This is a genomic window from Chryseobacterium potabilaquae, from assembly GCF_902728265.1.
Lineage (GTDB): Bacteria > Bacteroidota > Bacteroidia > Flavobacteriales > Weeksellaceae > Chryseobacterium > Chryseobacterium potabilaquae.
The window spans coordinates 1-57,671 of record NZ_CACVBR010000004.1 but is presented as its reverse complement, the minus strand read 5'-3'; the positions used below and the strand labels follow the sequence as shown (position 1 = coordinate 57,671).

Annotated in this window: 56 protein-coding genes and 1 riboswitch (1 of these 57 running past the window's edge); of the genes, 20 read left to right on the top strand and 36 right to left on the bottom strand. The window is 32.4% G+C overall.

All coding sequences use genetic code 11. From position 1 onward, the window contains the following. Both CHRY9293_RS03810 and CHRY9293_RS03805 read left to right on the top strand, forming a co-directional pair. Window positions 1-495, top strand: partial view of a DUF2339 domain-containing protein gene (locus CHRY9293_RS03810; protein WP_162031669.1) — the 3' end only. Its footprint begins 1,719 nt before the window's first position; the window shows 495 of its 2,214 coding nt (coding positions 1,720-2,214); its start codon lies beyond the left edge, outside the window; its stop codon occupies window positions 493-495. 96 nt (window positions 496-591) lie between these two features. Beyond that, window positions 592-1,029 (top strand): hypothetical protein, encoded by a 438-nt coding sequence (locus CHRY9293_RS03805; RefSeq protein ID WP_162031668.1) that lies wholly within the window; start codon window positions 592-594, stop codon window positions 1,027-1,029. 30 nt (window positions 1,030-1,059) lie between these two features. Here CHRY9293_RS03805 and CHRY9293_RS03800 read toward each other — a convergent pair whose 3' ends face one another. Then, the gene (locus CHRY9293_RS03800; protein ID WP_162031667.1) at window positions 1,060-2,337 is read right to left on the bottom strand and encodes a replication-associated recombination protein A; all 1,278 of its coding nucleotides are present in this window, start codon (window positions 2,335-2,337) and stop codon (window positions 1,060-1,062) included. Window positions 2,338-2,530: 193 nt separating this feature from the next. Here CHRY9293_RS03800 and yidD point away from each other — a divergent pair, with 193 nt between their 5' ends. Both yidD and lgt read left to right on the top strand, forming a co-directional pair. Continuing rightward, complete coding sequence (gene yidD / locus CHRY9293_RS03795) at window positions 2,531-2,776, top strand: membrane protein insertion efficiency factor YidD (RefSeq protein WP_228455463.1); 246 nt, start codon at window positions 2,531-2,533, stop codon at window positions 2,774-2,776. 414 nt (window positions 2,777-3,190) lie between these two features. Continuing rightward, entirely contained in the window at window positions 3,191-4,057 is an 867-nt protein-coding gene (gene lgt, locus CHRY9293_RS03790; protein WP_162031755.1) for a prolipoprotein diacylglyceryl transferase, read from the top strand. Between the two features lie 71 nt (window positions 4,058-4,128). Here lgt and CHRY9293_RS03785 read toward each other — a convergent pair whose 3' ends face one another. Then, complete coding sequence (locus tag CHRY9293_RS03785; protein ID WP_162031666.1) at window positions 4,129-5,646, bottom strand: NAD(P)H-hydrate dehydratase; 1,518 nt, start codon at window positions 5,644-5,646, stop codon at window positions 4,129-4,131. Between the two features lie 205 nt (window positions 5,647-5,851). Here CHRY9293_RS03785 and mscL point away from each other — a divergent pair, with 205 nt between their 5' ends. Next, window positions 5,852-6,229 carry a large conductance mechanosensitive channel protein MscL gene (gene mscL, locus CHRY9293_RS03780; protein WP_162031665.1) on the top strand — a complete coding sequence of 126 codons (378 nt, stop codon included), beginning with the start codon at window positions 5,852-5,854 and terminating at the stop codon, window positions 6,227-6,229. A gap of 47 nt (window positions 6,230-6,276) precedes the next feature. Here mscL and CHRY9293_RS03775 read toward each other — a convergent pair whose 3' ends face one another. Both CHRY9293_RS03775 and CHRY9293_RS03770 read right to left on the bottom strand, forming a co-directional pair. After that, a complete protein-coding gene (locus tag CHRY9293_RS03775) occupies window positions 6,277-7,236 on the bottom strand; it encodes a D-2-hydroxyacid dehydrogenase (RefSeq protein ID WP_162031664.1) in 960 nt (319 codons plus the stop codon). Between the two features lie 71 nt (window positions 7,237-7,307). Continuing rightward, complete coding sequence (locus CHRY9293_RS03770; protein WP_162031663.1) at window positions 7,308-7,712, bottom strand: LNS2 domain-containing protein; 405 nt, start codon at window positions 7,710-7,712, stop codon at window positions 7,308-7,310. A 220-nt stretch (window positions 7,713-7,932) separates the two neighbouring features. On the opposite strand from CHRY9293_RS03770, the gene idi reads away from it, so the two are divergent. From idi to gcvT, 3 genes are read left to right on the top strand one after another with little or no spacing between them, the layout of a single operon-like run. After that, window positions 7,933-8,442, top strand: coding sequence for an isopentenyl-diphosphate Delta-isomerase (gene idi / locus CHRY9293_RS03765; RefSeq protein ID WP_122546880.1), 510 nt, complete (start codon window positions 7,933-7,935; stop codon window positions 8,440-8,442). Then, the gene (locus tag CHRY9293_RS03760) at window positions 8,443-8,916 is read left to right on the top strand and encodes a hypothetical protein (protein ID WP_162031662.1); all 474 of its coding nucleotides are present in this window, start codon (window positions 8,443-8,445) and stop codon (window positions 8,914-8,916) included. A gap of 8 nt (window positions 8,917-8,924) precedes the next feature. Further along, entirely contained in the window at window positions 8,925-10,001 is a 1,077-nt protein-coding gene (gcvT, locus tag CHRY9293_RS03755; protein ID WP_162031661.1) for a glycine cleavage system aminomethyltransferase GcvT, read from the top strand. 68 nt (window positions 10,002-10,069) lie between these two features. Here the strand turns inward: gcvT and CHRY9293_RS03750 are convergent, their stop codons facing one another. From CHRY9293_RS03750 to CHRY9293_RS03740, 3 genes are all read right to left on the bottom strand, one after another. Beyond that, entirely contained in the window at window positions 10,070-10,441 is a 372-nt protein-coding gene (locus tag CHRY9293_RS03750) for a DUF4345 domain-containing protein (RefSeq protein ID WP_162031660.1), read from the bottom strand. Between the two features lie 75 nt (window positions 10,442-10,516). After that, entirely contained in the window at window positions 10,517-10,861 is a 345-nt protein-coding gene (locus CHRY9293_RS03745; protein WP_162031659.1) for a hypothetical protein, read from the bottom strand. Further along, window positions 10,858-11,214, bottom strand: a complete 357-nt coding sequence (locus CHRY9293_RS03740) for an arsenate reductase family protein (protein WP_162031658.1) — start codon at window positions 11,212-11,214, stop codon at window positions 10,858-10,860. The genes CHRY9293_RS03745 and CHRY9293_RS03740 overlap by 4 nt, the downstream gene beginning before the upstream one ends. Before the next feature lie 115 nt (window positions 11,215-11,329). Here CHRY9293_RS03740 and CHRY9293_RS03735 point away from each other — a divergent pair, with 115 nt between their 5' ends. Both CHRY9293_RS03735 and CHRY9293_RS03730 read left to right on the top strand, forming a co-directional pair. Continuing rightward, window positions 11,330-11,797 carry an acyl-CoA thioesterase gene (locus tag CHRY9293_RS03735; RefSeq protein ID WP_122546875.1) on the top strand — a complete coding sequence of 156 codons (468 nt, stop codon included), beginning with the start codon at window positions 11,330-11,332 and terminating at the stop codon, window positions 11,795-11,797. A 75-nt stretch (window positions 11,798-11,872) separates the two neighbouring features. Then, window positions 11,873-11,940: riboswitch (Fluoride riboswitch) on the top strand. Window positions 11,941-11,970: 30 nt separating this feature from the next. Then, window positions 11,971-13,278 carry a voltage-gated chloride channel family protein gene (locus tag CHRY9293_RS03730; protein WP_162031657.1) on the top strand — a complete coding sequence of 436 codons (1,308 nt, stop codon included), beginning with the start codon at window positions 11,971-11,973 and terminating at the stop codon, window positions 13,276-13,278. A 447-nt stretch (window positions 13,279-13,725) separates the two neighbouring features. Here CHRY9293_RS03730 and CHRY9293_RS03725 read toward each other — a convergent pair whose 3' ends face one another. The 7 genes from CHRY9293_RS03725 to CHRY9293_RS03695 all read right to left on the bottom strand — a co-directional run bounded on the left by CHRY9293_RS03725 (window position 13,726) and on the right by CHRY9293_RS03695 (window position 19,668). Then, window positions 13,726-14,967, bottom strand: a complete 1,242-nt coding sequence (locus CHRY9293_RS03725; protein WP_162031754.1) for an MFS transporter — start codon at window positions 14,965-14,967, stop codon at window positions 13,726-13,728. A gap of 78 nt (window positions 14,968-15,045) precedes the next feature. Continuing rightward, window positions 15,046-16,617 (bottom strand): ribonuclease Y, encoded by a 1,572-nt coding sequence (gene rny / locus CHRY9293_RS03720; RefSeq protein ID WP_122546873.1) that lies wholly within the window; start codon window positions 16,615-16,617, stop codon window positions 15,046-15,048. 223 nt (window positions 16,618-16,840) lie between these two features. Continuing rightward, window positions 16,841-17,128 carry a cell division protein ZapA gene (locus CHRY9293_RS03715; RefSeq protein WP_122546872.1) on the bottom strand — a complete coding sequence of 96 codons (288 nt, stop codon included), beginning with the start codon at window positions 17,126-17,128 and terminating at the stop codon, window positions 16,841-16,843. Then, window positions 17,128-17,430, bottom strand: coding sequence for a hypothetical protein (locus CHRY9293_RS03710; RefSeq protein ID WP_162031656.1), 303 nt, complete (start codon window positions 17,428-17,430; stop codon window positions 17,128-17,130). Before CHRY9293_RS03710 ends, CHRY9293_RS03715 begins: the two co-directional genes overlap by 1 nt. A gap of 146 nt (window positions 17,431-17,576) precedes the next feature. Continuing rightward, window positions 17,577-18,359 (bottom strand): type IX secretion/gliding motility protein PorT/SprT, encoded by a 783-nt coding sequence (porT, locus tag CHRY9293_RS03705; protein ID WP_162031655.1) that lies wholly within the window; start codon window positions 18,357-18,359, stop codon window positions 17,577-17,579. A gap of 3 nt (window positions 18,360-18,362) precedes the next feature. Beyond that, window positions 18,363-19,094 carry a bifunctional demethylmenaquinone methyltransferase/2-methoxy-6-polyprenyl-1,4-benzoquinol methylase UbiE gene (ubiE, locus tag CHRY9293_RS03700; protein ID WP_122546869.1) on the bottom strand — a complete coding sequence of 244 codons (732 nt, stop codon included), beginning with the start codon at window positions 19,092-19,094 and terminating at the stop codon, window positions 18,363-18,365. A 4-nt stretch (window positions 19,095-19,098) separates the two neighbouring features. Further along, window positions 19,099-19,668 (bottom strand): hypothetical protein, encoded by a 570-nt coding sequence (locus CHRY9293_RS03695; protein ID WP_162031654.1) that lies wholly within the window; start codon window positions 19,666-19,668, stop codon window positions 19,099-19,101. 102 nt (window positions 19,669-19,770) lie between these two features. Between CHRY9293_RS03695 and CHRY9293_RS03690 the strand changes: the two genes are divergently transcribed. Both CHRY9293_RS03690 and CHRY9293_RS03685 read left to right on the top strand, forming a co-directional pair. After that, the gene (locus CHRY9293_RS03690) at window positions 19,771-20,838 is read left to right on the top strand and encodes a 3-oxoacyl-ACP synthase III family protein (RefSeq protein WP_162031653.1); all 1,068 of its coding nucleotides are present in this window, start codon (window positions 19,771-19,773) and stop codon (window positions 20,836-20,838) included. A 72-nt stretch (window positions 20,839-20,910) separates the two neighbouring features. Continuing rightward, window positions 20,911-22,116 carry a metallophosphoesterase gene (locus CHRY9293_RS03685; protein WP_162031652.1) on the top strand — a complete coding sequence of 402 codons (1,206 nt, stop codon included), beginning with the start codon at window positions 20,911-20,913 and terminating at the stop codon, window positions 22,114-22,116. Window positions 22,117-22,153: 37 nt separating this feature from the next. Here the strand turns inward: CHRY9293_RS03685 and CHRY9293_RS03680 are convergent, their stop codons facing one another. Further along, window positions 22,154-22,906, bottom strand: coding sequence for a polysaccharide deacetylase family protein (locus CHRY9293_RS03680; protein ID WP_162031651.1), 753 nt, complete (start codon window positions 22,904-22,906; stop codon window positions 22,154-22,156). 24 nt (window positions 22,907-22,930) lie between these two features. Next, entirely contained in the window at window positions 22,931-23,896 is a 966-nt protein-coding gene (locus CHRY9293_RS03675) for an NAD-dependent epimerase/dehydratase family protein (RefSeq protein WP_162031650.1), read from the bottom strand. A gap of 342 nt (window positions 23,897-24,238) precedes the next feature. Between CHRY9293_RS03675 and ggt the strand changes: the two genes are divergently transcribed. Both ggt and CHRY9293_RS03665 read left to right on the top strand, forming a co-directional pair. Further along, window positions 24,239-25,927 carry a gamma-glutamyltransferase gene (ggt, locus tag CHRY9293_RS03670; RefSeq protein WP_162031649.1) on the top strand — a complete coding sequence of 563 codons (1,689 nt, stop codon included), beginning with the start codon at window positions 24,239-24,241 and terminating at the stop codon, window positions 25,925-25,927. Window positions 25,928-26,087: 160 nt separating this feature from the next. Next, the gene (locus CHRY9293_RS03665; RefSeq protein WP_162031648.1) at window positions 26,088-27,368 is read left to right on the top strand and encodes a dicarboxylate/amino acid:cation symporter; all 1,281 of its coding nucleotides are present in this window, start codon (window positions 26,088-26,090) and stop codon (window positions 27,366-27,368) included. Between the two features lie 14 nt (window positions 27,369-27,382). Here the strand turns inward: CHRY9293_RS03665 and CHRY9293_RS03660 are convergent, their stop codons facing one another. Continuing rightward, on the bottom strand, window positions 27,383-28,258 hold the full coding sequence (locus tag CHRY9293_RS03660) for a diacylglycerol/lipid kinase family protein (RefSeq protein WP_394351019.1): 876 nt from the start codon (window positions 28,256-28,258) through the stop codon (window positions 27,383-27,385). 541 nt (window positions 28,259-28,799) lie between these two features. Between CHRY9293_RS03660 and CHRY9293_RS03655 the strand changes: the two genes are divergently transcribed. Next, a complete protein-coding gene (locus CHRY9293_RS03655) occupies window positions 28,800-31,391 on the top strand; it encodes a T9SS-dependent M36 family metallopeptidase (protein ID WP_162031647.1) in 2,592 nt (863 codons plus the stop codon). A 213-nt stretch (window positions 31,392-31,604) separates the two neighbouring features. Here CHRY9293_RS03655 and CHRY9293_RS03650 read toward each other — a convergent pair whose 3' ends face one another. From CHRY9293_RS03650 to gyrB, 4 genes are all read right to left on the bottom strand, one after another. Continuing rightward, window positions 31,605-32,429, bottom strand: a complete 825-nt coding sequence (locus CHRY9293_RS03650) for an RsiV family protein (protein ID WP_162031646.1) — start codon at window positions 32,427-32,429, stop codon at window positions 31,605-31,607. Window positions 32,430-32,546: 117 nt separating this feature from the next. Beyond that, on the bottom strand, window positions 32,547-34,478 hold the full coding sequence (locus CHRY9293_RS03645) for a transglutaminase-like domain-containing protein (protein ID WP_162031645.1): 1,932 nt from the start codon (window positions 34,476-34,478) through the stop codon (window positions 32,547-32,549). Window positions 34,479-34,480: 2 nt separating this feature from the next. Then, entirely contained in the window at window positions 34,481-36,376 is a 1,896-nt protein-coding gene (locus CHRY9293_RS03640) for a DUF3857 domain-containing protein (protein WP_162031644.1), read from the bottom strand. Between the two features lie 128 nt (window positions 36,377-36,504). Then, window positions 36,505-38,439, bottom strand: coding sequence for a DNA topoisomerase (ATP-hydrolyzing) subunit B (gyrB, locus tag CHRY9293_RS03635; RefSeq protein ID WP_162031643.1), 1,935 nt, complete (start codon window positions 38,437-38,439; stop codon window positions 36,505-36,507). Window positions 38,440-38,705: 266 nt separating this feature from the next. Here gyrB and CHRY9293_RS03630 point away from each other — a divergent pair, with 266 nt between their 5' ends. Further along, on the top strand, window positions 38,706-40,049 hold the full coding sequence (locus tag CHRY9293_RS03630; protein WP_162031642.1) for a cytochrome ubiquinol oxidase subunit I: 1,344 nt from the start codon (window positions 38,706-38,708) through the stop codon (window positions 40,047-40,049). After that, window positions 40,046-41,050, top strand: a complete 1,005-nt coding sequence (locus CHRY9293_RS03625) for a cytochrome d ubiquinol oxidase subunit II (protein WP_162031641.1) — start codon at window positions 40,046-40,048, stop codon at window positions 41,048-41,050. The genes CHRY9293_RS03630 and CHRY9293_RS03625 overlap by 4 nt, the downstream gene beginning before the upstream one ends. A 70-nt stretch (window positions 41,051-41,120) precedes the next feature. On the opposite strand, the gene CHRY9293_RS03620 is transcribed toward CHRY9293_RS03625, so the two are convergent. From CHRY9293_RS03620 to CHRY9293_RS03550, 15 genes are all read right to left on the bottom strand, one after another. After that, a complete protein-coding gene (locus CHRY9293_RS03620) occupies window positions 41,121-42,146 on the bottom strand; it encodes a glutaminyl-peptide cyclotransferase (RefSeq protein ID WP_162031640.1) in 1,026 nt (341 codons plus the stop codon). 162 nt (window positions 42,147-42,308) lie between these two features. Beyond that, window positions 42,309-42,731, bottom strand: coding sequence for an SRPBCC family protein (locus CHRY9293_RS03615; RefSeq protein WP_162031639.1), 423 nt, complete (start codon window positions 42,729-42,731; stop codon window positions 42,309-42,311). A gap of 30 nt (window positions 42,732-42,761) precedes the next feature. Then, entirely contained in the window at window positions 42,762-44,375 is a 1,614-nt protein-coding gene (locus CHRY9293_RS03610) for a Na+/H+ antiporter (protein ID WP_162031638.1), read from the bottom strand. Window positions 44,376-44,515: 140 nt separating this feature from the next. Next, window positions 44,516-45,520: a bestrophin family protein gene (locus tag CHRY9293_RS03605; RefSeq protein ID WP_162031637.1), complete on the bottom strand. Its 1,005-nt coding sequence runs from the start codon at window positions 45,518-45,520 to the stop codon at window positions 44,516-44,518. Window positions 45,521-45,626: 106 nt separating this feature from the next. Further along, entirely contained in the window at window positions 45,627-46,301 is a 675-nt protein-coding gene (locus tag CHRY9293_RS03600; protein WP_162031636.1) for a DUF2490 domain-containing protein, read from the bottom strand. A 125-nt stretch (window positions 46,302-46,426) separates the two neighbouring features. Beyond that, a complete protein-coding gene (locus tag CHRY9293_RS03595; protein ID WP_162031635.1) occupies window positions 46,427-46,822 on the bottom strand; it encodes a DUF1398 domain-containing protein in 396 nt (131 codons plus the stop codon). A 140-nt stretch (window positions 46,823-46,962) separates the two neighbouring features. Next, the gene (locus CHRY9293_RS03590; protein ID WP_162031634.1) at window positions 46,963-47,412 is read right to left on the bottom strand and encodes a VOC family protein; all 450 of its coding nucleotides are present in this window, start codon (window positions 47,410-47,412) and stop codon (window positions 46,963-46,965) included. A 25-nt stretch (window positions 47,413-47,437) separates the two neighbouring features. Continuing rightward, entirely contained in the window at window positions 47,438-47,983 is a 546-nt protein-coding gene (locus CHRY9293_RS03585; protein WP_162031633.1) for an SRPBCC family protein, read from the bottom strand. Between the two features lie 15 nt (window positions 47,984-47,998). Continuing rightward, window positions 47,999-48,370: a VOC family protein gene (locus tag CHRY9293_RS03580; RefSeq protein ID WP_162031632.1), complete on the bottom strand. Its 372-nt coding sequence runs from the start codon at window positions 48,368-48,370 to the stop codon at window positions 47,999-48,001. Further along, the gene (locus CHRY9293_RS03575; protein ID WP_162031631.1) at window positions 48,367-48,768 is read right to left on the bottom strand and encodes a hypothetical protein; all 402 of its coding nucleotides are present in this window, start codon (window positions 48,766-48,768) and stop codon (window positions 48,367-48,369) included. The genes CHRY9293_RS03580 and CHRY9293_RS03575 overlap by 4 nt, the downstream gene beginning before the upstream one ends. A 3-nt stretch (window positions 48,769-48,771) precedes the next feature. Then, window positions 48,772-49,242, bottom strand: coding sequence for a hypothetical protein (locus tag CHRY9293_RS03570; protein WP_162031630.1), 471 nt, complete (start codon window positions 49,240-49,242; stop codon window positions 48,772-48,774). A 43-nt stretch (window positions 49,243-49,285) separates the two neighbouring features. Continuing rightward, on the bottom strand, window positions 49,286-49,741 hold the full coding sequence (locus CHRY9293_RS03565; protein ID WP_162031629.1) for a DUF1569 domain-containing protein: 456 nt from the start codon (window positions 49,739-49,741) through the stop codon (window positions 49,286-49,288). A 184-nt stretch (window positions 49,742-49,925) separates the two neighbouring features. Continuing rightward, a complete protein-coding gene (locus CHRY9293_RS03560) occupies window positions 49,926-51,116 on the bottom strand; it encodes an ABC transporter permease (protein ID WP_162031628.1) in 1,191 nt (396 codons plus the stop codon). A 2-nt stretch (window positions 51,117-51,118) separates the two neighbouring features. Then, window positions 51,119-52,075, bottom strand: a complete 957-nt coding sequence (locus tag CHRY9293_RS03555) for an HlyD family secretion protein (RefSeq protein WP_162031627.1) — start codon at window positions 52,073-52,075, stop codon at window positions 51,119-51,121. A gap of 13 nt (window positions 52,076-52,088) precedes the next feature. Next, on the bottom strand, window positions 52,089-53,501 hold the full coding sequence (locus CHRY9293_RS03550; RefSeq protein WP_162031626.1) for a TolC family protein: 1,413 nt from the start codon (window positions 53,499-53,501) through the stop codon (window positions 52,089-52,091). A gap of 334 nt (window positions 53,502-53,835) precedes the next feature. Between CHRY9293_RS03550 and CHRY9293_RS03545 the strand changes: the two genes are divergently transcribed. From CHRY9293_RS03545 to CHRY9293_RS03535, 3 genes are all read left to right on the top strand, one after another. Next, on the top strand, window positions 53,836-54,123 hold the full coding sequence (locus CHRY9293_RS03545) for a hypothetical protein (protein ID WP_162031623.1): 288 nt from the start codon (window positions 53,836-53,838) through the stop codon (window positions 54,121-54,123). Between the two features lie 375 nt (window positions 54,124-54,498). Further along, window positions 54,499-54,810, top strand: a complete 312-nt coding sequence (locus CHRY9293_RS03540) for an STAS domain-containing protein (RefSeq protein ID WP_162031625.1) — start codon at window positions 54,499-54,501, stop codon at window positions 54,808-54,810. A 569-nt stretch (window positions 54,811-55,379) separates the two neighbouring features. Continuing rightward, window positions 55,380-57,671, top strand: a 2,292-nt coding sequence (locus CHRY9293_RS03535; RefSeq protein WP_162031624.1) for an AMP-binding protein, incomplete at its 3' end; no start/stop codon positions are given.

The following is a 57,671-nucleotide window of genomic DNA, read 5'->3' as shown; positions in this document are numbered from 1 at the left end:
TGTATCCATTTATTGTATTGCCTTCCTTTTCTGTTCACCCTATGGAAGATCATCCCTAAGTCCGATTTTTTAAAAACCCAAATATCCTATTGGCTTCTCTCTTTAACGATAGTCGTAACGATAAGCTATGAACTTTATCATCTCTATATATTATCAAATGCTAATAGTATTCTGCAAATAGATAAGCTGGGTAATCATTTCAGTATTTTGTATTTACCCATAATTTGGGCAATTCTAGCAAGTATCTTTATTTATTATGGCTTAAAGAAAAATCTTTCAGAACTTAATAAAGCCGGGGTTTCACTTATTGCAATCACTATATTAAAACTGTATGCATATGATGTTTGGCAAATGGATAATATTTCAAGGATTATTGCTTTTATTATTTTGGGAATCATTTTATTACTAAGCTCATTCCTTTTTCAAAGGCTAAAAAATATTATTAGAAACATGGTTGACAAAAAAGAAAATGACAATAAAAATGAGAGTTCATAATTATTCAAAAGTTTAGAGCCAACCCAAAAAGCTATTTATATTTTATAAAAATTAATTATATTTATCCAGTTTTTTAACATTTATATTCCATCAATTATGAAAAGAGCTCTTTATTGCTTATTCCTTTTCACTTCTGCAATTTCATTTGCTCAAAAAAATTCTGGTAACCAATTTGCTATTGCTAACGATATAGTAGGAACCGTAAGTTTATTCAACTCTAAAAAACAAATTATTCAAAGTAAAAATGAATACAAAACTGCGGCTAGTCTACCTAAAGATTTAAAAAAGTATAGCTATTTAGCCGATAAAGGACTGGTTGTATATACCATTAAAAATGGACAAGAAGGCTTGGATAGACTTTCTATAGCTCAAGTGAATGAAATCAACGGTCTTCCTAAAGAAACACCTGTTTACATTGATGACTATCAATTCTCGGATCCCGATATTCTTGTATATGCTGAGATTTTACCAAAAGTTGCGATCAAAGAAAATAACGGAAAAAAATATTTGGATATAAAAACCTCATCGAAATAACAAAAGGATACTTATGGGTATCCTTTTTTATTAGTATTTTTTAGTCCATTTTTTCTTCAACTCTTCATAAATCTTTTTTTCTGTAGAATTATTTCCTGGCTCATATAGTTTGATATCCTGAATCGCTTCTGGCAAAAAGGCCTGTTCCACAAAATTTCCCTCAAATGAATGAGCATATTTGTATTCTTTTCCGTAGTCAAGATCTTTCATAAGTTTAGTAGGCGCATTTCTTAAGTGTAAAGGAACCGGAAGATTTCCTGTTTGTTTTACCAAAGCTAATGCCTCATTAATAGCCATATAGGCAGAATTACTTTTTGGTGAAACGGCTAAATAGATTGCAGCTTCACTCAATATAATCCTTGCTTCCGGATTGCCTATAACATTGACTGCCTGAAAGCAATTATTGGCAATAACTAATGCATTAGGATTCGCAAGACCTATATCTTCCGCTGCCAAAATCACCATTCTTCTGGCTATAAACTTGATATCCTCTCCCCCTGCAATCATTCTCGCCAGCCAATACACAGCCCCGTTAGGATCACTCCCACGCATAGATTTTATAAAAGCCGAAATAATATCATAATGTTGTTCCCCATTTTTATCATAAAGAGCCATCGTTTCTTGGAGAACTTCCAGAACATCTTCATTTTTAATCTGAATATTCTTTGAATTCTTAAATTGATTCAAAACAGATTCAACAGAGTTAATTAATTTTCTTCCATCCCCTCCCGAATATTGAATAAAAGCTTCTTTCTCAACGATTTCAAATGTAGTATTTTCATCCTTATTATACTGAGCAGAAGCTATATCAATTAAGTCTTCAAGTTTATCATAACTTAAAGCTTTGAGTACATACACCTGACTACGGGAAAGTAAAGCAGAAACCACTTCAAAACTAGGATTTTCTGTTGTAGCTCCTATTAATATAATCCAGCCTTTTTCTACAGCATGAAGAAGGGAATCCTGTTGCGACTTATTAAAGCGGTGAATCTCATCTATAAACAAAATGGGAGACTTCCCTGAAAATAGATTTTGTTTTTTTGCATCTTCAATCACATCACGAACATCTTTTACCCCCGAAGATACCGCAGAAATTTTATAAAATTTTCTTCCGGATTTTTCAGAAATAATTTCTGCAAGCGTAGTTTTCCCTGTTCCCGGAGGTCCCCAGAATATGAGAGAATTTAACGTATTATTCTCTACCATTTTTCGTATGGTACCATTTTCTCCGGTAAGATGCTCCTGTCCCAAAACATCATCTAAAGTTTTAGGTCTTAATCTTTCTGCTAATGGAATATTTTGATTCAAAATTTCTGATTTGTTTTAAAGTAAAGTATTACAACATTTTATACAGGTATCTTGATTTATATCTATAAAGCTATTTAATTAATAAACAGTAAAATATATTTAACAAGTACATGTCTATCTCTGTTAAAGTTCTAACAAATTTAAACTAATTTTCATTTTTTTACCCTATTTTTGCATTGTTTTGAAATTTACATTGAACAAAATAATCACTTTTCCGTTGGTAATTTTAATTAGATTTTACCAGTGGTTTATTTCGCCCATCCTTCCAAAAAACTGTCGTTATGAGCCTACTTGTTCACATTATATGGTAGAAGCACTCCAAACACATGGAATATTAAGGGGATTTTGGATGGGGATAAAAAGAATTGTGAAATGTCATCCTTGGGGAGGGAGCGGATATGACCCTGTTCCACCTAAAAAACAATTAAATAATAAATAATAAATAATAGTAATGAGTAACCTTTTTTTCAGAATTTACTTGATCATATTCGCTTGTACAACTCAATTGTTTTGGGCACAAAACTCTCCTAAAGGATTGTCAGATGGTGATTTAAAGGTAAATTCTACGGTTATGCCGGTAAAGATTTTTTCTACAACCGAGCTTGGCGAACTAAACACTTTTCCCTATAGAAAAACGGAAGGAAATGTTTTAGTTATTTTCAACAAATCAAATTTTGAGCCACAATATTATAGCTTTAGTGCTTCTACTTTAAACTTATTTAAAGATCAGAAATACCAATTCTATGATAAAAATTTTAAGTTAATTGAAAATGCAGTAACTCCGGAAAACATCCAAACATTTAAATATGCCATAAAAGCAAGTAAGCCACTCGCAGCATCAGATAAAATAGAATTGGAAACATCCTATGCCATCTGGGATCCTTCAACAGGAATTCATTTAGGTCCTATTACTTTGCATTATTATAGCTTAATGTTCATTTTTGCATTTGGTTTTGGATATATCTTAATGACTAAAATTTTTAAACTTGACAATGTAAATCAAAAGTATTTAGAACCTCTTTTTACTTGGACTTTAATTGGAACAATCCTTGGAGCAAGAATTGGTCATGTCATTTTTTATCAACCTGAATTATTTAAAGAAGACTTTTGGAGCATATTCTTACCTATAAGCACTAAAAATGGTTTTAAATTCACCGGATTTTCCGGATTAGCAAGCCATGGAGCTACTATTGCGTTGATATTTACTACTCTTTATTATTCTTTTAAGATTATTAAGAAAAATCCACTATGGGTATATGATAGATTAGGAATTGTAGTCTCATTAGGAGGAGCATTTGTAAGAATGGGAAACTTTTTTAATTCTGAAATCCTAGGAAAACCTGCAGATCAAAACTCTCCATTTGCCATACTTTTCCCTCAACAAAGTAACGAATATGGCGTTACGGTACCTAGATATCCAAGTCAGTTATTTGAAGCCATAGGATATATTGTGCTATTTATTTTATTATGGGCATTATATAGAAAAACCGATAAAAAATACCAACAAGGATGGTTATTCGGATTGTTTTTCATCATTTTATGGGCTATCCGATTTTTTGTTGAGTTTTTAAAAGAACCTCAAGGAACGGAATTTATCCAACTCGGATCACTCAATACCGGGCAAGTATTATCTATTCCATTTATGATTGCCGGAGTAGTGATTATGGTGATGTCAAAAAAATTTAAAATCACCCAGGCAGAAAACGAAAAGCCAGACTAAAATAAAAAGGCAAGTTTACAAATAAATGTAATCTTGCCTTTTTTAGTTTTACTATATTTTTATTAATCTTCTTATAATTCCAAACAGACTTTCCTATTCAACTCTTCAAAAACATTCCCTAGCTCATTAATAACATCAGAAGGAAGCATCGATTCTTTTGAAAACTTCTCAGCTGCAAAATCGGCTGCCTTTCCATGAATCCATACACCTAGTATTGCTGCATTTTCTTCCGAATATCCTTGAGCAAGAAGAGATGTTAAAATACCGGTTAATATATCACCACTTCCCCCTTTAGCCAACCCTGCGTTCCCCGTTATATTATAATAAACCTTTCCTTCTGGCGTAATTACTTGCGTATGATGATCCTTTAGGACAATAAAAATATGCAATTCTTTGGCCTTTTTTATTGCCAATTCAGATCTTTTAAATGAATTTTCTGTCTCTCCAAACAATCTCTCAAACTCTTTTGGATGAGGAGTTATAATAGATTTTTTAGGAATTGATTTCAAGTTCTTTTTGTTCTTAGCAACAATATTCAATGCATCCGCATCTAAAATTAAAGGCCTAGAATAATCACTTAAAAATTTTAATATTTTATCTTCCGTTTCTATATGTGTTCCCAACCCAGGGCCAATACCATATACCGAATCTTCTTCAAAATCAAAACTATTAATATATTGATCTCCTCCTTCCACAAACATAGCTTCAGGATTTGAAATTTGTAAGATTTCGGAGCCACATTTCGGAGCCAGGGCAAAAGTAAGTCCCGAGCCTGACTTTAAAGCCGCCTTAGTAGCCAATACTACAGCTCCCATTTTTCCATAACTTCCTCCTACAATGGTTACCCTACCATAGGTTCCTTTATGAGAAAATTCAGATCTTGGATGAAAAATACCCTCTACCACTTTATCTTCAATAATAAAATAGTCTGTATTTGTATTCGAAATAAAATCTTTATCAAGATCGATATCTAGAGGTATTACTTTTCCTACATATTTTCCGGTTTCGGAATGAAGAAAGCTTTTCTTCCAAAACTGAAATGTCAGAGTATAATCTGCTTTTAAAACGGTGGTGTCTTCGGGTAAAATTTCATCTGAAAAAAGTCCCGAAGGCATATCTATTGATATTTTGATATTCTTTTTCGTATTCAGTTTATCAATCAATTCTTGGTAATCGCCCTCTATTTTTCTTGATAATCCCGTTCCAAAAATAGCATCAATAATGATTGCTTTATGATCAAAACGATAATAATCAACTTCTTTAAAGTTTTTCATCGCAATGCCTGAAACTTCACGAAATTTTCTAAGATTTACAGCAGCCTCTTCTGAGAATTTATCCTTAAAGTCATTTATAAACACTTCTACATCATATCCCTTTAAATAAAGCATGGTTGCAATGGCAAAACCATCCCCTCCATTGTTACCTTTTCCACAGAATACCGCAAAGTTTTTATGATTTTTACAATTTGCTGCAATCCAGTCCACACATGCTTCTGCAGCTTTTTCCATTAAATACAGAGAATCAATATCTTCATTTTCAACTGTATATTGTTCACATTGACGTATTTGTTCCGCGGTAAAAATTTTCATAATTGATATTGTTATTAGCCTTAATCATTGCCGGCCAATTTACAAAAGAAATCTGAAGTTTCCTTTAGGTTTAGGAACATAATACGAAGAAACCCTCTTAAATAAAAGAGACATGAATAGCTTATTTTAAATAAAAAATAAATATTCTATTATAATTTTTCGTAAATTAAAATTTATAATAACTATAATACTAAAGATATAAACTATGGGATTTTTAAAAGAATTTAAAGAATTTACTTTTAAAGGAAATGTTCTTGATCTGGCCGTGGGGGTTATCATTGGAGCAGCTTTTGGAAAAATCGTTTCATCATTGGTGGAAGATGTAATCACTCCAATATTATTGAATCCGGCATTAAAAGCAGCCGGGGCTGAAAACATATCAAAACTTTCCTGGAATGGAATTGCTTATGGAAATTTTCTTTCTGCAATAATCAGCTTTTTATGCATTGCAATGGTTTTATTTTGGATTATAAAAGCTGCTAACAAATTGATCAAAAAAGAAGCACCTGTAACAGGACCTACTGAAGATCAAAAACTACTAATGGAAATACGAGATCTTTTAAAAAGTAGAACCAATATATAAAAAAGAAATCACCTCAAAGCATTGAGGTGATTTTTATTTTTTTATTACTAGTGAATTTGTAAAATACTAGAAATTTGTTCCGCTAAGGAAAGCCCTATCCTATCCTGCGCTTCTAAAGTAGAGGCACCCGTATGCGGGGTTAAAGAAATTTTGGAATGATTTAAAACTTCTTTAGAAGGCGTAGGTTCATTAATAAATACATCAAGACCTGCAAATCTTACCTTCTCCGAATCCAAGGCTTTAATTAAAGCAGATTCATCAATAACGCCTCCTCTAGAACAATTTATAATCGCCACCCCGTCCTTCATTATTTCAAATTCAGGTTCTCCAATCATATATCCTTCCTTTTGAGCCGGGACATGGAGTGTAATAAAGTCAGAATGTTTCAAAACTTGTTGAAGAGGTTCAGTTTCAATATCTACATTGATAAACTGATTATTATAAAACTTTACTTTAATACTGGCTCTTCCTACATTATTATCAGCAGCAACTACTCTCATTCCAAGACCTAATGCTATTCTTGCAACCTCTTGTCCAATTCTCCCCATTCCTATGATACCAATTGTTTTTCCTCTTAGTTCAATACCGGCTGCATATGATTTTTTAAGTTTGGCAAACTCTACATCTCCTACTAATGGCATTTTCCGATTAGAATCTTGTAAAAATCTAGCTCCGGAAAATAAATGGGCAAAAACCAATTCGGCAACAGATTCTGAAGATGCGGAAGGTGTATTAATTACATGAATCCCTTTTTCTCTAGCATAATCTACATCAATATTATCCATTCCAACACCACCCCGTCCAATAATTTCCAAAGAAGGGCAATGATCAATGATATCCTTTCTTACTTGCGTTGCACTACGTACCAATAAAGTACGGATTTTATGCTCATTAATATAATCAGCTAAAGAATCTTGAGAAACCTTCTTTGTAATTACTTCAAATCCTTTCTCCGTTAATGAATCAATTCCAGACTGATCCAATCCATCGTTTGCTAAAACTTTCATAAATACGTTCTATATTTCAAAAATTAAAAGGTTAAAACCACTATGTAATAGAGGTAATTTATATATTAAAATTAGTCTTCTTTGAAGACTTCTATCGTAACTTGTTTTTCGACTAAGTCTGTAAATTTACCTTTATATCTTGTGGCTCTCACCAAGTGATTATCTATCCAATGATAATTTCCTCCTCTGGGTTTTCCACATAAGACACTATGATATTTAAAACCATGCTTATCAAGCCAATCAATCGTAATTTGTTTTAAATTTTCTGTTCTTGAGGTAAAAAAACATATTTGATGTCCTTGATCATACCACTTATTAATTGTTGCTAAAGCGTCGGGAAATGGTTCGCAAGTAATCATTCTCTCTGGTTCTTCATTGGGTACGTCATCCGTAATAGTTCCATCAATATCTATTAAATAATTTTTTATTCCGTCCTTAAGAATTGGACTAATATGATCTTTGTGTTCTAATTCCATTAGTAAAAAGGTTGAAAGACAAAGTTACGCTTTTTAGATCAAAAGATTTCTGAAACTTAGCTATATATTACTTTTTTAACACATTTTTTTATTTTAGAAGTATATTCATGATGAGACTAAATATATATCAATTTATATTTATAACATCTCAAATTCATATAATATATGACGCTTCATCAAAAATTTCCAAAATACATTTATTAGACTTACATTTGTAGGAATGGAAGAATTTGTAGTTTTAGTAGATCCTCATGATAATATGTTGGGTGTAATGGAGAAGCAGCAAGCTCATGTCAATGGTTTATTGCATCGTGCTTTTTCTGTTTTTCTCTTCAATGAAAAAGGAGAAATGCTTTTACAAAAAAGAGCCTCAAAAAAATATCATTCTCCCTCCCAATGGACCAATGCAGTTTGCTCACACCCTAGAAAAGGAGAATCTTATTTAGAAGGAGCCAAACGAAGGGTTAAAGAAGAACTCGGAATCGAAGTCGAACTTACTGAAAAATTCAATTTTATCTATAAAGCAGACGTAGGAGGGGGACTTTGGGAACATGAACTAGACCATGTTTTTATAGGTAATTATAATGCTAACTTCAATCTTAATCTTAACGAAGTAGAAGAAGTAAGATATATTTCTATCGAACAACTTGATCAAGAAATATCTGAAAATCCAGAAAATTTCACCGAATGGTTTAAGATAATATTAGAGGAATATAAACATCATTTTTAAATGAAAAAAAGCATATTAATTATAGTAACATCCTTCATCAGCGGGCTATGTTTTTCTCAGAAAGAACAAGTATACGATAGTCCCAATTATTCTATTAATATACCCAATGACTGGAAAGCCACCAATGATAATGATATCATCAATATTTTCCCCACCAGTGAAGTTGGAGCAGTTACTATTTCGGAATATCATGGTCTGAATCTCCCGATGGAAGAAACAAAAAAGTTTATCCTTGCTCTTTATCAATCAAATGATGATGAAAATAAAGTAAAAAGTAATAAAGGTAAAAAAGGATATTCAGAGTATTTTTATGAATATTTTGACGAAAATGAGAAGGTCTTCTGGATCACTAAAGTTTTTCAAAAAGAAAAAGATCTATATCTCTTATCTATCAATTGTGGTCAAAAATATTGGAACGGAAATTACATGAATCTTTTCAATCAAACCCTTAATAGTTTTAAAATAAAGAAATAAAGTTAAATATGAAGAAAACAGCACTGTATGATAAACATGTCTCTTTAGGAGCTAAAATCGTACCTTTTGCAGGTTTTGAAATGCCTGTACAATACTCTGGAGTTACTGAAGAACATTTTGCGGTGAGAGAGAAAGCAGGATTATTCGATGTTTCCCACATGGGACAATTTTTTATTGAAGGGCCAGGCGCTAAAGATCTTTTACAACTCGTTACAACAAACAATGTAAATGCTTTAGAAAATGGTAAGGCACAATATTCATGTCTTCCGAATGAAAATGGAGGAATTGTGGATGATCTTATTGTTTATAAAATGGAAGATGACAAATATTTCGTAGTGGTAAACGCTTCAAATATTGATAAAGACTGGAATCACATTTTAAAATATAACACTTTTGGAGCAAAAATGACCAATGCATCAGATGATATGTCATTACTTGCCATTCAAGGACCTAAAGCTACAGAAATTCTTCAAAAACTTACAGATATTAATCTTTCTCAAATTCCTTATTATAATTTTACAGTAGGAACAATTGCAGGAATAAACAATGTGATTATTTCCAATACCGGATATACGGGCAGTGGTGGGTTTGAAATTTATTTTAAAAACGAAGATGCTGTAAAACTTTGGGATGAGATAATAAATGCAGGAGAAAATGAAGGAATTATTCCTTGTGGATTAGCGGCAAGAGATACCTTAAGGCTTGAAAAAGGTTTTTGTCTATATGGGAATGATATTGATGATACAACCTCCCCTATCGAAGCCGGGCTAGGATGGATTACAAAATTTGATAAAGATTTTATATCTAAAAATACTTTCGCAAAACAAAAAGAAGAGGGAATTACTAAGAAGTTGGTAGGATTTGAACTTCAAGACAAAGGTGTTCCAAGACACGATTATCCTGTTGTAGATTCAGAAGGTAACATTATTGGAAAAGTAACTTCAGGAACTCAATCTCCTATGAAGAAAACAGGTGTAGGACTTGCGTATGTAGACAAACCTCATTTTAAATTAGATTCCGAGATTTTTATCCAGGTTAGAAATAAGAATATCCCTGCAAAAGTGGTAAAAACCCCTTTTGTATAAAATGTAATCAATACATTTATATATATTTATCATAAAACCGTAGTGAAAGCTACGGTTTTATTTGTTTATTATCTAAAAAATTGAGAAACCATGATAGCAACTCCCAGAAGAATTTCAACCCACATGATATTGACAAAATACTTTCCTGCTGAGCCTACTTTTATATAAGATAGTAATCTTCCCATTCCTGAAAACATAACTACAAATCCTAAAAAATAGATGAGAGTAGAATGCTCATGGATCGTGTAAACCACCCAAATTAATAAAAACCCCATACTAAAATAGATTCCACTAAGAAATCTCATTAAGTTATCCAAAACAGGAACAGGCGGATAGCCCTCAGGTAAAAAAGCCAAGGCTCCTTTTCTCAATAAATTTAGTCCTCCTAGTAAACATATCAGGGAAACCAATCCTAAAAGAATTTGTACTGTTATTTCCATTTTTTTGTGTTTTATTTTTTATTTAAACTAGTTTTAGAAATATCATTCTACATTCACCTTATCATATATACCTATTTAAGGTACATGCTGAAAACAATAATCATTCCCTATACGAGTATACCGTTTACATCTTGCTCCTGTTTTGGTTGTTCCTAAACATCGATTTCCTTCATCCACTCCATTTACTTTTTTAGTACTGGACATAAAGCTATAAGATGATTGTAATGAACGGGGTGGTTTACAAATTTTACAGGGTTGAAGACCTTGTTCAATGGCATTGCTTACATCAAGACTTGAAGATACATTTTTCACCATTCTACATGATGACAAATGATATTTTTGTCCAGAGGGTGTTTTGTAAACTTTTTGACCATCTACACTAAATGATATAAGAAATAATATGATTATTAAAGGTTTCACGTCTTCATTTCAAAAAATTTTTGCAAAGATTCTATATTTTTTTTATCATTTCCCACAAAAATCTCTTTATTTGTTAGGAAAACCGGACGTTTTAAAAATGTATAATGATCTAATAATAATTCTTTAAAGTCTTTCTCTTTTAAAGATTTTACATCCAGCCCTCTTGCTTTTATCTGAGTAGATTTTTTACTAAATAATGCTTCGTAAGACTTTGTTTTTTTATACATTTCATCAAGCTCTTCTTTCGTGATGGGCTCCTTTTTAATTTCCCGAACTTCCCAATCCGTAAGATCAAATTGCGCTAAAATTTTCCTACAAGTGTCACATGTATTCAGATAAAATACTTTATTCATTTTCATTCTATTACATTATTACTACTATCCCTAAATATAAGGTTTGTTTTTCAAAATTAGAAATTTAATCTAAATTTTGAAAATTAATAAATATCTTTATTTAAATTTTATAGAAATGGACAACAAACCAATTACGTTTCAATTTATTTCCGAACCATCAGATATCAACTATGGAGGTAACGTTCATGGAGGAAGTGTCATGAAATGGATTGATCAAGCCGGCTATGCTTGTGCGACAACTTGGAGCGGAAACTATTCGGTAACTGTATATGTAGGAGGCATTCGTTTTTATGAACCTATCAAAATCGGAGAAATTGTAAAGGTGGAAGCTCAAGTTGTATATACGGGCAACTCAAGTATGCATATTTCCATCAATGTTTTCTCAAGAAATTTAAAACAACCAAAATTTGAGAAGAAAACACATTGTATTATTGTTTTTGTCGCTGTTGACGAAAATGGCAAAAAGCTACTGGTTCCCAAATGGACTCCGGAAACAGAAGAAGAAAAACAAAAAGAACAATATGCAATTCGTTTAATGGATCTCCGGAAACAAATTGAAGATGAGATGCGTCCTTTTCTATAAGAGGTAATACTTTCCTGATGTAAAGAAAATAGTATTATATAATATATTTTTTTAGAATAATGCTTATCTTTGGTAGGTATTCAAGGAAATGGTGTTCTTCCTTCTCCAACCGCTTTTTAAAAGCTGATGACGCCTGATTTAAGATTGTTTAATATAATTAATCAGGTAGACCTATGACTAAACACCAACGAACAGTGATCGCTAAAATTCAATTTCACTCAAGATTTTTTTTCAGAAAATTTCCTAGCTTTCCTTACATTATAAAATGGTTATTCATAGCCTTAATGATTGGATCACTTATCGGATCTGCTTCCGCTGCGTTTTTGCAGTCATTGGAATGGGTAACTCACTTTAGAGAAAGTCATATATGGCTTATTGCATTCTTACCTATAGCAGGTTTCCTAATAGGAACTTTATATCATTATCTGGGAAAAGATATTGAATCAGGAAATAATTTACTTATCGACACCATAGATAGTCCTACAAAAGTCATCCCTTTCAAAATGGCTCCTCTTGTATATTTAGGAACCATCACTACTCATCTTTTCGGAGGATCAGCGGGAAGAGAGGGCACAGCATTACAAATGGCAGGAGCAATTGCAGATCAATTTAGTAAGCCTCTCAAACTTAACCAAGAAGATAGGAAGGTATTAATTATTGCAGCTATTGCAGCGGGTTTTGGTTCTGTATTTGGCACTCCATTGGCAGGAGCTGTATTTGCTCTAGAAGTTTTTATGATAGGAAAGATTCGTTATCAAGCAATTTTCCCAGCATTTATTGCCTCAATTATTGCAGATTGGATAACCAATGTATGGCAAGTAAAGCATATCCATTATGCTATTAATTTTGTTCCAACTCTAGAACCTCTCCCCATATTATACAGTATTGTATCGGGTGCTGTTTTCGGTATTTGTGCAGCAAGTTTTAGTAAAGCAATTCATTGGGCGGGAAGTCAATTTAAAACAAAAATAAAGTATCCACCATTTCGCCCGTTTATTGGGGGGAGTATTGTAGCTATTGCTGTTTTTGCAATAGGAACAACTAAGTATATTGGTTTGGGCATTCCTACAATCATAGACTCCTTTAAAACGCAAGTTGAGCTCTATGATTTTCTTTTGAAAATATGTTTTACTATTCTTACCCTATCTTCCGGATTTAAAGGCGGAGAAGTTACTCCTTTGTTTTTTATTGGTGCAACCCTAGGTAATGCCTTATCACTATTTATACCTCTCCCCTTCGATTTATTAACAGGCATGGGCTTTGTCGCTGTTTTTGCGGGCGCAACCAATACCCCAATCGCTTGCCTGTTTATGGGAATAGAATTATTTGGAGTCGATTGTGGAGTTTATATTGCTATTGCATGTATTGTTTCCTATCTTTTTTCCGGACATACTAGTATTTACAATAGACAAAAAATTGGAGAAGCCAAAAGTACACGATATAAAACTCATCAGGATAAAACAATTTCTGAGATAAAATAACCCTTAACATAACAAAAACCTACTGAAATCAGTAAGTTTTTGCGTTTTAAATCTGGAAATGTTTATTTCAATTTGAAATAATTCATAATAACAGGATTATAGAAGGGTTGTGTCCATAATAGACAATTCTGTAAGATTCTGAAATAACTGAATTGAGAAATACATCCCAATAAAGCACTTCAGATTGTAATATATCTTATCTCTTCTACAATATTTTTATAAGATCTTCTCTTTCTATTTTTTAAACATAAAAGACGAATCATTTCATTTTAGCTGAAATCAAAGTTAAACAATTATTAATCATATCAAGCATAATTCAATATTAAATTTCAACACAATTTAATTATTTAATAGAATAATTAACTACAATCTCATTTTTAATAAAAATAAACGCAGATAAATAATTGTATTTTTTATAATTAATCTTAAAAATAATATTTGATAAAGTTATTCTGTAAATTCTAAATCTTTATTGTGAGTTTCCGAGATAGTCAGAGAGGAATAAAAAGCCACCCCAAATACAAAGAATCCAACGAATGCAGCACTCATAATTACAGAAAAATTATTTTTAAAAAAATCAAACGCAAAAATCATCGCAGGTACCAAACCTCTTACCATATTGGGTACTGTAGTTGCTGCTGTATTCCTAATATTAGTTCCAAATTGTTCTGCTGCTAACGTCACAAACATAGCCCAATAACCCGTTCCTAATCCTAACCAAACACAAAAAAGATAATATTTTGTCTCTGTATTTGTATTTCCAAAAAGCATCCACAAAACTCCAAATAAAGTAAAAAGCATCATATAGAAAATAGCCATTTTCCTCGATTTTAAAGCATGAGATATGAATCCACTCATGAGATCTCCTATAGATATACCTACATACGCCCACATAATAGCTTTGCCTGGGCTAATATTCTCAATCCCCATTTCAGGGGCAAATTGATTGGCCAACACAGCTAAAATTCCGATACAATACCACGTAGGTAACCCAATTGCTATGCATTTAAAATACCTAACAAATCGATCTTTATTTACAAAAAAAGACAAAAAGTTACCTTTAGATACGTTCGATTCCTCTATATTTTTATAAATCCCCGACTCTGAAACACTGATTCTTAAAAATAAAAGCAGAATCCCTAAAACTCCACCTATGATATAGGAAATATTCCACCCTCCTGATAGTTCTACTGTCAGTTGGGCAACAACGGCTCCCATTAAACCAAATCCCGCCACAACAGAAGTACCAATAGCTCTTAAGTTTTTAGGCAAACTTTCGGAAACTAAGGTAATCCCTGCTCCCAGCTCTCCTGCTAATCCAATTCCCGCTATAAATCTTAAGGCAGCATATTGATAAACAAGATTCGTTTTCGGAAAATAAGGTAAGAAACCACAAGCTATATTAGCTAATGAATAAACTAAAATAGAACCGAATAATACAGAAAGTCTGCCTTTCTTATCACCAAAAACGCCCCAAAAAATACCTCCTAATAATAATCCAATCATTTGACAATTAAGAATAAAAGTCCCCGCTATATCAGGATCTAATCCTAATGCTTTTAAACTGGGTATTCTTACAATTCCAAATAATAATAAATCATAAATATCAACAAAGTATCCTAGCGCCGAAATAATAACAGGAATAGAAAGGATGTGCTTCAATTTTGAAGACAAAGAGACATCATTCATTTGCATTTTAAATTTTGATAAAAATATAAAACCTTTCAATTTCTTGAAAGGTTTTTATTATAAAATATCTTTTAAATATTATCTGGCAATATTCACTGCTCTTGTTTCTCTAATCACCGTCACTTTTACTTGTCCGGGATATGTTAATTCATTTTGAATTTTCTCAGAGATGTCATAAGATAATTGCGAAGCAACTTCATCATTTACTTTCCCACTTTCCACCATAACTCTCAACTCTCTACCTGCTTGAATAGCATATGCACTGGATACTCCATCAAAACTTAAGGCAGCAGATTCTAAATCTTTTAATCTTTGAATATATGATTCCAATACTTGACGTCTTGCCCCTGGTCTTGCCCCTGAAATAGCATCAGCTACCTGAATAATAGGAGATAATAAAGATTTCATTTCAATTTCATCATGGTGGGCTCCAATGGCATTTACTACTTCAGGATTTTCCCCATATTTCTCTGCCCATTGCATTCCTAATAAGGCATGCGGTAATTCGGATTCTTGTTCCGGAACTTTCCCAATATCATGTAAAAGACCTGCTCTTTTAGCCAGCTTCACATTGAGTCCTAATTCAGCTGCCATTGTTGCTGCAATATTAGCCACTTCTCTAGAGTGTTGTAACAAATTTTGTCCATACGAAGAACGGTATTTCATTCGCCCTACAATCTTGATCAATTCAGGATGTAATCCATGAATACCTAATTCAATTATTGTTCTTTTCCCAACTTCTATAATCTCTTCTTCAATTTGCTTTCTTGTTTTTTCTACCACTTCTTCAATTCTCGCCGGGTGGATTCTTCCATCAGTAACCAATCGGTGAAGTGATAATCTGGCAATTTCTCTCCTTACTGGATCAAAACAAGAAAGAAGAATAGCCTCAGGAGTATCATCTACAATAATTTCAACACCAGTTATAGACTCCAATGCACGAATATTTCTACCTTCTCGTCCAATAATTCTACCTTTTACTTCATCAGATTCTATATTGAAAACAGACACAGAATTTTCAATTGCTTGCTCAGTTCCAATCCTTTGAATAGTCTGAATAACAATTTTTCTAGCTTCATTTTTAGCATTCATTTGAGCTTCCTCCATGATACTTTGAACATGTGCCTGAGCTCTTGTTTTAGCTTCAGCTCTCATTGTTTCTACCAATTCTGCCTTAGCTTCATCTGCCGTATAGTTAGAAATTTTCTCAAGAATTTCAATTTTTTTAGCCGTAGCTGTATCCAAATCCTGCTGTTTCTTTTCTAAACTTTCATTTTTCTTAGCATAATCTGCAATCTGTTTATCTAAATCTTTTTCAAGCTTTCCCGTCTTACTAAGTTCATCATTTAGCTTATGTTCTTTATCTTTTATCCTCTTCTCTACCTCTTGCATTTTCTTTTCGCGGACTTGAATATCTGCATCATGCTGGGTTTTTAATTCTAAAAATTTTTCTTTAGCTTGAAGATTCTTTTCTTTTTTTATGGATTCAGCTTGTACATTGGCTTTTTCTAGGAGGTTCTCAGCATTTTTCTTTGCATCATCTATAATAAATTTTGCCTTAGTATTCAGTGAGCTTTTAGAAAAAAGAATTCCTACTACGGCACCGATTACTAAGCAAATAACGCTTATAATAATAGCGGTTGTTGTCATATATCTTGAGTTTTAATTGTCTACAATATCTAAAAATAAAAAACCTACAATAATTCAGAGATTGAGAGTAAACTCCTAATCAACACGATTTGAACTGATTTCCACTTTCTGTAATCCGGGTAATCCGGCACGCCATTTAATGGACATTTGTTCGGTAATTGTTTAGCGTTGAGTTTACCTTTAATGTGTTAGAATTATTGTAGGCAGTCTTTTTGGGAAGAATTTATTTCCCAATTTCATTCAGCGATTGATTAATCTTAGCTAATCTTTCGTTGGAAGAATTTATTGTTCTTTCATACGTAAGAGATACAACTTCTGCATTGGTTCCTAATTTCAAGGCACACATAGCTAAAGCATCTTGTTTATCTCTTACATCAAAATTTTGTTCAAAATCTTTAATCATATTTTCGATCTGCTTCCCCACTTTACGCAAAGTTTCTTCCTCTGCTGCGGGTACATTCAGTGGATATACTCTTCCTGCAATATTGATGGTTATTCGCCTTACTTCCATTATAATCCACTGTTTTGAAGCTGAGCAATACAGAAATCAATTTCCTTTACCAATCTGTTAATATGATTCTTCATTAATCTATTGTGTTCAGGATTTCCTGATATTGCTGAATAAAGTTTTATATTTTTTTGTTCTTCTGCTAATACCTGATTTTTCTTTTTCTCTTCATCATATTTCCTCTTCAATTCTTCATGTTCAATATTTAATTCTGATAATTTTTCAGTAAGATTTTTATAGTTTTTTTGCAAAATTAAAATCTTTTTTTCCAGTTCTGAAAAATTGTTTTCTAAATCTTGAAGCATTTCAGGTTTTGTATATTCTAACTATTAGCAAAAATAGCAAAATATTGACACTAACAAAAATAAAACTACGCATATTTTGATATATCAAACAAAAAGGAGGCACTTCTATGCCTCCCATCAATATAAATTGTAGTTTTTTCACTAAATTATTCAAACTTAAGTACAAACATTACTGCTCTCGTCTGTAAAGTTGACATTGCTGCGGTCCAGTAAGGAGGTGTAGTTGCATTATCTGCCACAATCTCATTATTCATTATGAAAGTACCTCTAACAGCCGGGGTAAGCTTAAATTTACTGAAATAAAACTGAATCCCCATTTCTGCAGACCAAGCAAAATTATGGGTCGTAGATCTAAATACTTGTTGTAAATTATCATCAGTGGAACCTGAATTAGATTGAAGGTTAACAATATAATTTACCCCCGCAGCTATATACGGTCTTGAATTATACCATCTTTCTCCATGAAGCTCCAATAATACAGGGATATCGACCAACGTAGATTTGATATCTCTTACTTTATCTTTATCCGTAAGAGCAATAGGGGCAAAAGGGGCATTTGTTAAAGTTCCTGCCGCATATTGGTTATTGGATTGTGTATTAAAAGTCAATTGTCTCTGAGCAAATTGTAAACCTGGCTCTAATCTTAAATCCAAATAATCGTTTAGTCTCCATTTCCCAATAAGACCTGCTCCAAAACTGTAGCTTTCTTTAGATCTCACAAGATTTTGATTACCTTCTACTCCATATCTAGGATTTAGTACAATACGGTAATCTAGTCTATTGCCATTTAAATAAAACCCCCAACTGAACTTTTGCTCATCAAAATCTTCCAGCTTATCCATTCTGTTTCGGGTTCTAAATTGAGCATCTGCAAAAACTGCAATGTTAACTGAAGCTAAAACCAATATTCTTAATAAAAATTTATCCATAGGTTACTTTGTTGCTTTATAAATTGTGGCTATCCCTAAACTTAATTTTTTATATTCAACTTTTTTAAATCCTGTATCTAAAAGAATTTGTCTCATTTTTTCCCCATAAGGAAAAGCACTGACGGAATCCGGAAGATACGTATATGCCCTATTATCTTTAGAAACCAATCTACCGATGGCAGGCAATATATTTTTAAAATAAAACATATAAAATGGACCTAAAAACCCTTCCACCTTTGAAAACTCTAGTATATAAACACTTTTGTTATCTTTAACGACCCTTCTTAATTCCGCTAAACCCTTCGTAAGATTTTCAAAATTCCTTACTCCAAAAGCCACAGAAACTGCATCAAACCTATTATCCTCGAAAGGTAAATTTTCCGCATCTCCCTTTTGCATAGAAATTTTGCCGTCTAATTTAAGTTTTTTTATCTTAATAACGCCAACATTTAACATTTGTTGCGATAAATCCAAACCAATCACTTTTGCGCCGGTTCCTCTTTCTACAGCAATTGCTAAATCTCCTGTTCCCGTAGCTACATCCAGGATTTCTTTGGGGTTATCATCTTTCATCCATTTCACTAATTTATTTCTCCATAAAACATCAATTTTCATGGACAAAACATGATTCAAAAGATCATACTTTGGTGCAATACTGTCGAACATGTCCTCTACTTGGCTCTTTTTGGTAGCCTCTGAATTGTAGGGAGTAACTTGGTTAATATCTTTTGCCAAAATTTTAAAACTTGTAATATTCTTTATAATAATTAAGGTAATCCTGTTTTCTGAAAATCTTTGATCTTGATTCAACTTTCTGAATATTCTTAACGATTTTATCGTAATCTTCGTCTACATTATAATAAAAGTCTTCAGAATATAATTTATTGAAGTGTTTTGCGCCTCCATAATAAGAGGTACCATCAATCATGGTTTTATCAAGTGCCAAAAGTAAGGAATCTTTCTTGAGATTATATCCATAATATTGATCATTAATATAATAATCCTGATGGGCAATATTGATAAGTCCACGAATTTTACTTACTTCAAACGCTGAATCATAGAGAAACTTTCTATTTTGATCATAAACTTTGATGGAATTTCTCCCTTGACTCAAATGCAACGGAACCGTTTGTCCTGCTGCTATCACCCCTTCTTCACCCTCATTAATTTTATAATAATAGGTATTTGGAGTGGGATTATCTACTACGTAATAATTCTTTTTAGCCAAAAAAAGAAAATATATCCCAAAGGCAAATACAAATGCTACCACCGCAATACATAATCCTTTTAAGGATGGATTGTTTTTCATAAGACTGTAAAGTACAATTTTTGCAAATTTAATAATATTTTTAATTCTTCGTTATTAATATTAATTATTAACTTTGCATCTTTAAAAAAATTATATAGACGAATGCCGAATACGATCATTATTGGTTCTGGATCTTATATTCCTAATAGAGTTATTGGTAGAGATTATTTCATAGATTCTGAGTTCTATACAGATGAAGGTGAGAAAATAGACAAACCTACAGAAGAAGTTATTTCAAAATTTGTAGAAATTACAGAAATTGAAGAGCGTAGATATATTGAAGATGATCTTACCAACTCTCAAATTGGTTACGAAGCTTCAAAAATTGCCATTGAAGATGCTAAAGTAAATGCCGAAGAGCTAGATTACATTATTTATGCAAGTAATTTTGGAGAAGTAAATACAGATGGGCTTACTAACTTTATGCCCAATATGGCAGCAAGAGTAAAGAATCACTTAGGAATTAAAAACAGAAAATGTATCACTTATGATATGATTTTCGGTTGTCCGGGGTGGGTGGAAGCCATGATTTTAGCAGATAATTTAATTAAAGTCAAAGCTGCTAAAACAATTCTCGTTGTAGGAAGTGAAACCTTAAGTAGGGTAACAGATCCTTATGATCGAAATAAAATGATTTTTGCAGATGGTGCGGGAGCTGTAGTAGTACAAGCAACAGAGCAAGAAAATGTAGGAATTATTTCTCATAATACAATTTGTGACAATGGCCCTGAATTGGACTATTTAGTAAACGGCTGCTCTCTTAACAAAGAAGTCAACAAGGGTAAACTTTATATCAGAATGCTTGGAAGGAAAATTTATGAGTACGCTCTTAAGAATGTTCCTATAGCTATTAAAGAAACCATTGACGATGCAGGTCTTTCTATTGAAGATATCGACAAAATATTAATTCATCAAGCAAATGCTAAGATGGATTATGCTATGATTGAAAGACTTCATAAATTGTATAATATAAAAGATTATGATCACGCCATCTCTCCTATGACCATTCAATTGTTTGGTAATTCCTCTGTGGCAACAGTTCCTACTATGTATGATTTAATAATTAAAGGAAAAATGGAGGGTCAATCGTTTAAAGAAAAAGGTAACATTGTAATGACTTCAGTGGGAGCTGGAATGAACATCAATGCTATCGTTTATAAATTTCCTTAAATTAACGTATAATTTAATAAAAATAAAAAAGCACAGGGAAGTTTATTCTTTGTGCTTTTTTTACCCCCGATTATGCAAAGAAATTTTTTAATAATTACCGCCATCTTCTTATTTCTGGAAGTATATATTTATCAGGCTATAAGAACTTTAACCGACAGCTTATGGGTGAAATTAGGATATTGGATCATCACCCTGACTATATATGGAGTTTTTGCCTACGAAATGACTCACTATCAAAGATCTGATAGAAGCACCGTAAGAGCACAGATCATGATTTCATTGTTCTTAATCTTTATTTTACCTAAAGTTTTTATTGTACTATTCTTATTAATAGACGATATTTTTAGAGGATGGAGTTATTTAATAGGACTTACAAGACCTACAGAAAATTTTTTCCCTGAAAGAAGAAAGTTTTTAAGTTTGGTAGGATTAGGATTAGGAGGGGTCTTATCTGCTCTATTTATTGATGGAATCACATTTGGAAAATACCGTCATAAAGTAAGAAAGGTAAAAGTAAAACTACCAAATCTTCCGAAAAGTTTTAAAGGCTATAAAATTATCCAAATATCAGATGTTCACAGTGGAAGCTTTTCTGATCCGAGTAAATTGGAACATGCCATTGAACTCATCAATGAACAAAAACCGGACTTGGTTTTATTCACAGGAGATATGGTCAATAATGTGGCTGACGAATTTAAACCTTTTATTCCTTTATTTTCAAAAATTAAAGCTAAAGATGGAAAACTAGCAGTACTAGGGAATCATGATTATGGAGATTATGTGACATGGGGATCATTAGAAGAAAAAAAGAAAAATTTAGAGACTTTAATTGATTACGAAAAACAGGCTGGGTTTGATATGCTCCGAAACGAAAACAGAATTATCGAAAAAAATGGAGATAAATTATATATTCTTGGTGTAGAAAACTGGGGATTAAAACCATTTCCTCAATTTGGAAAGATCGATGAGGCATTAAAAAATGTTCCCAATTCTGCCACAAAAATTTTAATGAGCCATGACCCAACCCATTTTGATTATGTGGTGAAAAAGCACACTGGAAATATACATTTAACACTTTCAGGACACACACACGGAATGCAATTTGGATTGGATTTAAAAAATGTTAAATGGTCTCCCGTTCAATATCGTTATCCAAAATGGGCTGATTTATATGAAAGTGAAGGCAAATTATTATATGTAAATAGAGGTTTTGGTGTTTTAGGATATCCCGGGAGAGTGGGTGTTTTACCTGAAATTACACTTTTTGAATTAGGGTAACACCTTCTTGATCAAAAAATAATTTTTATATATAAATTTAAAAAATATAATCCTTCATACGAGAAGTAGCTAATTCCTTTTCATTAATCCATACAAGAAGAGCGTCTAATTTATCTTCTAGTTTTTTTCCGGAAGATAGCTTTCGATACAATGGAACTTTAAAATCATATGTACTAAAATCTGTAAACTGCCAAGAATTTAAATAAATTAAAACAAATTCATCTTTTTTTAACGTTTCGAAAACCATATTCTGATAATATTTCATGGGTAAAATTTGAAATATAAAATCATTATAAGGTAGTTGGCTATAAGGAGAAATACTTTCCGGAACAATGCTTAGCCCATCTTCTTCTTTAATTTCAGTATTTCTTTTGAGACGTTTAAAGGGAAAAAGAATATTGGAATTATCAATATTAGAAACATAATTAAACTCCAATGATTTTAGGCTTTCCTGTGATAGTTTAAAATCTTTTTGACGGATTCCTCTAATTTGTTTTTCCAAAAAATCTTGGGTTAGCTTTTTAGTTTCTTCAATTTCTTGAAGATTGGAATTGTTATTATAAAAAGCAATTTCATGACCTTTGTATGAAATTGCTTTTATTAAATTTTGAAGTTTTTGAGTGATTGAAACTTCCACAAAAAAACTTGCTTTTATATCGTGAATATCTAAAATTCTAAGAATTGCTCTGACATTATCTTCTGTAATTTTCAACCTTTCTTCATCAGAAATTTGTAGCCCATTTTTGGTTTCCGCTTCAATATTAATAATGTTGAAAGTCAATAATATCATTTAATTTTATTTAGAGTTATAGTATTAATTGTTTCCTAGTTTTATTTTGAGATTTTTAATCATATCTGTTGTCATTTCAGAAATACCAAAATCATATGTCAATCCCCAATCTTTTTTGGCTACAGAATCGTCAATTGAGGCAGGCCATGAATCTGCAATTGCTTGTCGAAAATCCGGTTTATAGTCAACTTCAAAAGAAGGAATCTCTTTCTTAATCTCTTCTGCCAATTCTTTTGGAGTAAAAGACATCCCACCTAAATTATAAGAACTACGAACAGTTATACTTTCCTTTGGAGCCTCCATTAACTTCAACGTTGCATTGATTGCATCATCCATATATAACATAGGCATCGCCGTATTCTCAGCAATAAAACTGGTATATTTCCCTTCTTCAATTGCTTCGTAGAAAATCTCTACGGCATAATCAGTTGTTCCTCCTCCCGCAGGAGTTTTCCAAGAAATTAATCCCGGATATCGAATACTTCTTACATCAACTCCATGTTTATCAAAATAATATTCGCACCATTTTTCTCCGGCCATTTTAGAAATTCCATATACTGTTGTAGGATTCAATACCACATCCTGGGCAACATTTTCTTTTGGAATACCTTTTCCAAATACGGCAATTGAACTGGGCCAAAAAATCTTATTTATAAGACCCTCTTTTGCCATTTCACAAAAATGAAGTAAGGGTTCAATATTTAATTTCCAAGCAAAGACGGGTTGTTTTTCGGATGTACCAGACAATAAAGATGCCAAATGATAAACAGTGGTAATATCATAATCTTTTATAACCTGTCTTACCAACTGGGTATTCGTAACATCCATTCTCTCATAATGCTCTGCTGAGGTGATTCCCTTCTGCCATCTATCTAGACCAGATGCAACCACATTTTCAGCTCCATGCATCTCAACAAGCCTATTGGTTAGTTCCGTACCAATCTGTCCTAAAGCACCTGTAATAAGTATTCTTTCCGTATCGGATTTCATTTTTAGATTTTTTAGATTTTTACAAAAGTAAAAAAATCATACTTATCACCATACAATAAGGTGTGTAAAAACACATCTTCTCTTAATTTGTAAAAAAATTATCCTAAAATTAAAATTTATTTTCCATCATTTTTTATTTATTTTAGCTTTATGAATGTATACCACTCCATACTAACAACAAAGATCAATAATGAATATATACTTGTCATTTAATTTTTTTAGTAAAGGAAAAAAATCGTTGTTACAGTCTTATAGAAAGTATTAGAAAATAGAAATATTATTTTTCAACCATTCCAACTTCGAATTAAAAATATATACATTTGTTTTCTAAATTATAGTGGTATGAAAAAAATGTATTTCGTTTCTCTGTTTCTAGCAGCTCAGTTCTCGTGGGCTCAGTTCACAGATATCAAGATTGTAAAAGAAGTCACCGTACAAAATAAAGGTGTTGTTGTTTCTGCTCATCCTTTAGCGAGTGAAGCCGGGGCCAAAATTCTCAAAATGGGAGGAAATGCTTATGATGCCATTATTTCAACTCAATATGCTTTAGCAGTAGTGTATCCTCAAGCCGGAAATATTGGTGGAGGTGGCTTTTTAGTGGGAGTAAAAAATAATGGTGAAAAGTTCACTATAGATTATCGCGAAACCGCGCCTGATAAAGCTTCTCATAACATGTATATCGACAAAAATGGAAAAGCCAATACTGATCTTTCTCAAAATGGAAGGTTAGCCGTAGGAATTCCAGGAAGTATTGCAGGTTTTTTTGCCACAGCAAAATATGGTAAACTTTCCATGGCTCAATTAATCCAGCCTGCTATTGATCTAGCTGAAAAAGGATTTGCGATTACAGCTCAAGAAGCCCAATTGTTAAATGCAAATAAAGAACACTTTCAGAAACACAACAAGTCTAGCATTGTTTTTGTAAAAAATACGCCATGGAAAGCCGGAGATCTCTTAATTCAAAAAGAATTGGCTGAAACGCTAAAGCGTATTCAGAAAAATGGATTAAAAGGATTTTATAATGGAAAGACTGCCGAGCTTTTGGTTGCAGAAATGCAAGCAGGAAATGGTATTATAAGCTTAGATGACCTAAACAATTATAAAGTTGCAGAGAGAAAAGCTCTTGAATTCGATTATAAAGGAAATCATATTGTTTCTATGCCTCTTCCTTCTAGTGGAGGAATTTTGTTAGCTCAAATGTTGAAAATGGCGAGCTATGAGAATCTGGAAAAATATCAACAGAACTCTACAAAAGCGGTTCAGATTATGGTAGAAGCAGAAAGAAGAGCCTATGCTGATAGAGCCGAATATATGGGTGATCCGGATTTTATTCAAGATAAAACTGACTATCTCATTTCTGATGAGTATTTAAAAAACAGATGGAAAAATTTCAATTTCAATAAAGCCACTCCAAGCTCTGAAGTGGGTACTATTATTTCACAACCTAAAGAATCCACAGAAACCACTCACATTTCAGTTATAGATAAAGACGGAAATGCAGCGGCTGTTACAACAACCCTGAACGGATTATATGGCAGTAAAGTAGTTGTTTCTGGAGCCGGATTCTTTTTGAATAATGAAATGGATGATTTCTCTATAAAGCCAGGAGTTCCCAATATGTTTGGTGCAGTAGGAGGTGAGGCTAATTCTATCCAGCCCCGTAAAAGAATGCTTTCTTCTATGACTCCCACTATAGTTTTAAAAAATGGAAAACCCTATATGGTAGTGGGAACTCCCGGAGGAACAACCATTCCTACCTCCGTGTATCAGTCCATTGTGAATGTCGTGGATTTTAAATTAAATGCAAATATGTCCATAAACACTCCAAAATTTCACCATCAATGGCTTCCTGAAAGCGTAGCTTTTGAAAAGAACTTTCCCGAAAACACCATAAAAGATTTAGAAACTTTAGGTTATAAAGCTGAAAAATGGAATCAAATTGGAAGAACTGAAATGATCCTCATTGATGATATAGGAAATATTCATGCCGTTGCTGATGGTCGTGGAGATGATTCTGTAGCGATAGAATAATAAGATTATTCTATATTTTCTAGACAATTAAATATACTATCTTATTTCTACTTAAATAATTACAGTGGGCCTATTAAATATTGAATAATACTCCATGATTTTTATCATATTTTTAGAGTAAATTTTCTTAAATTCGGCCCTTTAATCAAAAAACGTTCCGTTGAAAGCAAAAAAAATCCACCAACAACTTTACTTTCAAGTTATTATTGCTATTACAATAGGTATATTATTAGGCAATTATTATCCAGAATTAGGAGAAAAAATGAAACCATTAGGTGATGGTTTCATTAAATTGGTAAAAATGATTATCGCTCCTGTCATTTTTATTACCCTGACTTTAGGGATTGCTCATATGACTGACCTAAAAAAAGTAGGAAGGATTGCCATTAAAGCGATGATCTATTTCTTTACTTTTTCTACCTTGGCATTGATTATTGGACTCATAGTGGGAAATGTCTTACAACCAGGACGTGGATTAAATATAGACCCTTCTACTCTTTCCGGAGACATTTCAGAATACCAACAGAAGGCTCACGAATCCACATTGACAGGATTTGTCATGAATATAATTCCCGAAAGTTTATTTAGTCCTTTGGTGGGTGAAAATATTCTACAGGTTCTTTTAGTCGCTATTTTGATGGGAGTTGCATTGGTATTAACCAAAGAAAAAAGTCATAAAATAACCGAATTTTTACAAGATCTATCAGCCCCGATTTTTAAAATTGTCCATATGCTCATGAAGCTTGCACCTATTGGAGCTTTTGGGGCCATGGCATTTACTATAGGTAAATATGGATTACATTCTGTTTTAAATTTAATATTTTTAGTATGTACGTTTTACATCACGTCCATTTTATTTGTTATTTTGATATTGGGGGCCGTAGCATGGTATAATGGTTTTAGTATATTTAAGTTGATGTATTACCTTAAGGAAGAACTTCTTCTTGTCTTAGGGACAAGTTCATCAGAATCTGCACTTCCAGGAATGATGGAAAAACTTGAAAAAGCAGGCTGCTCTAAAACTATTGTAGGGCTAGTCGTTCCCACCGGATATTCATTTAATTTGGATGGAACCAATATTTACATGACTTTAGCATCTCTATTCATTGCTCAAGCATTAAATATTCACCTTCCCCTTGAAAAACAACTAGTGCTTTTGCTTGTGGCTATGCTAAGCTCAAAAGGAGCAGCAGGAGTTACGGGTGCCGGTTTTGTAACATTAGCCGCAACCTTAGCGGTTGTTCCTGAAATTCCAATAGCAGGAATGACACTGATTTTGGGGATCGATAAATTTATGAGTGAATGTCGTGCTCTAACTAATGTAATAGGAAATTCAGTAGCTACAATAGTCGTAGCCAATTGGGAAAAACAGTTAGATAAAACCCAACTGACTTTGTCTTTAAATCATCCGCAAGAAATTGAGAGAAAATTAGAAATTTAATTCTCAAACCCAATTTAAATCAAAATGTTCAGACTTGACGGTTGTACTTTTATATGAATTGGAGATTTTATTTTATTAAACTCTCCATCCAGATGCCAATTTTTAGTATTTACCTTAAATTCAACTTCTGAAACAGGGATATAAGTTATATAATCATCTGTTTTTAGCTTTTTGGTAAACATTCTAAATGCAAAAACAGGTGAATATCTTAAAGGAAATTTTTTGACCAATACTAGATCTACTAGGCCATCACTTTTACTAGCATGGGGAGCAATGTATGCATTGTTTCCAAACTGGCGGGTATTAGCCACATTAACCATCAGATACTTTCCATTATATTTTTGATATTCCTCAGTAAAAAATTTCAATTTGATAGGCTTATAATTAAAAAAAGTTTTTAAAGAAACTTTAATATAATTGGTAAATCCTCGGGTCGTTTTTTCAAATTCTTTCACCACTTTTCCATCGAACCCCGTTCCGGAAACGTTAATAGAAAGCTGACCATTTACTGTGAATGTATCAATTTTTCTAGATTTTTTAGTATTAATTTTTTCAATAAGCTCATCTAAATTTCTGTTGAATTGAGTCTCCGTGGAAAATCCATTCCCAGAACCCGCAGGAAAAATAGCAAGCACTTTATCTGTATTAATAAGGTTTCTGGCCACTGTAGAAATAGTACCATCTCCTCCTATTGCCACAAATATATCTATATTATCAAAGTGATTTCGGATAAAGTCATTAGTTCCCTCTATAGATTCTGAAATATAATACAAGGGGTTAACCACTTTATTTTTAAGTTCAGCAAGAAAAGGTTCATAGTTTTTTTTAGCCGAAAAAGGATTGATTATAAAAGCTATTTTTTCCATTACTACAAAAATAAAAAAATGCATTTTATATAAAGTATTTTTTAAATTAATTTACGAGCGTCTCCATAGTTTTTTGATAAAAAACAAAAAAAAACAATAATATGTAATGATTTTCGACACCCTACTTATATTTAACTCTTATATATAAAAATTAAACATCCCTAGCTATATTTTTCTATTATAAGGAAAGACTATTCATATGAATTATCTGATTTTATCGCAATTAAAAACACTAATAATCAATACTTTATAGCTAAAAATATTAATCCCCACCTATACAATATAATGATCATTATAGAGCAAATATTTCCTATAAATAAGAAACAAAATAAGCTATTTTCTCCCTATTTTTGGAAAGTATTCTTACACAAATAAAGTATAAGAAATAAATTTCTAAAATAGTTTACCCCAAGTAAATAAAGAAGTTAACTCGCATCAAAAAAATACTTACTCATGTAAGTATACTGTCCTTAAAAAATGAGAATCCTGCAAAAAACTACATAACTCAAAACATTCCCTATTTATCTTGGGCCACCTATTATACGATAAAAATAAAAAATATAATATGAAGAAAAAGGGCTCAGAACTTATTATTGCTTTATTTATTTGCTCATCGATGAGCTACGCTCAAAATAGTGAATCAATCTTGAGACAGCATATTAGGAATACATTTTCTTCCTATAAAAGATCAGATCTTTCCGAATATACTATTGATAATAAAGATTATTCAAAATCACTAAATGGGGAGGTTATTAAGATCCAACAAACTTATAATGGTTTGCCCATATTTAATGCCGTATCTACTGCACTCATAAAAGATAATAAAATAGCTTATTTCTCGGATGCTTTCGAAAAGGATTATAAACAAGCCGATCAAAATATTCCTAAGCTAAGTTCCAGCCAAGCTTTTGAAAAGGTAAGTGAAGGATTGAAACTAAAGAACAGCTCGGATTATACAATCTTGCAATTTCATGAAAATGACGCAGACAAAAATAAATTAATAACCAACCAACGATTAGTGTATCTAAAGCACAATCAGAGTTTAATACTATGTTATGAATTTTTAGTTCCAACAAAAGACAAATCAGATGCGTGGGATATTTTAATTAGTGCGGAAAATGGTAAAATCTTGCACAAATTAAGCTTAATGTCCTATTGCAATGTATCCTCGGACACCTATAAGCCAGACAATACATTTTTACAATTTCCTCAAAACAAAAACTATTATAATTCAACAAGTATCTTCCCTAGTTCTTATTCTATGTCCCCCGACAATGCATCATATAATATCTTTGCATTACCAATAGAAGCTCCTAATTTTGGTTCTCGTACCCATATATCCAATCCGTGGATATTATCTTCTTCTCCTGAAGGGTGGCATTCTGATGGAACTGATCACTATACAAATACTCAAGGAAATAATATAATTGCTTTTGCAACTAATGAAGCATTGAATAAATTTGCATTTGCAGAAGGCGGAAGTACAAGGAATTTTAACTTTCCTTTTGATGATAATGCTTCTACGGATGCTAATATGAATGCTGCTGTTGCCAATGCATTTTATAATACCAATATGGTACATGATATTCTTTATAAATTTGGTTTCACAGAAATAGCTAGGAATTTTCAGATAAATAATTTTGGTCTTGGAGGGGCGCAAAACGATCCTGTACTATGTCTTGTTATGCCCATCGTCACCAACACTTCATCATTTGTAAATTATCCTGATGGAAAAAGTGGTGAAATAGGACTACAATTATGGTCTGAACCTCATTATCTTTATTATCAAGCGCCTAGCAGTACGATGAACAGACGTGCCCGTACCCGAAAAGCTCCTTTTGGAAATCAATTGGATGCAACCGGAGTGAGTGGTAATGTTTTAATACCAAATGAAGTCGATGGTTGTACATCATTACCCATAGGATCTCTAAACAATGCAATAGGATTGATAAAGGCAGGAAATTGTACTGATGCAGTAAAAGTCAAAAATGCACAAAATGCAGGTGCCGTTGCCGTAGTAATATATCAAGCTTCAGATAACGAAGAGATAACGAGAATGACAGGAACTGATTCAACTATAACCATACCGTCAGTAAAAGTTCTTAATTCTGAAGGTGAGTACATAAAAAATTTACTGAATAGCACGGCGATAGTTAATATTACCTTAAAAAATGATCCTGCTTTGGAAAAAGAGAAATTTTTAGGTTTTGATAACGGTGTTGTTATTCACGAATATGCTCATGGATTATCAAATAGATTAACAGGTACTGGATATAGCTGTTTAGATCCAAATATTTCAGCAGAACAAATGGGGGAAGGCTGGTCTGATTTCTATGCCATGATGCTCACCAATAAGCCAGAGTATACGGAAGCAACAGCAAGAGGAATTGGAACATATTTGGCTAGCGAGCCAGTTACAGGAATAGGAGTAAGACCTGCAAAGTATTCAAGTAACTTTTCTATTAATAATTTTACTTACGGAAAAACCAATGGCATGCTAGTTAAAGATCGCCTAGGCAATCTAGTACCAGACATACACGGCATAGGTTTCATCTGGGCAACTATGCTATGGGACCTTCACTGGAAATATGCTGAAAAATATGGGTATTCTGCGGATCTTTTAGCCAATACTACGAATGGAAGTACAAAGGTTCTTCAGTTGATAACAGATGCCTTAAAACTACAACCGTGTAATCCTACATTCGTGGATGGAAGAAATGCAATTTTGGCCGCAGAGTTGGATACAACAGGAGGAGAAAATAAATGTCTCATTTGGGAGGTCTTCGCTAAACGGGGATTGGGAGTCAATGCTTCGGCAGGAGATAAAACCAATATAAATGACCAAGTAGAAGATTTTACTGTCCCTACCGATTGTAATACATTAGGAACAACAGAAGTAAAAACTATAAAGAATACAATTACTATCTATCCAAACCCTGCCAAAAATGAATTCAATATTATTTTTCCGACCCATACTATGGGGAAAGTAAATCTTGAAATTTATGATATGTCAGGAAAACTAGTAACTTCTGAAAATAAAATTTCTACTGATAGTAAGAAAACGATTTCCACAGAGAAATTAGTAAATGGAACCTATCTCGTGAAAGTAAAAGGGATTAACATTGATTCTACTTCAAAAATAATAGTAAAAAAATAATTGATCTAGAAATAAGCGAAATAAAATAAATCTAAATTTGCTTATTTTATGTATTTCAATAAAATTTCAAACAGCTTTTAATATTTAAATCCGAAGAAATTATTTTCTCCGGATTTTTCATTTATACAATCTTGTTAATTATTCTGAAACAGAACTTCAAAAGAAGTATTTTTTTATGTTTTTTGAAAGAAAAAAAATGAATATTTTAAGTGTTTACTGAATTTTCATTCTTTTTTTAAATTCAGGATTTAAACTTCCTTTTAGCTCCTCCCAAGAGATTGGAATTACAATATCCCCTGCAGCAAACGCAGCTATCTCGTAGGGACTATAATGAAAATACAGATTTTTGTCATCAAAATAAAAGCTATTATTTGCAGGAATTACATCTACCAAAAGCATCTCAGAATTTTTTACGGTTCCATTTTCATCGGTTGTTCCGCTGTTCATTTTATCAATATTCTTTTTCAATAATTCCTCTATTTTTCTTTCGGGCATAGAGGTAATATCTTTCAGTTCTAGTTTCTTATTATTTTTCAAATCAAAAACTCTTTCTGTAAAACTATAGTTATCATGTGCCCCTCCTTCATAAGTACTCCAGAAATATTGGATATGTAAATAATCATTTAAGTTTCCCTTCAATTTCATAGAGGTGTCTGTATACCACTGTTGTGAGAACTTAATATCGGAAAGCCAATCTTCAGAATCTTTCTTCGCGTTATTAAAATAATTATTTTTATTTTTCTCTGCTAAGCTCTTCAATCCATTCTTGGAAAAGTCATTAATATTTTTATTTTGAAAGTAGATACTATCTAATAATTTTTCATCCGTTATGGTTGGAAAAACCAACATCTTTGAGCTAAATTTTAATTTTAATGAATCACTCAGCGTGATTGAATCACTAACGCTCACTGAATCCACCATAAGCTTTTCAGGCTCTGATAATTCTGTATCTACAACTGTCACATCTTTTTCAGTTTTTTTACAAGCATAAAAAATAAAAAAGGTAGAGATAGTTAAAACAACGAGAGTTTTTTTCATATTTTTAATTTCCTATATAAAAGCAAAAACCATTCAAAAATGAATGGTTTTTATCATAATATTTATTTTTTTTAAGTCAATTACACAAAAAAATGTATATAATTGATTTGCAATAACTTATTTTTTTATCAAATTGATTACCTGATTTTCATTATTGGAAGCAACACCCCAGATTTGTTTGAATGCAGGATAATATTCTTTAGGATAATCGGTACTTGCTACCTTTGTTGTCGCAGTCACTTCAATTGTATTTCCCTTTTGCTCTGCTACATAACTGTATTCTATCTCTTTATCTTCCGTAACAATTTTTTTACTTTTTGGAAGTTCTTCAATAGTATATCCTTCAGGAAGTTCTAAAATAACTTTTTTAACTCTTGTATAAGGAGATAAAAAATCGATCGTATATTTTCTAGCCTCTGTTTGATCAAATTCATTGGAAGTTTTATTTAGGAAAAGCATAGGATTGATAATCATTTTTTTTCCTACTCGGTCTATCAGATTTTCAGAAGAAAAATTCATCGTACTTTCAAATTCACCTCCTTCAATTACCTTAGAATTTATATTGGTAAAATCTATAGCATAGCTATCCTGGTATTGTTTTTTATATTTTTCGTTATTCTCATCATAGATTTCCTTGTTATACATAGCAAAACTTCCGGTATCCTTATCTGAATATGTCCCTGAAATACTTCCATCGGCATTGATTTTTGCATTTGCCGTAAGATAAGTAAAACTTGGTTTTGAGTTCTCCATTGTGAGCTGCTGTGCCTTATCTTTCGATAGTAAAATCCCATACTTATTCCAATCTCTTGGCGGCAATTGATCCATTGAAGATTGTTTAGATGTAGCATCATAAAGGTGGTATGTCTCTGATATATTAATAACTGCTAATACAAAATTCATATTGGAAAGATTAGGAGTAACTAGATTTATCAACCCATTGTTTACTGTTGAAATCAGAAGAGGATCTGCTTTTATTCCCGCTTCACGAAACATGAGGACAAGTAATAGATTGATTTCCGCTCCATTTCCGGTTTTTGTTTCTAGAAGCTTTTTTAAACCGTATTCCGAATAAATTCCATATTCTTTATTCCAAGTAAAATTTTTCTGAACATAATTAAAAATAGCGTTTGCTTTTTCTATATCATTAGATAGGCCTGCAATACCTTCAGGCATAATATCCTTTGCTAGTTTTGTTTTCTTAAGTTCACCCCCAAAATCTTCATCATTATATAGTCTTTCTTTTATTTTATCCCAAGATGAAGTATATAGTTTTAACTGATTAATATTGGTAGAATGTAATTCAGCACTAATCTTTGTTCTATAGTTTCGGTCATTCTTAACAAATTTTTCAGCTTTAAATCCTTTTACATTTTCATATCCAAATTTATAAGTTTTATATTGAGTTCCATACATAAATTTATCCTCAATTAATTTATGTTTTGGAATAAGTGAACCTGTATAGTTTATATTATATGAAATATTTGCAGGATTATCTAAAACATACTCAGTATATAAAGATGGAGTGTTAGTTTCTACTACAATTTCAGGAATGGTATATAGAAAAGGAGAGGTTACCTCATACTGATATTCAAGTACAGAACCATTTTTCACATTAGGAAAAGCAAGCTTGGTAATATTAAGATATTTACTTTCTTTACTCTTATATTTAGAATTTTTCTCTACAGGAGTAGAACTTACCACCCCATTCTCTAGATTGTAAGTAATAGCTTTAACTTTAGCTAATTTCTCTTCAGTATTCCCATTTTTATAGAGGGGAATTTCTAAATTTAACCAATCTTCTGCTTTATCTTTATCATATATTTTAACTCGGTAAAAATATTTTTTAAGAAGAAACCCGGTTGTATAATCAATACTAAAGTGTGTTGATCTATATAAAACCTCCGCTGGAGCGCTTTCGTCTAGCAAAGATTTCTCCTTAGTAAGGTCTGCCTCATTAAACTTCGGTGGGGTTAAAAATTCATGCTTTTGAGCTCTTACAAAAAGTAAATGGAGAGTGCAAAAAATAAGAAGTAGTATTTTTTTCATAGTTATATTTTCGTTATTAAAATTTTTGAATTATCAACATTGATTGTTTTTTTTCTGAAATTAATGTAATCGTTGTATTTTTCTTTAGGATACATTCCTTTGTTTACTTTAATCAATCTATTTACTTTTATTTCCTCTCCATTTTTCACAAAGCTTAATTTGTAAGTTCCAAATTCAGAGTTAATAGTCACATCATCAGGAACCTCATCTATTTTATAGTTTTTAGGAATGATAAAATTAATTTCATATTCATCTTGAAAAGATTGTGCTAACTCAAAAGGTAACTCTCTATTTTCATCAGCTTTATAATTATTACTTGAAAAAATAGGAACGGCTCTAAACATTAGACTATTCCCTGCATTTTTAGAATAATTATTGGCTTTAAAATCAATATTATATTTTAATACTGCCTGATCCTTATCATTCAAAAAATCTTTCATTTCAATTTTTTCGAAATGCAAAATATCTAATCTGTTTTTCAACGCTTCATTTCTTTCTTTGGCTGTTAGGCTGGTATACCCTAGTGAGTAATCATATTGACTCCCGGTGTACTCAAATTTCCCTTCCCCAATAATGCTGTTGTCTTCATTAAGCCTAATATTTAAATATAGCTTCTCAACATTTTGCTCCGCTGAATAAATAGGTGTATTGATTAGCTCAATTCCATTCGGTTTTATAGAAAGTACATTCCTATCTGTTGTTGAAAAGCTCAAATGATTAAATGCAATTTTCTGTGATGTATTTTCAAGCCAAATATTTCCTTTATCTGTAGGAATCATTAAGATCGCATGGTTTCCTCCCATTTTCGGAAAATCAGGGTCAAATGATATTGGAGATGAACTGGAATTAATTACTGAATAATAAGAAGGTATTTTTGCTTCGTCTAATAAAGTTTTCATATAATTAGTAAGCCCTTTACAGTCTCCATACCCTTTTTTCTGCACTTCATCCGGAAGCATAGGCTGCCACCCTCCTATCCCTAAAGAGACAGAAATATATCTTGTTTTCTCTTGCATATGCTGAAAAAGTTTCCTTACTTTTTCTTCTGTGGATCCCTGTAAATTAAGAGCTGCCACTTCTGCTTTTATTTCTGGTGTAGAAACAGAAACCGGTTGCAAAATACTATTGTAGTACCATTCTCCAAAGTCTTTCCAACTCGTTAACGTTCCTTGTTTACCTTCTAAATTAAACTTAGAAAGTGAAAAACTTACCTTGGGTAATATCTTCATTGGCTGAGGTGATAAAAAAGCATCTCCTATGGCCTCCACATTTTTATAATAATACATTTTCTCCACTCCATTATCATCTTCTCCTACCGATGTATAGTTATATTTTGACGGATATACTTTGGTTCTAAGATCAATACCGGACTTATTAATAATTCTAAACTCTGCGTCTTCAAGAGAAGTATTTGTTGTATAGAAAGGAGCAAAATCTGGAAAGAAAATCGTATTTTTATTCGTAATTTGATAGGAAAAATCAACACTATAAGGATACTGTAAAGGCATATGAGATAAAACGAGAATCCGATCATTTGAATAAAAAGCTCCTTGTGGACTATTGGCAAAATCTCCAAAATCTGATTTAGAATAGGATTTTATTTTTTTCCCAGCCTCATCATAGATCGTCACTTTTACATCAGATATATTATCTCCTTTTCGATAGTGAATATAGGCCATAGCATTCGAATCTCCATCTTTATTCAACACAGTGGTTATCGTATTGTACTGATATTTTATTTCATCAATTTTATTTATATAAACCGTTGTAATGTCTTTTCGTATAACAGCATTCGCATTTTTTTTAAGATTTTCAGGAATTGTCGAGACCGGATAATTCTGAGAATAGTATAAGGGCCCTAAAGTTAGCGCCCCAAAATAGAGTAGTTTTTTCACCATAATAAAATTTTGCAAAAGTAGTAAAATCTCTTCAATATCTCACCTTATTTATTACATAAAAAAAGACCCCTGCATTCACAGAGGTCTCTTCTATTTTTTTACAATCTAAATATACTCTAAATTACGCATTACGCATCAATTTTAGCATATTTTGCATTCTTTTCAATAAACTCTCTTCTTGGCGGAACTTCATCACCCATCAACATAGAGAAAATATTATCAGCTTCTACAGCATTATCAATAGTCACTTGCTTCAAGATTCTATGTTCGGGGTTAAGAGTGGTTTCCCAAAGCTGCTCCGGATTCATTTCCCCAAGACCTTTATAACGCTGAACCTCCACTCCTTTGCCATCTGGAGACATATCTAGCGTAAATTCTTCTCTTTCTTTTTCGTTGTAGGCGTATACTTTTTTGTTTCCTTTTTTCAATAAATATAAAGGAGGTTGGGCAATATAAATATAGCCGTTCTCAATAAGTTCTTTCATATACCTAAAGAAGAATGTAAGGATCAAAGTAGAGATGTGAGAACCATCAATATCAGCATCGGTCATAATTACGACTTTATGATATCTTAGCTTATTCATATTCAAAGCCTTGCTATCTTCCTCTGTTCCAACCGAAACTCCGAGAGCTGTATAAATATTTTTAATTTCTTCGTTATCATACACTTTATGAAGCATTGATTTTTCTACATTTAAAATCTTACCTCTCAAGGGAAGGATAGCTTGAAAGTGTCTGTCTCTTCCTTGCTTTGCTGTTCCTCCTGCAGAATCTCCCTCTACAAGGAATATTTCTGATTCGGCCGGATCTTTTGAAGAACAATCTGATAATTTTCCCGGAAGTCCTGAACCACCCATTGGTGATTTTCGTTGAACCATTTCACGAGCTTTCTTGGCAGCTTGTCTTGCTTTAGCCGCTAAAACAACTTTCTGTACAATAAGTTTAGCTTCATTTGGATTTTCTTCCAAAAAATTGGTAAGCATTTCTCCTACAATCTTATCTACAGCACCAGAAACTTCGGAGTTACCTAATTTTGTTTTAGTTTGCCCTTCAAACTGAGGCTCCATTACTTTAACAGAAATTACAGCCGTCAATCCTTCTCGGAAGTCATCTCCTGTAATTTCCACTTTTTCTTTTTGAGGAATCCCCAAGTCATCCGCATACTTTTTCAGTGTTCTTGTCAAAGCACGTCTAAAACCTGCCAAATGGGTACCCCCTTCATGGGTATTGATATTATTTACATAGGAGTGAAGGTTTTCATTAAATGATGTATTGTAGCGCATCGCTACTTCAACAGGGATATCATCTCTTTCTCCTTCCATGAAGATTACTTTCTCCATGATCGATTCTCTATTCCCATCAATATACTCCACAAATTCTTTAAGACCTCCTTCCGAATAGAAATTTTCTACAAAAAAACTTCCATTCTCATCTAGATTTCTTTCATCTGTTAAAGTAATCTTAATTCCTTTATTTAAATAAGCTAACTCTCTTAATCTTGTCGCAAGTGTATCATAGTTATATACTAACTCATTAAAAATACTTCCGTCAGGCTGAAAAAAAACGGTTGTTCCCCTTTTTTCTGTCGTTCCAATTTCTTCAACATCTTCTAAAGCACGTCCTTTAGAATATTTTTGTTGATATACTTTTCCGTCTCTATTTACAGTAGCGATTAGGGAAGTTGAAAGCGCGTTAACACAAGATACCCCTACCCCGTGTAAACCTCCAGAAACTTTGTAAGAATCCTTATCAAATTTTCCTCCCGCTCCAATTTTTGTCATTACAACTTCAAGAGCCGATTTTTGTTCCTTTTCGTGGAAATCTACCGGAATACCTCGACCATTGTCACTTACTTCAATTCCATTTCCTTCTTTAATGGTCACGAAGATGGTATCACAGTACCCTGCCAAAGCTTCGTCAATAGAGTTATCTACTACTTCATAAACCAAATGGTGAAGACCTCTTGTACCTACATCACCGATATACATTGAAGGTCTCAAACGTACGTGTTCAATACCTTCTAATGATTGAATACTACTAGCTGTATATTGTTTCTGACTCATATAAATATTAAAATCTTGCCAAATGCAAAGACCTACAAATATCGTGATTTTTTTCGAGGTACGAAAGTTAAAATATGTCAAAAAATAACCCTCATTCTAATAGGAGTTATGTTAATTCGTTTCCTATTTTACAGTAAACTATTCAGTAGCCTTTATATATCAAAAACTCTTACCTACAAATTGCTTATAATAAAATCTTACTGTTTTATATCATATTACATCTTGAGAATTTATCCTTACATTTATATTATTCAAAAGTTGATATTATGGACGATTTTCTTGCCGCCCGTGCACAAATGGCCATGTCTCTTGGGTTTCATATCATTTTCTCCTGCGTGGGTATGGTAATGCCTTTTTTAATGGCTTTTGCACATTGGAAGTATTTAAAAACTAATAATGAAATTTATAAAGGTCTCACAAAAGCGTGGAGTAAAGGAGTCGCCATTCTTTTTGCTACCGGAGCTGTTTCCGGAACGATGCTTTCTTTTGAATTAGGTCTTCTTTGGCCTCAGTTCATGAAGCATGCAGGACCTATTTTTGGAATGCCCTTTTCATTAGAAGGAACAGCTTTTTTCATTGAAGCAATTGCAATAGGTTTTTTTCTTTATGGATGGGATAAATTTAACAAGTGGTTTCATTGGTTTTGTGGCTTCTTAGTAGGGATTAGCGGACTGGCTTCGGGAATTCTTGTAGTAGCAGCCAACGCTTGGATGAATTCTCCTGCAGGTTTTGATTATATAAATGGAAAATACATAAATATAGATCCTATTAAAGCAATGTTTAATGAAGCCTGGTTTTCTCAGGCTCTTCATATGACCTTTGCCGCATTCTGCGCCACAGGGTTTGCCGTTGCGGGTGTTCATGCTTATTTAATCATGAAAAAAAAGAATGTTGCATTTCATACCAAAGCATTTAGGATTGCTGCAGGATTTGCTTTAATTGGTGCATTTGGTATTCCGTTTAGTGGCGATATCGCTGCCAAATCGGTTGCAGAAAGACAACCTATTAAGTTAGCAGCAATGGAAGCTCACTTTGAAACTGAGAAAGGAGCTCCTTTCATTCTTGGTGGAATTCCGGATGAAACAAAAGGAGAAGTAAAATACGCTATTAAAATCCCTAAACTTTTAAGCTTTTTAATCAGTCATGATTTTAATGCGGAAGTAAGAGGATTAAATGATTTTCCTAGAGACGACTGGCCTCCTGTAGCAGTGGTTCACTACTCTTTTCAAATTATGATTTTCTTTGGAACACTCATGATTATGATTGGAATCATTTATTTATATGCTCTTTTTTTTAAAAAAGAATGGCTCAATAAACACTGGTTGTTAAAAATATTTTTAATAGCCACCCCTTTCGGTTATATTGCCTTGGAGGCCGGATGGACAGTGACAGAAGTAGGTCGACAACCCTGGATCATTTATGGGATAATGAGAACCGTAGATGCAGTTACACCCATGCCCGGAATACAATATTCTTTCTATTTTTTTACCGCAATTTTCGTATCTCTATCAATCATTATCATATTTCTTTTAAAAAGACAAATACAAATGGTTCCTCAACTATATGATCCTACAGATGATCAATTTAACGCTAAAAATAAGAAATCATGATTTATATTGTAATAGGTTTCCTTTGGCTATCAATTTGCCTATATGTTATCTTAGGAGGTGCTGATTTTGGAGCAGGAATCGTAGAACTTTTTACAAAAAAAAATGCCCGCCATAAAACAAAAGAAATCATGTATGAATCTATTGCGCCCGTTTGGGAGGCCAATCATATGTGGCTGATTATTGCTATCGTGATTTTATTCGTGGGCTTTCCGGAAATTTATACGACCTTATCTACTTACTTACATATTCCATTGGTTTTAATGCTATTGGGAATTATTGCAAGAGGAACAGCCTTTACCTTTAGACACTATGACGCCGTGAAAGATAAATGGCAAGTAATCTATACTCAGATATTTTATTTTTCAAGCTTATTAACTCCTTTTTTCTTGGGACTCATCGCTGCGGCTACCGTTTCTCATTCAATCAATCCGGACGCTACTCACTTTTTAGATTTGTATATTTTCAGCTGGTTTAATGCTTTTGGAATTGCAGTAGGATTATTCACTATTTCCATTTGTGCTTATCTGGCTTCCGTTTTTGCCTTAAGAGAAACTACAGACCGATTGGAATTAGGTTTAATGATCAAAAAGTCAAAACAAACTATGATTTTTGTTGTAATTGCCGGAATTTTGGTATTTTTCACAGCCTATATTTCGGATATTCCACTTTTAACATGGGTTTTCTCAAAACCTTTAGGAATTATGGCTACTCTTTTCGCCACCATTGCTTTAGGCTTAATTTTAAGAGCGATGAATAGAAGAAAACTACTTCCTGTAAGAGCTTTAGCGGGTTTTCAAGTCATTATGATTTTAGTAGCAGCAACCTATCAACACAATCCCAATATTATTTTATTGGGTAATGGGCAGCATCTTTCTTTATTAGAACATGTGGCTTCTTCTAAAACAATTTCTGCTTTAGGATGGGCTCTGATATTGGGCTCTTTATTTATTTTACCTTTCTTATTTTATCTGATGATATCATTTAGTAAACAAAGAAAATAAATCAATACAACAAAAGGCTGCTTCTCCTATAGAATGCAGCCTTTTCATATTTTATTGTACTTATGTCGAATTACTCTTTTATAGTAACCTCATAAATCTTAGTCCAGTTTTTACCCGTCACTAACATATGATCTCCTTTGAAAGCAATTCCATTTAAAACATCATCACTTCCTTTGGTATTTTTCTTAGCTATATCCGTAAAATCAAATTTCCCAACAACTTCGCCATTCGATGGATTAATTTTTAAAATAATAGGTTTTTGCCAAACATTCGCATAGATAAATCCTTTGTAATACTCCAACTCATTTAATTGATCATACGCTTGAGAACTACCTGCTACAGCAATATACTTCACCAATTTCGAAGGATCTTTCGCATCCAGGAAATACAGTATTTTACTTCCATCCGATGCAATAAGGTTTTTACCATCATACGTTAATCCCCAACCTTCTCCTAATACATTTGGGTATGGAAATTCAGATAATAATTTCAATGAACTTTTATCATAAATATATCCTTTTTTACTCTGCCAAGTTAATTGATACACTTTATCTCCTACAATCGTGCTTCCTTCAGAGAAATCCTGCTGAGCTTGCTTTGTAGAAGCGAGAGGTGTTGTAGTCCCTAATGTATATTTTAAAATCTGAGAAGCCCCGTTTTGGCCATCACTTTCATAAATGGTATTTCCTTCAATTTGAAATCCTTGTACAAAGTTTTTAGGATCATGGGGGTATTCAGCAACAATTTGATAAGAGATGTTTTTTTCCGGATTTTTTGCAAAGACATTTACCGTTGCATCTTGATTAAGAGTTTCTCCTCCTTTTGTTTTAATATTAAAGGTGACCTGATTATCACCTAATGTAAAAAACTTAGGATTAATCACCAAATCGGAAGTTTCTTTATCGCCAAAGCTAATGGAAATACTTTCTACATTATCGGTTACCTCTTTGGGAAATTCAAGCTTGTCTCCAAAATGATATCCTTTCTGTTCCATGGAATTGTTATACTCACTCAAAGTATTGAGAATTTTCTCATCCTTATTACATGATACCAATAACAATACTGTGGCCAAGCCAACTATAATATTTTTTTTCATTTAATTTTTAAATATTTTTTCAAAAATAATAAAATTTATTCCGCTTTACTAATCTCAGCAATTTGTTGACCAAACTACACTATTTTCTCTATCCTTTATCCACAATACAGTGATGAATGAGCTATATTTCACGTTTTTTATTTTTATTGAGTTCATTACATTCTACTTCTCAAGATAGGGTTTTAGACTTTGTCCTAGGATCTCATTCCATCCCGTCGTGAAGCTCTCGTTGGAAAAGTTTTCTCCTAGCTCTTTACATTGATCAACCCCTTCATGTGTGAGCCTCACTAAAGTTTCATTCCCTTCCGTTATAAGTTCCCAAGTAACAATTGTTTTTGATGTTGAAAATTCAGGATACATCCAACTATGCTTTAATATATGCTGGGGGATGATTTCTAGAATTTCAGCTTGGTGATGATATTTTTTTGCTTCACCGGGCTCATAAAAATTAAATATTTTTCCCACTTTTAAATCAAAATCTGATATATCAAAATACCATTTTTTCATTTCATCTTTATCTGTTAATGCTTTCCAAACCCTTTGAACAGGAACATTGATTTTATATTCTACAATAATAGGATCCATACTTCTCTATTTATAGTCATGTTGAAATTTTTAACTATTAGAAAAACCTGTAATTTTCGCCTCATCAAAATCCAACTGCATCTCAATAGACCTCATCACATGATCATCAAATATTTTTTCCCGTTTCATCCGCTGCAATTCATTTCTTTGTGCTTGGATTACCTGCCTTAGTACATTTTTATTTTCATTCATTGCGGCTACAAAATCTCCTGTTGAAGCCATACATTGTGCTTTATCTGCCATCATCATCATTTCATTTTCCAATTTATGTTTTTGATGACGTACCAAACTATTTGTTTCTGCTAATTCCGAAAAATCGTTCGTTAGTTTTTCTAAAGCTGTTTCTTTTAATTTTCTCATTAAAATAACTTCTTGCTTTTCTTCCGGCAAATCACTTCCGGCATCACTTATTTTTAACAATTTTAAAATAGGAGTCAACAACAGCCCCTGCCCTACTAAAGTAATTAAAATAATGACAAAGGTTACAAATAAAATAATATTACGATGAGGAAACTCCTCTCCATTGGGCAAAATTGCAGGAATCGATAGTGCAGCAGCTAAAGAAACAACCCCTCTCATTGCGGCAAAGCTTATAATAAAAGGCTCTCGCCAATCAGGCTTTGGCATTTTCAACCGCAATTCTTTGGAACATACTCTTGGAAAATACATAAGGGCATAACTATACAAAATCCTTGTTAAAATAATAGCTCCACCAATCACTATACTATAAAAAATTCCTTCTGAAATGGTGTAATCTTTCATCGCAGCCACCACCACAGGAAGTTCTAATCCTATTAAAATAAAAATAATAGTATTCATCAGGAAAACCAAAACACCCCATACACTCCCTGCTTGAATTCTTGTAGTATGGCTTAAGTAGCAATGTGAGTTATAGGACATCAACAATCCACCCACCACAACTGCTAGTACTCCGGAAAAATGAAAATGTTCAGCAGCTATATACATCACATACGGAACAATAAGAGTAATAACAGTATCAATATTTGAATTCGATGGAATAATTTTCAATAGTCCTCCAAAAAGTAATCCTGAACCTGCGCCTATGGCTATTCCACCAATTGCCATTGTAAAAAAGTCCTTGATCGCTTCGCCAAATATAAACTGTCCTGAAATTACTGCTGCCAAAGCAAATTTAAAGACAATTAAACTCGATGCATCATTAATTAAACTTTCTCCCTCCAATATGCTTGTGATTTTTTTAGGAATCTTCATATGTTTCAATACTGAAGTGGCTGCAACCGCATCCGGTGGTGAATTGACTCCACCTAATAAAAATCCCATAGCAACAGTAAGTCCTGGAATTATTGAGGATGAAAGATAAGCCACCACAATGGATGTCAAAAATACCAGTCCAAAAGCCATTGAGAATATTTGTTTTCTCCACTTATGAAAATCTTGCCAAGAGGTAAACCATGCGGCTTCAAATAAAATAGGAGGTAAAAAGATCAAGAAGACCAAATCCGGCTCTATTTCTATATGAGGCATCCCCGGAACAAGACTAATTAACAGACCGGCTATAACCAAAAAAATAGGATATGCTACCCTTAGTTTCTGTCCGATCATAACCAATATCATTACAGAAAGTAATACTGCAATAGATATTATAATATAATTGTGAATCATTATTTTTTATTTATTAAGTCGTTATATTTTAGGTATTACAATTGTCACTACTTGTATCGTATTATATATTACACGTTTTATATTACAAGTATCTTAATTTTAAAAATTCCCCAAAAAGAACCGTTTTTTATATTTACATTTTAAAGAACGATATTATTTTTGGCCATAATTGCTTCAGGGAGATTACTTTCATCTAACATATCTCGCATATCAATCTCAATGGTTCGGCTAATCTGTGTAATGGGCACATCATTTGGACTTCCTTCAAATGGATTGACGGAAGCTTCTCCCACACTATCTAAAGTATGAAAGCACCATGTTACCAGTAAAGAAAAAGGAATATTAAACCATAAAGTCCAACCCTCAAAAAAGGTTCCATTACCTAATGTATCAAACTCCTTTAACAATCCAAAAGGAACAAATATGATAAATAATAATAAAAGATAAGTCGTAATGGAAGAGAAATTCCTCGGATAAGGAAAGTTTTTAATTCTCTCCGCTTTCCCTTGATTGTCAGTTAATTTTATCAGTTGTTGATTAATCTGTGTCCATTGAAAGTCATTAATTTCATCATTTGCATAGATTTGTGATAATTCTTTACTCTGATTCGCTATCAATTGTGTGGCTCTATTTTTCTTATTCAAGATATACTGGAGCTCCGTTTCAGAGAGATATTTCTTGAGTTCATCATCCAATGTTGATAATCTTTCAGGAATATCATATTTTTTAGCGTATTCATTAAATTGTTCCGTATTCATATTTTCCCAAGCTCTAGGTTCTCGAAGTTGAAATCGAAGAGCCGTAAGCCAAGCATAATGACGTAGGAACATCTCTTTTACTTTATCGGGATTTCGCCGGATAAGAGAATCTCTTAGTAGGTATCCATAGCTTCTACTATCATTAATAATTGCTCCGTAGATCTGTCGGGCTTCCCAAAGCCTGCTATAACTTGCATTATTTTTAAATCCCACAATAAAAGCGACAGCCGTTCCCATAATGGCAATAGGCTGCCAAGGAAAAGAAAGAAAAGTCCAACCTACAAAATATAATACGGTAGGAATCGTTGATAAAATAGCCAATATATAAATGCTACGTCTTGTCCAAACTGCGAACTCAAACGCACCGAACTTCTTTCCTGAATGCATATCTATTTTAGATTATTATTTGCCTACACAATTTATGAACATTTTATTGAATTACAAACTATTATAAACTCAAACCAATGCTAAGAAAAGAAGTCTCAATAATGCCTTATTTTTTGGTAAAAGGGATATTATTATAAAAGCCAATTTGAATCTGTCCTCTATTTTTATTTTCTTGGATTTGATTCATATACCCGGCTTCAATTCTCATATTTTTATTGATTATATATCCTAGTGCACCATACACTCTGTTTCTATCGAAAACAGGACTATCTAAATGTAAAAAAATTTCATTGGATACTGATGCATAAAAAGTTTTAGGGAGCATTTCTTTTCCGCTAAGAGGAATATTTAATCCTAAAAAATAACGAAAACGAACCCTGAAATCATCTTCTAAAAAACGTTCTTCCAAACGATACCTATGTTGAAGATTCAACCTTCCAAACTTTTGTTTAGTAATAAATTGTTGGAAAATTCGGTGCTCGATATTTTGTTTTTTCTCTACGTTCACATAAGGTTGACTCAGCACAAATCCATATCCTAATAATACGTTATTATTATTCTCCGTAAGATCATATCCTATCCCTGTTCTAACTAAAAGCTGTTCAAGATCTCCTATCCAATCAAAGTTTCTATATTGAATTTCATTATGAAAATTAAGCTTATTACTTATTTTATTATTTCCAAAATACATATACCATGCTCCTACATCACTTTTTTGGGCAAAATAAAATGGAGTTCCTAATGCAAAAATGATCACAGCTAATAATCTTAAAATCTTCATATACTAATCTTTACGTTTTATTATTATCATCTATCAAATTTTGAAAATCGATAATGAATATCAATAATAAGAAAAAAATATTTTGTATGAAAATTTTATGGTATTATTCAAGAGAATAGGATCTTCTATACAGAAGGTATTTGTTCTACTAATACGCTATTTCCTACTTTATCAAAATAAGTGCAGCTCATTGTACTGAGATCTACCTTCCACCCTTCAATTCCATTGTTTGCACAATCTTTACAGAATGTAAGATAATCCGTTCCTCCTTGCTGATGAAGTTGTAATCTTACTCTAAATTGATTTAAATTGGTCACTTCACTAACCCTCAAGGGCTCATATTTGGCTCCTGTAGAGACAGAATGGTCTTCATTATCAAAATATTCTGTATTTCCATCCTTTACGTATGCATTATAGTAGGAAACGCCCAGATTTTTTATCGTCTGAATATACTGAGGGAAATCGGCACCACTTTTCACTTTTTGATGCTCTGCTTTTATTTCATCAATTGTAAATTTCATTTGTTGTTTCTGTTTAATATTTAGTTTATTATAAAATAGATACTTTATCTTTCAAATTTAAAAATACAAAATATACTATAAAAACAAAACCGACAGTGAAGTCGGCTAATTTTGAATATATTTCTTATGTAAAGATTCTCTTATGGATGTTGTTGCATCTTTGCCGGATCATCATAGTTGACCATCCAGTTGATCCCAAATTGATCCGTAAACATTCCAAAATACGCACCCCAAAATGTATCAGCCATGGGCATCGTTACTTGTCCTCCAACAGCAAGACCATTAAATAATTTGTTAGCTTCTTCTTTAGACTCCGCATTGATAGATATAGAAAAGTTATTTCCTTGTTTATAATGTGGAACCCACTCACAAGTAGTATCACTACCTATTAATATAGTTTCTTTTGAAATAGGAAGAGATACATGCATGATCTTATCTTTATCTTCTTCGGGTAATTCTTTCCCTTCTGTAGGAGGCATTTCTCCAAAAGTTCCAATATAAGGATATTCTCCTCCAAAAACTGATTTATAAAAATCAAAGGCTTGTTTACAGTTTCCGTTGAATGTCAAATACACATTTACTGACGCCATAGTATATTTATTTTTAATAATTAGTTTATTTATTTTTTTCAGAAATTTTTTTCAATCTTGAAAGTCCTTCTTGATAGTCTTTTCCAATAGCATCTTCCATATTCATAAATAGCTTCATTACCGTAAACGGATAAGGAATTTTTGAAGTGAATCCCCACGTTGCTTTACTTTCATTACCTTCCGGGGTTACACTCACATATGCGTTTGCTTCACTTTCATAAGGGGTTAAAAATTTTATTTCTGTATCAATCCGTTTATTTACCTTATCTATTTTTTTTATCTCCTGCCAGCCCTTTCCTGCATCTTCATTTTTACTATCCCAACGCACTTTTTCACCTGCTTCGCCTGTTATCCCGGTCCAATCTTTTTTCATATTGGGATCTAGGTCATTCCATGGACTCCATTGATCCATCCCCCGTAATGTATTGGTATTCTCCCAGACTTTTTCTACGGGAGCATGAATAACAATTGACTTTTCATACTTAATATCACCAGAAATAAAAACGGCTAACACAAGCCAGGATATTAATATTGAAGCCAAAATAATGATAATCCATTTTAATACTTTCATAACTCTATTTTTAAATTATCTATGCTGATCTATTAGAATCATATTACCATCAGGGTCTTTAAGAAAAATATGTTCAGGGCCTCTTGTTGTTTCATCCGCTTCTTTATCAAGCTGTACACTATGTTGTTTTAAGTGCTTCTGAATATCACGAACATCATCAAAAAATTCAAGATTTTGTGCATTTTGATCCCAACCAGGATTAAAAGTAAGCATATTTCCATCAAACATAGCTTGGAACAAACCGATCAGATGACCTTCATGCTTCATGATCAAATAATTCTGCTCCATACTTCCTGCCATTGAAGTAAATCCTAACTTTTCATAAAAATCCTTAGATTTTTGAAGATCTTTCACACTTAAACTTATTGAGAATGCGCCTAATTTCATACTTCTATTTTATTTAAAGCTAATTTATGCCCCACAAGAACCAATCCCCAAACAGCCAATCCTAATATCCAAAACCAAATAGGTGTGGGTAGGACAACCATATTATAAATAGTGGCTAATAAGAAGAAAATACCACATATAATAGCATACACATTCTTCCCGTCTTTGGCAATTTTCGTAGAAATAAAACCTGCTACAAAAGCACCTAAAGCATATCCAAAAATCACTAATAAAAGCGCCATAAAGGGTAATGTTTCTACATATTTTTTAAAAGCATCTACATCATTGGCTGTGTCCTTAGAAAGCGGATATAGAGCATGCCCTATACTCTCCATCATCCAGATACAAACCGATGCCGCCATAATCCCTCCAACTACTGCTAAAATTTTTCTGATCATAAACTATTGGTTTTTTAAACGTGTTCTGAAATCTAAACTTCCGTCATAGCTTTTCCAATCTCCTATCAACTCAAGGTATTGAGCATCGATTTTTTCGGTTTTTTTATTCCATTTAAAGGTATAAATAAACTTCCCTATAAATTTTCCTGAATGTTTTCCTTTTATTTCTTCCGCCAATTCATACTGCCCATACACTGTACCTTTTTTACTGGCATCTTTGTATTTATTAATAAGAAACTTTCCTTCAAACTTAGTATAATTCTGATCTACAATAGAATATCCTGAAACCAAATATTCCTGATCATTCTTCTTACTTTGCTCTGAAGTGGTTATTTTTAATTTAATTTCCTTTTTATCATTTCCTATGGTTCCCGTATAGGGCATACTATCATTGAGCCAAACCATAGAAATGTCAGGCATCTGAGCCCCCATAAAATTTGAGAATAAGATGAAGAAAAATAAAAATTTTTTCATTGATATTGTGTGTTAATTATTTTGCTTATTTCAGCATTGCGAGTTACACTCCAAATTGAGATAGATGATGATTTAAGTGTTTTGCAAACATATTATTCCATTCTTGTGCAGTCAATTTACCAAAAGAAAAAGAGTCTTTACCTTCAAAAGCTGTAGGTCCTAATTGTTGTGTTTTCTGAATATAACCTATTAATCTTTTCTTTTCTTCCTCAAAATTTTTTCTACCTTTAATCATAAATTGGGGTGCCGTTGGGGAATCTCGAGGATATGCTTTTTCTCCAACCACTTTGGGTTTCACGAAAGTCTTTAAAATAAATTTCGCTATACTCCCTGGCTTTTTATGCTTTTCGGGTTCGTATACCATTTCATAAGTAACACAACAATGTGCCAACATTTGATCAACAGTCATTTTTCCCCAAAGCCCATGGGTATCTTCAATCAGTTTATGAATTCTATCTATATAATTCTGAGCATCTTTTGCATCAAATACATTTTCCATATCTACCTAATTGTTAAAAAAAACAAATATATCAGTTTTTTCTTTTGAATCCACAATTTATAAAAAAAATAAAATTCAAGCAAAAACACTAATTCACGCAAAAAATAAAAAAGAAAAGTACTATATATATTAAAAAAGAAATTAAATAAGTACTAAAACCGTATAAATCATACAAAACGATACATTAAGCTTCACTTTCAACATCATCTTGTTTAGGTAGATTTCTAAAGATCATCCAAAGTTTAATTTTTAAAGCAATCCAACCTAAGATAGTATAAATAGCTAGTAAAATTCCCAAATGTCTTAAATAGGGAAAAGTAAGCTCTACAGAACCTTTTTGTATTAATAAAATTTTAAAAGCCTGTAAAAAAGGGGTTAAAGGAATACAGCTTGCGAAACCTTGTACAAAAGTAGGCATAGCACTCAATGGCCAAGTAAATCCGCTGACTATAAAAGCAGGTGATGCAATAACCATCAAAATTTGAGTAGCCTTTAAAGCATCCGGAATCAATATACTAATAAAAACGCCCAACAAGGATACTGAACTTACAAAAGCAGAGGTAAGAAGTATGAAATTAAAGATCCCTTCCGGCATAGGAACTTTAAAAATCACATGCATACAATAATACATTCCTACAATAAGAATGGAAAATACCCAAATTGGAATTACTTTGATAAGCATAATAGGAAATGTCCATTTCCGCATCCCATAATATTCTTTTACAAAAGTATTACTCTGAAAATCTGAGGCAAAACTCACAGCCATTGCTAATAAAATAACTTGCTGTAAAACAACTGCAAGCATGGCAGGCCACATAAATATAAGGTAATTACTTGTAGTATTGAAAAGAGTAATATAATTGGTCTTAAAAGGCTCATATTGAGTTGCCGCCCGAGTTGCAGACATTCCCATTTTCTGAAGCCCTTTAATAGAAGCCCCGGCAGAAAAAGTCCCAATAGTTAGTTGAAGAGCTTTTGAAGCAAAGTTGGCAGTAAGAACATTTCCGGTATTAATAAATACATTGACTTCAGGATATTTTTTTTGTAGCATTCCTGCTTCAAATTTGTACGGAATTATGACAACAGCGGCAGCCTCCTGTTTGATAATCTCATCTTGAAGATTGTTTGGCTCTTGAAGATACTTTATGGCTTTAATACTTTTATTATCTTGAAGCATCTCCATTAATTGATTGGATAAAGGACTATTGTCTCTATCTATTACAATAACGGGTGTATTTTCCACTTTTCCACTTTTATATACAAACCCCAATAAAGTGGCATAAAATAATGGGGCAATAAAAAAGACGGATCTTAGGGTCGAATTCCCAATAAACAGCTTACATTCACGTTGTAAAAGTCGTAAAAACTCTTTCATAATTATTTGAGAATAACATTGGCATTCACCAAAATATCCTTTGATTTATGGATATCATTAGGTTTTACTTTGATTTCGTAAATAGCATCCTGCAATTGATAATCAGGATATGCAGTCGTAATATCTGCATACCTTGTAAGTTGCTTGATATAGGAAATAACTCCTTGTATATTCTCTTTATTATAAACGACCTCTATCGTAACAGTCTGTCCTTTTTTATATTTTAAAATTTCACTTTCCGGAATTGTAAACCTGAAATAGGTACTTTCCGGAATATACCCATTAAATAAAGCATACCCTGCTGTAGCTAATTCGCCCACATTCAAACTAATTGTTTCCACCTCCATATCATTGGTTGCGATGATATATCTTTCGGAATATGCCACATTTGCTTCTTGTAATGCGCCTTTTGCCTGCGAAGCCTGTCCTGAAGCCATTTCTACTTTCTCAAAACGAGTTCCTCTTTTTACATCATCTTGTTCAGCTATTACGGCATCATATTGTGCTTTAGCTCCTTGTAGTTTTGCGTAAACTTCATCATACGCTTGAGGTGACATCAAGCTATCTCTATACATATTAGATGCTCTCTTAAAAGATTTTTGAGCAAATTCATATTGCTCTCTAAGTCCTTTATATTTTGCCTGCAGCTGTTTTAGTTGATCGGTTGTAGCGCCATTTTTTGCCATTTGTTCTTGAGCGGTAGCGGCACTAACAGCACCTTGAGCTTGAGCAATTTTTGCCGAAACTTCTGGCACATCAAGCAAGGCCAAGGTATCTCCCTTTTTAATAAATTGCCCTTCTGAAACATATATTTTCAATATTCTTCCTGTAACTTTAGGCGCAAAAGAGATTACCTCTTTTTTTGCTTTACCTTCAGAATCATTAAGACGCTCTTTCTTTTTTTCACAGGCTGTGAATACATACAAAACAATAAAAAGTAAGAAGATATTTTTTTGCATCATGTTTATTTTATTAGTAATATAATTTAGCTATATCCAATTCTTGAGTTGAGCGCATCAGCTCTATTCCGGCTCGTCTTTGATTGAAAATCGCATTCTGAAATTCCAATTCCACCATCTCCAAATCACTCTCTGCATCAATCAGTTGTGAAGATTTACTCATCCCATATCTGAATTCCTTTTCCGCCTGAATCAATGCACTTTTAGCTAGGCTTTTTTCCTTAGATTTTAAGTTAATCTGTGCCGTTGATATATCGTAATTTGTCTGGTTATTAGCTAAGTTAAGTGTTAATTTTTTTAATGCTCCTTCTTTCTGATTTTGTAACACTTCTTTTCCTACTCTGGCAGTTTCTTCAGCATGTTTACCCTCTTTTCCATCAAAAATATCCCATTTAAATCCAACGCCCGCAGTAATAAAAGGAAAAATAGTAATATTATTAGGATGCCAATCTAGCCTTGTCCCTCCATACCCTAAAGGAGGAATGGCCGGAATTATATTGTCCGAAGTTTTAACTCGAGGTTCATACAATCCAATATAATAAGCAGAAGCCATTAATTGAACTTTAGGAATCATCCATGTTTTTTCTGCTTTAATTTTATAATCAGCAGCAGTAATCCCATGTTCTAATGCCCGAATTTCTGCACGATGCTCAATCCCTTGTTCCGCAGAAAGTAATTCTACAGGTTTCAATACCGGATCTATTAATCTAAGTCTTTCTCTATTAATTCCTGTTAAAATATAAAGTTGAGTAAGTAATAATTCTTTCTTTCCTTCATATTCTACCATCTTCGCCTCCAAAGTAGCCTGAGCCAGCTCTATTTTTTTATGATCATAGGGAGTAATTAAACCATAACCTAATGCTTTATCCGCAGTTTTACGATTAATCTCCAATCTCTTTTTACTTTCATCTAAAACTTTTTTGGATTGGTGAACCAGCGCCAACTGATCGTAAGCTTTAGAAACATTCGCTATAATCTCATCCTTAGTCTTATCTAAGAGAATATTCTCAGATTTCTTTTTTTCCTCGATGGCTTTTTTAAGATATTTCACCTTCCCACCAGAATATATGAGCATTTTAGCATCCGCTTTTACAATACCTGAAAAACCTGAAATATTAAGATTATTATTAAAAGAACCTTCTGGAATATGAATAAAAGGAGCCAGATTCATTTCAGGAGAAGTGAGTCGCATTGTCCCATTCAGATACCCGGCCTGTCCACTTACTTCTAATTTGGGCAAAAAAATATCATCTAATTTATGTTCATCCAACTCAGTAAGTTTATTTTGTGTTAGCTGCATCTTGAGATCAGAATCCCTAATTATAGCACTGTCTAAAAGTTCTTTAAAATCAGGAGCCGATTGTGCAAAACTAACAATAGGAAGAGTAAAAAATACAAACGTAAAAATTAATAAATTGTTTCTCATTCTATTATTTGTCACAAATATAATATAATAGGTTGACTTATTTTATTTTTTTTAAACAAATGTTTAATTTTATTTAATTGATTTTATCTATATATCTACCTGTCCTTGTTTCTAATAAACACATACACAGCCTAAGCCCCTAACATAAACGGCAAATTACTTATACAATATATTTAAAATTTCATTATAAATCTATAAAATACAATACATCGTATTAAATGTATTTATTACATCAACAATAACCTTCAAAATTGAAAAACATTTATAATATTTGAAAATTAGTTAAAAATAGTTGAATGAGAAAAACTTTAATACTAAGAATGAGAAAAAAAATTTGAGCATACTGCTTGTGTGTGCCACATCTTTCTTGTGTGCTCAGGAGGTCATCTGGGAGAAAGATATACCGTCCTCGACGCAGGATTTTTTAAGCCAGATAACCCCAACCATTGACGGGCAATACCTTATTACAGGAAGTTCAATTCAAACTTCAAAACTTCAAACCGTAGAAAGTAAACAAAGTAATAGCTACGACTTCCATTTGGTTAAAGCTTCTAGTCTAGGAAAAGATGTGGTTACCCCTATCAAGTATAAACTCTGTCATATCCCAATTACTATTTTATAAATCTAAATCTTGTGGATTTTTTATGCTATCCCAAAAGGAAAGAATTTGAATTGTTATATTATTGATTCTATAAAAAATTAAAACTTCTAAGCCCAACATCATAAAAACACTGAGAATATCAAAAGCCTCCTGCCATGAATAAGATTTGATAAACTATATAAAGTAAATATCAAATTGCACAAAGTAAATATCAAACTACACATATTAAATATTTATTTACATATTGTTTGTAAATATAATTTATTTCACAAAAAAAGAAAAAAAATAAAACTCTGTAAATCAAAATGTAAAAAGAAATGAGGTTGAAATTACTTTAATAATTCACTTAAAGGTGTTTTTTTTACTAACTTTGCATCCTTATTAAAACTTATTAAAATGAAGAACGCTATTAAAAATATAGGAATGGAGACGATCATTACTATGAACAAACGAATGGATCTATTAGATGCTCAAGAAATAAAAATGCAATTGAAGACAATGTTACAAATTGACAAGCCTTGCATATGTATAGACTGTACTGAATTACAATATATTAGCAGCAATCTATTTCGTTCTTTCATATCACTAATAAAATATATTAGTCGTTTAGATGGACAACTTTTCCTTATATCTATGCAACCAGAAGTAGAAAATATTCTTGAATTAACAGGTTTCTCATCTCTGTTTAATAAAAAATATTGTATTTAGATAATTTTTATTCCTAATCAGAAGCTGCTTCTTAAAAAACCACATACTATTATTTCAGGAAGATCTTATTTGATGATTAGTAGCACTAAAGATCTCTCAATATTTGGATAAAATATCCAGATAATATTTTACATAATTCATTATAATAATGCATTTGTAGAACATTGAAGAAATAATAATTTAATTCAGAATTTACCAATATGTTTTTCAATAAAATAAACAGATATGCGTATTTATTAATACGCAGGAATCTTCTTTTGTTTTATCATCATAGGAATTCAAGAAAGATATAGAAGAACTTCACAAAACTTTCTATCTCATATAAAATATTTTTGGCTAGCAATTTCAACTAATTGCTAAAAGATAGAATGTGAGATATTATTGAGCTATCATAAATCGGATAATTAAAAAACGTAAAGTGAAATATGAAGATTTATATCATGTTTTTATCCTATTATAAGATAGTCTATAAATCTAAATACAAGAGAATTACATCATTAAAGAACACACAAAATAAACAAATGAATTTCCACAATTTAATTAACACTAACCTCAAAAAGAATATAAATATGTTTCCACTTTCACAATCACAATTAGGATTATACTCAGAGTATATTCAATACCCTGATTTAACGCAATATAATTTTCCTTACTATTTTAAGTTTTCAAATAAAATTAATGTTCAAAAACTTATTCTTGCAATAGAAAATGTTTTAAAAAAATATCCTATTTTTTATACTAAAATTATAGAGAAGGATGGGGAGTTGTTTCAGTATTCTGATGATAATCTCCATATAGATATTCCTCATATTGTGATAAAAAATGAAGAGCTAGGGAATATTGAAAATTTATTACAACAATTTGTTCGTCCATTTGATTTACAAAAAGATGCATTAGTAAGATTTTTAATTATAGAAACCAATGAAACTATATATTTTGCACATGACATCCATCATTTGATTATAGATGGAACGACCATAGATATACTATATCGTCACATAGAGCTGGCTTATAATAATGTCGATTTACCCGTTGAAATATGCTCTCTTTATGAGTATGCTGAGCAAGAACCCAATCTATTCGAAACCCCTCAATATAATATTTCAAAAGAATACTATCAAAAACTATTTAAAGAAGTTAAAATGACTAAAATGCCTGGGAAATTAAACGATAATCCAGGTACTTTAAAACAAACTTCCGTTTATGTTTCTAAAAATATTATAAAAGAAGCATGTAATAAATATGAAATCAAACCTTCCTGGTTATTTATGGCAGCTTTTGAGATTGTTTTATCAAGGTTTAATAGAGAAGAAGCTATAGCCTATTCTACTGTTCTTAATGGACGTAATGATAAAAGTCTCCATAATAGTTTGGGAATGTTTGCTAAAACATCCCCAGTTTTTGCAAAAATTAATAATGCAACAAAAGTAATCGATTATATCAGAGCTCATAAGGAAACATTAAACTCTATTAGAACACATGAAATTTTTCCTTTTACTCATTTTTGTAATCAACTAAATATTGTTCCGAAAATTTCTTTTGGATTTCAAGGAAGTCTCATGAAGGATAATATTAATTTTTTGGGCGAAGATGTCGTTAGAGTTCACATTATGGAAAGGAAATCTCCTCAAAAGCCAACAATTGTAATTTATGATAATGGTATTGAGTATGATATTCGCTTACAATATGCAGAAGGGCAATATAGCAATTCAATGATGCAACAATTTGTAAATGCTATGGGTATATGTGTAATACAGATGATTACATTTCCCGAAAAAATACTCAAAGATTTATCCATCGTCTCAGAACCTGAATATCAAGAATTGTTATCTTTAGGAAAGGGAGAAGAACTTACTTATGATCGCTCAGAAACTTTTATAGATTTATTTAAAAAACAAGTTCTTCTTTATCCAACTAAGACTGCTGTAGTGGATCAGTGGGGAAAGATCAGCTATTCGAAATTAGATCAAATGTCTGATAAGTTGTCTTCTATACTTATTGAGAATGGCATAGAAGTCGATCAATTTGTTTCCCTTATGTTGCCGCGATGTAAAGAATTCTTAATTAGCATATTAGCAGTGTTCAAAGCTGGGGGAGCTTATGTTCCTTTAGATAGTGATTACCCAACTGATCGTTTGCAATACATGCTGAATGATTCACAATCCAAGGTACTTATTACCACACGTTCATTATTTACTGAGAAACAGAAAAATGGGAATTTCGCTGTTGAGAATATCATTTTTGTAGATGAAATTGATTTAACTCAATATGCAGATCCTATTAATCGAAGTAAAGCAGATAATTTGGCATATATGATCTATACTTCAGGCTCAACAGGAAAACCTAAAGGGGTAATGATAGAACATAAAAGTCTTCGATCATTTGTAGAGTGGCGAGCTTCTTGTTTAGAAGTGAATTCTGATGATTGTTGTTTACAACAGTTAAGTTTTAGTTTTGACGCTTCATTGGAGGATCTAATTGTTCCCCTATCAGTAGGAGCAGAAATACATATTTTATCATCTTCTCTTCGCCAAGATATGGAAGGGATGTATCAATATTTTAAACTACATAAAATAACACGGACTTCATTAAGTACACAGTTAGGGATGGAAATGCTAAACCAGTATGATTTACCGCTCCGATATCTAATGATGGGAGGTGAAAAATTAAAAACTACAAAACCATCATCTGCAAAAATAATTAATGGTTATGGTCCTACTGAATTTACTGTTTGTTCATCTTTCCATATCCTAGATCCAAAGCGGGAATATCAAAATATTCCTATAGGTAGGCCAGTACCCAATAGTATTTCAGTAATCGTAGACGCACACGGTAATCTTATCCCTAAAGGAATGGTAGGA

Excerpts from the sequence above, each read along its gene's own strand:
- CHRY9293_RS03805 (WP_162031668.1), top strand. The coding sequence starts at position 592 with ATGAAAAGAGCTCTTTATTGCTTATTCCTTTTCACTTCTGCAATTTCA.
- CHRY9293_RS03785 (WP_162031666.1), bottom strand. The coding sequence starts at position 5,646 with ATGAAAATTTTTACCGCGGAACAAATACGTCAATGTGAACAATATACA.
- mscL (WP_162031665.1), top strand. The coding sequence starts at position 5,852 with ATGGGATTTTTAAAAGAATTTAAAGAATTTACTTTTAAAGGAAATGTT.
- CHRY9293_RS03775 (WP_162031664.1), bottom strand. The coding sequence starts at position 7,236 with ATGAAAGTTTTAGCAAACGATGGATTGGATCAGTCTGGAATTGATTCA.
- CHRY9293_RS03770 (WP_162031663.1), bottom strand. The coding sequence starts at position 7,712 with ATGGAATTAGAACACAAAGATCATATTAGTCCAATTCTTAAGGACGGA.
- idi (WP_122546880.1), top strand. The coding sequence starts at position 7,933 with ATGGAAGAATTTGTAGTTTTAGTAGATCCTCATGATAATATGTTGGGT.
- CHRY9293_RS03760 (WP_162031662.1), top strand. The coding sequence starts at position 8,443 with ATGAAAAAAAGCATATTAATTATAGTAACATCCTTCATCAGCGGGCTA.
- gcvT (WP_162031661.1), top strand. The coding sequence starts at position 8,925 with ATGAAGAAAACAGCACTGTATGATAAACATGTCTCTTTAGGAGCTAAA.
- CHRY9293_RS03750 (WP_162031660.1), bottom strand. The coding sequence starts at position 10,441 with ATGGAAATAACAGTACAAATTCTTTTAGGATTGGTTTCCCTGATATGT.
- CHRY9293_RS03740 (WP_162031658.1), bottom strand. The coding sequence starts at position 11,214 with ATGAATAAAGTATTTTATCTGAATACATGTGACACTTGTAGGAAAATT.
- CHRY9293_RS03735 (WP_122546875.1), top strand. The coding sequence starts at position 11,330 with ATGGACAACAAACCAATTACGTTTCAATTTATTTCCGAACCATCAGAT.
- CHRY9293_RS03730 (WP_162031657.1), top strand. The coding sequence starts at position 11,971 with ATGACTAAACACCAACGAACAGTGATCGCTAAAATTCAATTTCACTCA.
- CHRY9293_RS03725 (WP_162031754.1), bottom strand. The coding sequence starts at position 14,967 with ATGAATGATGTCTCTTTGTCTTCAAAATTGAAGCACATCCTTTCTATT.
- rny (WP_122546873.1), bottom strand. The coding sequence starts at position 16,617 with ATGACAACAACCGCTATTATTATAAGCGTTATTTGCTTAGTAATCGGT.
- CHRY9293_RS03715 (WP_122546872.1), bottom strand. The coding sequence starts at position 17,128 with ATGGAAGTAAGGCGAATAACCATCAATATTGCAGGAAGAGTATATCCA.
- CHRY9293_RS03710 (WP_162031656.1), bottom strand. The coding sequence starts at position 17,430 with ATGCTTCAAGATTTAGAAAACAATTTTTCAGAACTGGAAAAAAAGATT.
- porT (WP_162031655.1), bottom strand. The coding sequence starts at position 18,359 with ATGGATAAATTTTTATTAAGAATATTGGTTTTAGCTTCAGTTAACATT.
- CHRY9293_RS03695 (WP_162031654.1), bottom strand. The coding sequence starts at position 19,668 with ATGAAAAACAATCCATCCTTAAAAGGATTATGTATTGCGGTGGTAGCA.
- CHRY9293_RS03690 (WP_162031653.1), top strand. The coding sequence starts at position 19,771 with ATGCCGAATACGATCATTATTGGTTCTGGATCTTATATTCCTAATAGA.
- CHRY9293_RS03685 (WP_162031652.1), top strand. The coding sequence starts at position 20,911 with ATGCAAAGAAATTTTTTAATAATTACCGCCATCTTCTTATTTCTGGAA.
- CHRY9293_RS03680 (WP_162031651.1), bottom strand. The coding sequence starts at position 22,906 with ATGATATTATTGACTTTCAACATTATTAATATTGAAGCGGAAACCAAA.
- CHRY9293_RS03675 (WP_162031650.1), bottom strand. The coding sequence starts at position 23,896 with ATGAAATCCGATACGGAAAGAATACTTATTACAGGTGCTTTAGGACAG.
- ggt (WP_162031649.1), top strand. The coding sequence starts at position 24,239 with ATGAAAAAAATGTATTTCGTTTCTCTGTTTCTAGCAGCTCAGTTCTCG.
- CHRY9293_RS03660 (WP_394351019.1), bottom strand. The coding sequence starts at position 28,258 with ATGCATTTTTTTATTTTTGTAGTAATGGAAAAAATAGCTTTTATAATC.
- CHRY9293_RS03655 (WP_162031647.1), top strand. The coding sequence starts at position 28,800 with ATGAAGAAAAAGGGCTCAGAACTTATTATTGCTTTATTTATTTGCTCA.
- CHRY9293_RS03650 (WP_162031646.1), bottom strand. The coding sequence starts at position 32,429 with ATGAAAAAAACTCTCGTTGTTTTAACTATCTCTACCTTTTTTATTTTT.
- CHRY9293_RS03645 (WP_162031645.1), bottom strand. The coding sequence starts at position 34,478 with ATGAAAAAAATACTACTTCTTATTTTTTGCACTCTCCATTTACTTTTT.
- CHRY9293_RS03640 (WP_162031644.1), bottom strand. The coding sequence starts at position 36,376 with ATGGTGAAAAAACTACTCTATTTTGGGGCGCTAACTTTAGGGCCCTTA.
- gyrB (WP_162031643.1), bottom strand. The coding sequence starts at position 38,439 with ATGAGTCAGAAACAATATACAGCTAGTAGTATTCAATCATTAGAAGGT.
- CHRY9293_RS03630 (WP_162031642.1), top strand. The coding sequence starts at position 38,706 with ATGGACGATTTTCTTGCCGCCCGTGCACAAATGGCCATGTCTCTTGGG.
- CHRY9293_RS03625 (WP_162031641.1), top strand. The coding sequence starts at position 40,046 with ATGATTTATATTGTAATAGGTTTCCTTTGGCTATCAATTTGCCTATAT.
- CHRY9293_RS03620 (WP_162031640.1), bottom strand. The coding sequence starts at position 42,146 with ATGAAAAAAAATATTATAGTTGGCTTGGCCACAGTATTGTTATTGGTA.
- CHRY9293_RS03615 (WP_162031639.1), bottom strand. The coding sequence starts at position 42,731 with ATGGATCCTATTATTGTAGAATATAAAATCAATGTTCCTGTTCAAAGG.
- CHRY9293_RS03610 (WP_162031638.1), bottom strand. The coding sequence starts at position 44,375 with ATGATTCACAATTATATTATAATATCTATTGCAGTATTACTTTCTGTA.
- CHRY9293_RS03605 (WP_162031637.1), bottom strand. The coding sequence starts at position 45,520 with ATGCATTCAGGAAAGAAGTTCGGTGCGTTTGAGTTCGCAGTTTGGACA.
- CHRY9293_RS03600 (WP_162031636.1), bottom strand. The coding sequence starts at position 46,301 with ATGAAGATTTTAAGATTATTAGCTGTGATCATTTTTGCATTAGGAACT.
- CHRY9293_RS03595 (WP_162031635.1), bottom strand. The coding sequence starts at position 46,822 with ATGAAATTTACAATTGATGAAATAAAAGCAGAGCATCAAAAAGTGAAA.
- CHRY9293_RS03590 (WP_162031634.1), bottom strand. The coding sequence starts at position 47,412 with ATGGCGTCAGTAAATGTGTATTTGACATTCAACGGAAACTGTAAACAA.
- CHRY9293_RS03585 (WP_162031633.1), bottom strand. The coding sequence starts at position 47,983 with ATGAAAGTATTAAAATGGATTATCATTATTTTGGCTTCAATATTAATA.
- CHRY9293_RS03580 (WP_162031632.1), bottom strand. The coding sequence starts at position 48,370 with ATGAAATTAGGCGCATTCTCAATAAGTTTAAGTGTGAAAGATCTTCAA.
- CHRY9293_RS03575 (WP_162031631.1), bottom strand. The coding sequence starts at position 48,768 with ATGATCAGAAAAATTTTAGCAGTAGTTGGAGGGATTATGGCGGCATCG.
- CHRY9293_RS03570 (WP_162031630.1), bottom strand. The coding sequence starts at position 49,242 with ATGAAAAAATTTTTATTTTTCTTCATCTTATTCTCAAATTTTATGGGG.
- CHRY9293_RS03565 (WP_162031629.1), bottom strand. The coding sequence starts at position 49,741 with ATGGAAAATGTATTTGATGCAAAAGATGCTCAGAATTATATAGATAGA.
- CHRY9293_RS03560 (WP_162031628.1), bottom strand. The coding sequence starts at position 51,116 with ATGAAAGAGTTTTTACGACTTTTACAACGTGAATGTAAGCTGTTTATT.
- CHRY9293_RS03555 (WP_162031627.1), bottom strand. The coding sequence starts at position 52,075 with ATGCAAAAAAATATCTTCTTACTTTTTATTGTTTTGTATGTATTCACA.
- CHRY9293_RS03550 (WP_162031626.1), bottom strand. The coding sequence starts at position 53,501 with ATGAGAAACAATTTATTAATTTTTACGTTTGTATTTTTTACTCTTCCT.
- CHRY9293_RS03540 (WP_162031625.1), top strand. The coding sequence starts at position 54,499 with ATGAAGAACGCTATTAAAAATATAGGAATGGAGACGATCATTACTATG.